Source organism: Diplocloster modestus (assembly GCF_019042245.1).
GTDB classification, from domain to species: domain Bacteria; phylum Bacillota; class Clostridia; order Lachnospirales; family Lachnospiraceae; genus Diplocloster; species Diplocloster modestus.
In genome coordinates this window covers 1-57,671 of sequence record NZ_JAHQCX010000025.1, presented here as the reverse complement: position 1 = coordinate 57,671, position 57,671 = coordinate 1, and the positions used below count along the sequence as shown (strand labels likewise).

At 44.3% G+C, this 57,671-nt stretch carries 40 protein-coding genes and 2 pseudogenes (1 of these 42 running past the window's edge); 2 read left to right on the top strand and 40 right to left on the bottom strand.

Translation table 11 applies throughout. From position 1 onward, the window contains the following. Positions 1-898, bottom strand: the 5' portion of a protein-coding gene (locus KTH90_RS23165; RefSeq protein ID WP_158350974.1) for a sugar ABC transporter ATP-binding protein. Its footprint begins 605 nt before the window's first position; the window shows 898 of its 1,503 coding nt (coding positions 1-898); its start codon is at positions 896-898; the stop codon falls past the left edge of the window. Between the two features lie 194 nt (positions 899-1,092). Here KTH90_RS23165 and KTH90_RS23160 point away from each other — a divergent pair, with 194 nt between their 5' ends. After that, complete coding sequence (locus KTH90_RS23160; RefSeq protein ID WP_158350972.1) at positions 1,093-2,295, top strand: AraC family transcriptional regulator; 1,203 nt, start codon at positions 1,093-1,095, stop codon at positions 2,293-2,295. Here KTH90_RS23160 and KTH90_RS23155 read toward each other — a convergent pair. From KTH90_RS23155 to KTH90_RS23135, 5 genes are read right to left on the bottom strand one after another with little or no spacing between them, the layout of a single operon-like run. Continuing rightward, on the bottom strand, positions 2,292-3,587 hold the full coding sequence (locus KTH90_RS23155; RefSeq protein ID WP_158350970.1) for an L-rhamnose isomerase: 1,296 nt from the start codon (positions 3,585-3,587) through the stop codon (positions 2,292-2,294). The genes KTH90_RS23160 and KTH90_RS23155 overlap by 4 nt on opposite strands. Before the next feature lie 52 nt (positions 3,588-3,639). After that, positions 3,640-6,414, bottom strand: coding sequence for a family 78 glycoside hydrolase catalytic domain (locus tag KTH90_RS23150; protein ID WP_158350968.1), 2,775 nt, complete (start codon positions 6,412-6,414; stop codon positions 3,640-3,642). Positions 6,415-6,445: 31 nt separating this feature from the next. Beyond that, positions 6,446-6,565, bottom strand: a complete 120-nt coding sequence (locus KTH90_RS25540; protein ID WP_238727531.1) for a DUF4867 family protein — start codon at positions 6,563-6,565, stop codon at positions 6,446-6,448. Beyond that, positions 6,516-7,064 carry a VOC family protein gene (locus tag KTH90_RS23140; protein WP_158350966.1) on the bottom strand — a complete coding sequence of 183 codons (549 nt, stop codon included), beginning with the start codon at positions 7,062-7,064 and terminating at the stop codon, positions 6,516-6,518. The genes KTH90_RS25540 and KTH90_RS23140 overlap by 50 nt, the downstream gene beginning before the upstream one ends. Before the next feature lie 23 nt (positions 7,065-7,087). Further along, complete coding sequence (locus KTH90_RS23135; protein ID WP_158350964.1) at positions 7,088-8,230, bottom strand: Gfo/Idh/MocA family protein; 1,143 nt, start codon at positions 8,228-8,230, stop codon at positions 7,088-7,090. 231 nt (positions 8,231-8,461) lie between these two features. On the opposite strand from KTH90_RS23135, the gene KTH90_RS23130 reads away from it, so the two are divergent. After that, positions 8,462-8,995, top strand: a complete 534-nt coding sequence (locus KTH90_RS23130) for a TetR/AcrR family transcriptional regulator (protein ID WP_158350962.1) — start codon at positions 8,462-8,464, stop codon at positions 8,993-8,995. On the opposite strand, the gene KTH90_RS23125 is transcribed toward KTH90_RS23130, so the two are convergent. The 34 genes and pseudogenes from KTH90_RS23125 to KTH90_RS22960 form a co-directional block, all read right to left on the bottom strand. After that, positions 8,996-10,384, bottom strand: a complete 1,389-nt coding sequence (locus tag KTH90_RS23125; RefSeq protein ID WP_238727530.1) for an MFS transporter — start codon at positions 10,382-10,384, stop codon at positions 8,996-8,998. A 143-nt stretch (positions 10,385-10,527) separates the two neighbouring features. After that, positions 10,528-10,764, bottom strand: coding sequence for a DeoR family transcriptional regulator (locus KTH90_RS23120; protein ID WP_158350957.1), 237 nt, complete (start codon positions 10,762-10,764; stop codon positions 10,528-10,530). Between the two features lie 19 nt (positions 10,765-10,783). Beyond that, positions 10,784-12,817, bottom strand: coding sequence for a ferrous iron transport protein B (feoB, locus tag KTH90_RS23115; RefSeq protein WP_158350955.1), 2,034 nt, complete (start codon positions 12,815-12,817; stop codon positions 10,784-10,786). After that, positions 12,814-13,044: a FeoA family protein gene (locus KTH90_RS23110; RefSeq protein ID WP_158350953.1), complete on the bottom strand. Its 231-nt coding sequence runs from the start codon at positions 13,042-13,044 to the stop codon at positions 12,814-12,816. Before KTH90_RS23110 ends, feoB begins: the two co-directional genes overlap by 4 nt. Next, the gene (locus tag KTH90_RS23105; RefSeq protein ID WP_158350951.1) at positions 13,028-13,792 is read right to left on the bottom strand and encodes a hypothetical protein; all 765 of its coding nucleotides are present in this window, start codon (positions 13,790-13,792) and stop codon (positions 13,028-13,030) included. Before KTH90_RS23105 ends, KTH90_RS23110 begins: the two co-directional genes overlap by 17 nt. Positions 13,793-13,935: 143 nt before the next feature. Continuing rightward, positions 13,936-15,666, bottom strand: a complete 1,731-nt coding sequence (locus KTH90_RS23100) for an ABC transporter ATP-binding protein (RefSeq protein WP_158350949.1) — start codon at positions 15,664-15,666, stop codon at positions 13,936-13,938. Continuing rightward, positions 15,663-17,405, bottom strand: coding sequence for an ABC transporter ATP-binding protein (locus KTH90_RS23095; protein WP_158350947.1), 1,743 nt, complete (start codon positions 17,403-17,405; stop codon positions 15,663-15,665). Before KTH90_RS23095 ends, KTH90_RS23100 begins: the two co-directional genes overlap by 4 nt. Positions 17,406-17,551: 146 nt before the next feature. Continuing rightward, on the bottom strand, positions 17,552-18,184 hold the full coding sequence (locus KTH90_RS23090; RefSeq protein WP_158350945.1) for a TetR/AcrR family transcriptional regulator: 633 nt from the start codon (positions 18,182-18,184) through the stop codon (positions 17,552-17,554). A gap of 406 nt (positions 18,185-18,590) precedes the next feature. Beyond that, on the bottom strand, positions 18,591-18,932 hold the full coding sequence (locus KTH90_RS23085; protein WP_158350943.1) for an arsenate reductase family protein: 342 nt from the start codon (positions 18,930-18,932) through the stop codon (positions 18,591-18,593). 190 nt (positions 18,933-19,122) lie between these two features. Continuing rightward, positions 19,123-19,296, bottom strand: a complete 174-nt coding sequence (locus KTH90_RS23080) for a hypothetical protein (protein WP_238727529.1) — start codon at positions 19,294-19,296, stop codon at positions 19,123-19,125. A 14-nt stretch (positions 19,297-19,310) separates the two neighbouring features. Then, positions 19,311-20,109, bottom strand: a pseudogene (locus tag KTH90_RS23075) (nucleotidyltransferase domain-containing protein). Continuing rightward, positions 20,099-21,117, bottom strand: a pseudogene (locus tag KTH90_RS23070) (nucleotidyltransferase domain-containing protein). The pseudogenes KTH90_RS23075 and KTH90_RS23070 overlap by 11 nt, the downstream one beginning before the upstream one ends. 384 nt (positions 21,118-21,501) lie before the next feature. Beyond that, positions 21,502-21,873 (bottom strand): hypothetical protein, encoded by a 372-nt coding sequence (locus KTH90_RS23065; protein WP_158350941.1) that lies wholly within the window; start codon positions 21,871-21,873, stop codon positions 21,502-21,504. Between the two features lie 93 nt (positions 21,874-21,966). Further along, positions 21,967-26,187: a hypothetical protein gene (locus KTH90_RS23060; protein WP_158350939.1), complete on the bottom strand. Its 4,221-nt coding sequence runs from the start codon at positions 26,185-26,187 to the stop codon at positions 21,967-21,969. A gap of 26 nt (positions 26,188-26,213) precedes the next feature. Further along, positions 26,214-27,083, bottom strand: a complete 870-nt coding sequence (locus KTH90_RS23055; protein WP_158350937.1) for a DUF4007 family protein — start codon at positions 27,081-27,083, stop codon at positions 26,214-26,216. Between the two features lie 3 nt (positions 27,084-27,086). After that, entirely contained in the window at positions 27,087-32,663 is a 5,577-nt protein-coding gene (locus KTH90_RS23050) for a helicase HerA domain-containing protein (protein ID WP_238727528.1), read from the bottom strand. Continuing rightward, complete coding sequence (locus KTH90_RS23045; RefSeq protein ID WP_158350933.1) at positions 32,660-34,177, bottom strand: hypothetical protein; 1,518 nt, start codon at positions 34,175-34,177, stop codon at positions 32,660-32,662. The genes KTH90_RS23050 and KTH90_RS23045 overlap by 4 nt, the downstream gene beginning before the upstream one ends. A gap of 17 nt (positions 34,178-34,194) precedes the next feature. Continuing rightward, a complete protein-coding gene (locus KTH90_RS23040; protein ID WP_158350931.1) occupies positions 34,195-35,967 on the bottom strand; it encodes a hypothetical protein in 1,773 nt (590 codons plus the stop codon). 15 nt (positions 35,968-35,982) lie between these two features. After that, positions 35,983-37,125 (bottom strand): aminotransferase class V-fold PLP-dependent enzyme, encoded by a 1,143-nt coding sequence (locus KTH90_RS23035; RefSeq protein ID WP_158350929.1) that lies wholly within the window; start codon positions 37,123-37,125, stop codon positions 35,983-35,985. A gap of 12 nt (positions 37,126-37,137) precedes the next feature. Further along, a complete protein-coding gene (locus KTH90_RS23030; protein WP_158350927.1) occupies positions 37,138-40,722 on the bottom strand; it encodes a hypothetical protein in 3,585 nt (1,194 codons plus the stop codon). A gap of 3 nt (positions 40,723-40,725) precedes the next feature. Further along, on the bottom strand, positions 40,726-41,634 hold the full coding sequence (locus tag KTH90_RS23025) for a DUF4007 family protein (protein ID WP_158350925.1): 909 nt from the start codon (positions 41,632-41,634) through the stop codon (positions 40,726-40,728). Further along, complete coding sequence (locus KTH90_RS23020; RefSeq protein ID WP_158350923.1) at positions 41,624-43,372, bottom strand: phosphoadenosine phosphosulfate reductase domain-containing protein; 1,749 nt, start codon at positions 43,370-43,372, stop codon at positions 41,624-41,626. Before KTH90_RS23020 ends, KTH90_RS23025 begins: the two co-directional genes overlap by 11 nt. 812 nt (positions 43,373-44,184) lie before the next feature. Beyond that, a complete protein-coding gene (gene lysS / locus KTH90_RS23015; protein WP_238727527.1) occupies positions 44,185-46,155 on the bottom strand; it encodes a lysine--tRNA ligase in 1,971 nt (656 codons plus the stop codon). 13 nt (positions 46,156-46,168) lie between these two features. After that, positions 46,169-46,651: a transcription elongation factor GreA gene (gene greA, locus KTH90_RS23010; protein ID WP_158350919.1), complete on the bottom strand. Its 483-nt coding sequence runs from the start codon at positions 46,649-46,651 to the stop codon at positions 46,169-46,171. A gap of 184 nt (positions 46,652-46,835) precedes the next feature. After that, entirely contained in the window at positions 46,836-47,753 is a 918-nt protein-coding gene (locus tag KTH90_RS23005) for a hypothetical protein (RefSeq protein WP_158350917.1), read from the bottom strand. A gap of 452 nt (positions 47,754-48,205) precedes the next feature. After that, entirely contained in the window at positions 48,206-49,156 is a 951-nt protein-coding gene (gene dusB, locus KTH90_RS23000) for a tRNA dihydrouridine synthase DusB (RefSeq protein WP_275061486.1), read from the bottom strand. 61 nt (positions 49,157-49,217) lie between these two features. After that, on the bottom strand, positions 49,218-49,991 hold the full coding sequence (locus KTH90_RS22995) for a type III pantothenate kinase (RefSeq protein WP_158350913.1): 774 nt from the start codon (positions 49,989-49,991) through the stop codon (positions 49,218-49,220). A 5-nt stretch (positions 49,992-49,996) separates the two neighbouring features. Next, positions 49,997-50,347 (bottom strand): DUF6145 family protein, encoded by a 351-nt coding sequence (locus tag KTH90_RS22990; protein WP_158350911.1) that lies wholly within the window; start codon positions 50,345-50,347, stop codon positions 49,997-49,999. Positions 50,348-50,453: 106 nt separating this feature from the next. Beyond that, positions 50,454-51,461, bottom strand: coding sequence for a biotin--[acetyl-CoA-carboxylase] ligase (locus KTH90_RS22985; protein WP_158350910.1), 1,008 nt, complete (start codon positions 51,459-51,461; stop codon positions 50,454-50,456). 3 nt (positions 51,462-51,464) lie between these two features. Then, the gene (gene argF / locus KTH90_RS22980) at positions 51,465-52,403 is read right to left on the bottom strand and encodes an ornithine carbamoyltransferase (protein WP_158350908.1); all 939 of its coding nucleotides are present in this window, start codon (positions 52,401-52,403) and stop codon (positions 51,465-51,467) included. 16 nt (positions 52,404-52,419) lie between these two features. Then, positions 52,420-53,595 carry a patatin-like phospholipase family protein gene (locus tag KTH90_RS22975; RefSeq protein ID WP_158350905.1) on the bottom strand — a complete coding sequence of 392 codons (1,176 nt, stop codon included), beginning with the start codon at positions 53,593-53,595 and terminating at the stop codon, positions 52,420-52,422. 108 nt (positions 53,596-53,703) lie between these two features. Beyond that, complete coding sequence (locus tag KTH90_RS22970) at positions 53,704-54,648, bottom strand: SPFH domain-containing protein (RefSeq protein ID WP_158350903.1); 945 nt, start codon at positions 54,646-54,648, stop codon at positions 53,704-53,706. Further along, on the bottom strand, positions 54,630-55,097 hold the full coding sequence (locus KTH90_RS22965; protein WP_158350901.1) for an NfeD family protein: 468 nt from the start codon (positions 55,095-55,097) through the stop codon (positions 54,630-54,632). The genes KTH90_RS22970 and KTH90_RS22965 overlap by 19 nt, the downstream gene beginning before the upstream one ends. A gap of 207 nt (positions 55,098-55,304) precedes the next feature. Further along, complete coding sequence (locus KTH90_RS22960; protein WP_158350899.1) at positions 55,305-56,558, bottom strand: cell wall hydrolase; 1,254 nt, start codon at positions 56,556-56,558, stop codon at positions 55,305-55,307. Positions 56,559-57,671: the final 1,113 nt, after the last annotated feature.

Genomic DNA, 57,671 nt, shown 5'->3' with positions numbered 1-57,671 from the left:
TATGCATTCCACAATCGGACAGGCCTCCGATACCTAAGATTTCACCCGCATGCAGTTCCAGGGACAAGTTCATGATTTCCTGCATGGTCGTTATGTTATCCGCCTTCAGCGCCACTTTCTCCTGATAGCCATCCATATCCGTCCGGTAAAAACCCTCCTCCACATCACGGCCAACCATCAGCTCTTTAATATGTCTTGGGGTGGCGTCTTCCTTTTTCAGGGTTGTGACCATCTCTCCGTCTTTCAAAACTGTAATCAGATCGCAGTATTCCATCACCTCTTCAATATCATGGGAGATAATAATGACAGCTCTCCCCTCCGCCGTCAGTCGCTTAATCAGATCAAACAGAACCTGCCGTTCCCTGTGTGATAATGCATTGGTGGTCTCGTCCACGATCAGGATATCCGGGTGATATTGATATGCTTTCACGATTTCGATCATCTTGCGCTGCTGAAGATTCAGCTGCATGATTCTCATGTTGCTGCGGATGCCTTCAATCCCTACTTCATCAATCAGCTTCTGTGCCTCAGCATTCATCTTCCGGTAATCGATCATGAAGCCTTTGCGGAATTGTCCTTCCTGGCCGAGAAAAATATTCTCCGCAACCGTCAGAGTGCCGATGGTCCCTGCCTCCTGTACAATAATACTGATTCCGCCTCTCTGTGAATCCATGACATCTCTCGGTTTCCATGGTGCCCCTTTATATTCCATGGCACCGGATGTCGCCTGATAGATACCGGAAATTACCGCAACCAGTGTGGATTTACCGCTTCCATTTTCGCCAACCAGGCCGCATACCCGGCCGGCCGGTACATTGAAGTCCACTTCTTTCAAGGCTTTGGTGATACCAAAATCCTTGGAGATTTTGTGGCACTCCAGCAATATCTTCTGTTCCACGTAATTCCTCCCTTCCTTTCCTCAGTTTATGCTTATGTTATTGACTTGCACATCCGATGATGCTAGATTACGGCATTACAGCTCATAATTATTGCATTTTTGTAATCTTTTTTTCATATTTGTATTTTTTTGGCGGATCCGATATAATCTGAATAGATCCTAATTGATTTGCAAATGGAGGTTTCCTGATTCCCATGAAAGACATAGCGAAATGCAGCAATTACCTTTATAACTTTATCAATATCCCCATCTATCAATACCGGAATCATACGCTGGTAAATTGTTTTCCCGAAGGCCTGCACATTTTCTCTCCTCCGAAAGCCTATCTTAAGGAGATCTGCAGCCGCAAAGAAGCCGTAGCCTGTGTCCGTATCCATGAGCTGATCTATTTTGGTTATCTGCGGCTTGATGAGCCCGGCAGTTTTCTTGTTCTCGGCCCTACGTGCCAGATCGCCCTTCCCCCCCACAGTATTGATGATTACTGTAAGGATTACGTGGTTCTGCCGGAACAGCGGAAGGAATTCTACGAATACTTCCACACCCTCTCCTGCATCCTGCCGCACTCCTTGTGGAATCTTCTCCTGTTTTTGGATTCCTCCCTGAATGAACATCCCTGTCAGCTGGAACCTGCTGCCGCTAAGGTCTTTTCTCATAAAAGCGTGCCAAAACCGATCATGGTAGAGAAGGCTAATTCTTTTTACGACTTGGCGGAAAATGCATTGTTTTACGATAATGTAAAGCTGGAGCAGCAGCTCACTTCCCTGATTGAAAACGGAGAAGTGGACAAGTTAAAAATCTTTGCCCGCCATGCGCATCAGGAAGCCCACTACGGAAGCGTTGCGTCAAATAACTTAAGACAGTTAAAAAACACAGCGCTTATACTGATTACCTTATCCAGCAGAGCAGCGATCCGGGGCGGATTATCCGCCTCCACCGCCTATGCGCTCGGTGATCTGTATATGCGGCAGACCGAACAATTATTGGATTCGGACAGCCTTCTCAACCTGATGCAGAACATCCAGATTGACTTTGCCAGCCACGTGGCCGCTGTCCATAACCACCAGAAAGCCGGTTTTGTACAGGATTCCGATATCTCCCGGGCGATCGAATTCATCCATAAGAATGTAAACAGGAATATCTCCGTGGAAGATGTCGCCCATGAAGTCGGGCTCTCCAGGGTTTATTTTTCAAATAAGTTCTCAAAAGAACTCGGGTTTTCCGTCGGCAGCTTCATCCGCCGCTGCAAGCTGGAAGAAGCGCGTTCCCTGCTTTTGTATACGGACAAATCGATTGCCCATATCAGTTCTTATCTGGGCTACTCCAGCCAGAGTCATTTTCAAAATCTATTCAGAGAGCAGTTTGGCATGACCCCCAAGCAGTGCAGGCAGCACCGTTAGGAATTGTTCCGTTTGAACATAACGTCTTTTTCGTACTGCTTCAGGTCGGCCAGCCATTCTGTGGCAACCGCTTTCTCTTTGCTCAGGCAGTAGTATTCCCAGACTGCATTCGCCGGCAGGGAACGGAACTCATCCATCAGCATAAGACGTTTTGTATAATCGCCGTCCTCCTCTGCCCGGTGCAGCAGACGTACCGGCTCCAGCATCGCCGTCAGAAGCGCTCTCTGCGTCGCCCTTGTGCCTATAGTCCAGGCTGCCACCCGGTTAATCGAAGCGTCAAAATAATCCGTGCCAAAGAATGCCTGATCCAATACACCGCAGCGGACGATTTCCCGCATCATATCATTTGTCTTTTCATCGTTGATCACCACATGATCGGAATCCCAGCGGAGGCCTCTGGTAATATGAGCCATAAACCTATCGGAGAACAGCATTACCGCTGAAATCTTATCCGCTGCAGATTCCTCGCAGTGGAAGTGGCCCATATCCAGGTTCAAAATGGTATTTCCGATACCTTTGGCTCTGGCGTGTCCATGATAGGACAGATAAAAATCATTGGACCCCACCGTATAGCTCTCAACGCCCACTGCAAATAATTTCGGCTCCAGAGCGTCATAGACATAGTCGGTTGAAATCTGTTTTTTACCGAAGATTTCGTCGAAGGATTGTTTCATCAGTTCCCGGTATTTCATACGATTAGCCGGCATATCTTTCATGCCGTCCTGCACCCAGGTATTAAAGACACAGACCTGTCCCAGTTCTCTGCCTATATCTTCGCTGATCTCACGGACGGACTGCATATGCCGGATCCAGAACTGACGGATGTTCTCATCCGGATTCGAGATGGTCAGCCCGGACTCGGCATATGGATGGCTGAAGGTGGTTGCATTCATATCCAGGCCGACGCCTTTTTCTTTTGCCCATGCGATCCAGTTGGAAAAATGGCGGGAAGCATATTCGTCCCGGTCTATGCCTGCCTCATAATTCTCGCCGTAGATCGAATGGAGGTTGACCTTTATCCTGCCCGGAATATAGGACATGCTTTTTTCCAAATCCATCCGGTACTCTTCCGGATTCCCCGGTCTGCCGGGGTAATTGCCGGTAACCGTTAACCCCCCGCTGGCTCCGGCTCCCTTTGGCTCAAATCCGACAATGTCATCGCCCTGCCAACAGGGAATAGAAACCGGGATCCCGTCAAATTTTTCCAGTATGGTTTCCACCTCTACACCATACCCGCCATACACTTCTTTTGCATTTTCATACGCCTGTTGAATTCTTGCTTCTCTGTTCATGTTATTCTCCGTGGGTGCGTTTCCCTCGTCCACCCTTTCCTTTCTTTTATTTTCAACCCTGCAGCTTCCAGGTAAAATGATATTTCCCCGACCCTACAGTCAATGAAACACCCTTTTTTTCCCGCTGAACGTGAATGATACCTTCTGACTGTTCCACTTGAATGCCGCCTTCCGTAACCGTTTCTGGTACGGCCTTTTCCAGAAATACATATGCACGCGCGTTTGCCGGAATCTGGATCTTCAAGTGTACCGTATGATGAGTATCTCTCTCCCAGCGGCTTCGGATTTCACCCTGTGCCGACCGGTAGACCGCCTCCGCAAAATCAAGGCGGTCCGTCAGATACGGGTGGATCACGATTTCCCGGTATCCGGGTGCTGCCGGCCTGATACCCGCCATCCCGCTTAACATCCAGTTTCCGATGGAGCAGAAGCATGGCTGTATAAAGGACACCGCATTTCTTGTACCGTCCGGCATAATCGCCTGCATGGATTCCCATACAGTGGTCGCACCCTGATTTACTTCATAGAGCCAGGAGGGGAATTCCTCCGATAAGAGGAATTGGTAAGCAATATCTTCACGGCCATATGCACACAAGGTATCAAAGAGCAGTAATGCAGAGGAGAATCCGCAATCCATACCTTTTTCCCGAATCAGTGTGAGCATGCGGTTCACCAGCTTCTGCTTATCCTTTTGTGGATAAAAGCCTGCGTGCAGAGCCAGAATCTGTGCGCCCATATAGGGGGATTCCAGAATATTCCCTTTTTTATAGATTTCGTCAACCGCCGCCCGGCAGATTCTTTTGTTTAAATCCCCGTATTCTTTTGCCTCATCCGTTTTTCCCAGAGCTTTGGCAGCCCTTGCCATAATGGAAGTGGTATAGGCAAAATAGTAACTTCCCATCATATAGGTCAGCGTCTGTGTAAAATAGGTATATTCACCTGTCTCTTTGTTATAGCAGGCGCTGGGGGTCAGCCAGTCTCCAAAATTAAATGCGCCGTTATCCAGATACTGGTAATTTTCGGCCTGCTCTTTTGTCAGTTCACCGCAGTCTCTGGGGTTCGTGCTTCCTGCACGCTTCCTCTGATAGGAGACCCATTTTTTCATCATCGGATAGGATTCTTCCAATACCCGTATATCCCCGTAACGCTCATACAGAATCCAGGGAATAATAACGACAGCGTCTTCCCAGCCGGCAGATGTCTTCATCCTCATGTTGGCATAGGTCTCCCAGTTCGGAACCACCAGGGGTACTTTACCATCCTCATCCTGTTCGAATCCTGCTTCCAGCAGCCATCGGCGCATCACCGTCTGGACATCCAGATTGGAACAGACTGCCGGCATAACCATTTCCCCGTCTCCGGTCCATCCCGCCCTTTCCCGGTCGGGGTTATCTGTCAGGATGGAGAACATATTCGAGCGCAGTGTCCACTCTATGTTCTTCTGCAGCCGGTTCACTCTTTTGTCAGAAGTCACGATCTGCGTACTCACCTCCACATCGCTGGCGATCAGACGGGCTTTCGCGTTCTCTTCCCGGACTTCCCCCCGGTCTGACGACAGCCAGATGTAGCGGTAAGCGTGATAGGTAAAGCAGGGATCGTAGATGCCTTTTCCATTTTCATCTAAAATCACCGTATCCGTCTGCTGGCTGTTGCGCCCTCCCAGCTCGAACCAGTAATTCCCCTCCTGATCCGTTTCCTCAAAATACTGTAAGGTCACAGCCGCATGGGGCTGTCCGATCAGCGCCAAACTTGCGTTTCCGGCCATCAACTGCCCAAAATCCAGAATGCGTTCCCCTTTTGGAGAGATATATGTCCTTACCAGGTTCTTTGTCTCAAGAACTTTGATATGAGGCGCGTTTTGCCCGGTCAGATTCCGATAGCCGTAGTCCCTGATCTTCACCGGCGTCCCTTCTATGTATGCGCCTGCCTCCGCCCATTTTGGAATCTCCAGGTTCATATCGTATTTTTCACCGATACATAGATCCGCATATCTTCTCGGCCCTTCAAATGAACAGAACGACTCGTCGCTTGCAATGATCTCTTCGCTTCCGTCTGTGTACCGGATCTGCAGCTGCGCGAGGAGTGCCAGTTTATCCCCGTACTGTACCGAATCCCCAAAGTTGCCGATGTGTCCTGCCCACCAGCCGTCAGCCAGTTCTATGCCTAAAGCATTCTCCCCTTTTACCATCATATCCGTCACATCATAGGTCTGAACCTGCAGATAGTCATCATAGCAGGTCGCTTCCGGGGAGAATTCATAATCGCCCGCCCGCATTCCGTTCAGCCATGCCCGGTATATCCCATGGGCGGTTACATAGAGCCTCGCCCGAAGGACCGGTTTATCAGCTAAAAACACTTTTCTTATCATGGGACATGGCCGCAATTCGTCCAGTGGGATATCCATCTGCTGGTTCGGATGGCCCTGGGTGATGGTGTTCGCCGCTTTTACCGCTGGTTTCTGTACCGGTTCAATCCATTTTGCCTTCCAGTCTGTCTCTTTTAAAAGCCCCATTTCAAAATATGCCTCTTCAGACTCCCAGGCGGTACCTCCTTTATCTGTCACCACCACTTTCCAAAGGTACCGGCATCCGCTGTTCAAGATAACTTCATCCAGCACCAAAAAATGTTCCTCGGCCTCCAGCGTACCGGAATAAAAGATCAGCATATTTACCGGGCTGTCGATGACCTCCTCGTAAACCCAGATCTGAAATGCCTTCTGTCCGTCCCCGCGTTTGTCGGTCTCCAGCTGCCAGGAAAGCCGTGGGTTTGATACTGACAAACCGATGGGATGATTCATTGCCTCACATTGTAATTTCGTTACCTTCATACGTTACTAAATCGCCTCCGTTTATTTTATATCACTCTGCCGGCCCGTCATACATCAGGTTTTCACCGGTTAATCCCACATATGCTCCCTGTTTCGAGGCTTCAGACTCCGGATGCGCCAGCAGCCATTTGTTTGTTCCCAGACCCTCCATTCATTTGCATGGAATCCTGAGTGTATTCCATCAGTTCAATTTCATTTCCATCGGGATCTTCCAGCCAGAACTGCCAGGTATTATCCGGCCCGTAATTGATTTCAGAAGTTACACGTATTCCTTTTTTGATCATTTCTTCTCTTGCCTTCTTTATATCATCCACCTCTAATGCCAAGTGAAGAAGGCCATTCTGTCTTTGGTCCGGCCTACAAAATTCCAGATCCTTACTGCCGGCAAAAAGTTCGATAAATTCATGTCCCGTAATCTCAAGATATACGATCGCTGTTTCTTGACGATGTTCTTCCATTTTCTCTAAAAGCATCCTCTCCTGCCGGGAGTTCAGATGGTTCATCCTCAGATTGATTTCCATCAATTCTTCTGCGTAAATGCGGAATATTTCTTTTAATCCCAACCCCTCCGTATAAAATTCAATGGATTGATCCATATCTGACACGCGGTAAGACGCGTGTGCCAAATGTTTGATTTCCATTTGCATCATCTCTCTTTCTGCTCATGTGCAACTTAATTCAACGCGATAGAGACCTCTTCCCGGCTGATGGAACGGATAATATTCCGGTATCCTCGTGGCAGCGGGGGCATCTGCTCAAACTTCGACTGTATTGCGCAAAACTGCTTCGACTTCCCGCTTTCCGCGATACCATGCAGGATTTCCATGGCATGATAAGCCATTTCTTTATTCGCTCGGTTCTTTCTTCCATTGCGAATGGACCACGCCATCTCGGCTGCACCGACGCCGCGGTATTCTTCGTCGAACCCATGTGCCTGCTGCATGACAAAGGGCTCTGTATTCCCTTTCAGAAGGACTTTCACCTCCCCTGCGAAATTATTGGGATCCGCCATATATAAGATCCCTTCCGTTCCATGGATCACAACCGCAGGGCGTTCCGGCAAAGTGAACAGCGAATTGGAGTCAAACAGCAGATTGCCTACCACCCCGTTTTCAAACACAAGCGTACCGGCCATGATATTTTCACACTCCATCGTATACGTTTCTCCAAGTTTATCGATGGTCTGGTATACCCCCGCAGGTTTTCTGGTATCCATTACGCCGGTTACTTCTTTGACGCATCCAAGGATGCTTATAAGGGCTGTCACATGATAAACGCCGAAGTCAAATGCGATGCCGCCTCCTTTTGCCAGCCCGTTGCCGGAAAGCCCGGTAAAAAAAGAATAATCTCTGGTCACCGACGCATAGCAGGAAGATACGCTGCCGATCATGCCGCTGTCTACCACATACCGGGCGGTCTGCACGGCTGATCCCAGAAAAGTATCCGGAGCAGCTCCCAGATACAGATGTTTGTCGTCCGCTAACACCATCAGTTCCTTTGCTTCATCCAGCTCCAGGGTCAGAATTTTCTCGCAGTATACATGTTTTCCTGCTTTCAGCAGCTGTTTATTGGTCTCATAATGGGCAGAACCAGGTGTGAGATTGACGACGAGCTCGATGCTCTCATCAGCCAGCAGCTCCTCAGGGGTCATTGCCTGAAGCCCAAACCTCTCTGCTGTCCTTATGGCCGCTTCCTCATTTGCGTCACAGCAGCCAGCCACTTCCAGAATCTTAAACTTCTGTATAAGCGTCGGCAAATAAGTGCTGCTGATCATTCCACATCCTAAAACAGCTGTTTTCATGGGTTTTCCATTCATACTAACGTCTCCCTTATTTATGACATTCATTGAAAGAGTTCTCTTTGCTGTCCCCTAGTATAGGAAAATCGAAGTTGATTTTATTGCAGATTTGTATTTTTTATAGCAGATTTGTAAGTTATTTTTCATCATGTTCTTGTGTTTTTTTATTCTTCTGCTATCCTAAGAAATGAAAAAGCCATTTTCCGGGTCAGGAAATGGCTGTTGTGGATATGCATATGGAGGTTTTCTATGAATCAAAAATACAACCGAAGGTTTCAGGACACGGAAGATCGGATTGAAAACGTATTTTTCACTCTTCTATCTCAAAAACCGTTTTCCAAAATAACGGTCCGCGAATTATGCGAAAAGTCCGGTATATCCCGGACTTCTTTTTACTCGCATTATGAGGATATCTATGAACTATTGCGTCAAGTAGAAAAAAAAGTTACTTTGCAGGCAGCTTCATTCTTCAACACCGGTGATTCCGCATGTTCCAGGAAAGACAGTTATATACAGCTCTTTTGTTTTATCAGGGAGAACAAACCTTTTTTTCAATCCTATTTCAAAAATTCGGATTTCCAGGGCAGTCTGTTCTTTCTCAACACCTCCCACAGCTTCCAGAGGGAAGGTTTCGCATCTTCCAAAAGACAGCAATACCGGAAGGCGTTTTTTACCGGAGGTTTCAACGCTCTGATCCGCGAATGGCTGGAACGCGGATGCAGCGATTCCCCGGAAGAGCTGGTGGCCGTCCTGGAGGAGGAATACGGGATAACGGAAAAGTAGTTATCTCTTTTTTCCGTCGTATTTCCCCAGATACACGGTGATGGCCACCAACACGGCAATACCGGCCAAAGAAAAATATACATACGCAGCTTTCATCCCGAAGATCTGACCAAAAGCTTGGCCGGCAAGCGTATAGACAAGCACTGCCATAGTAGACGCCAAAGAGCTGGACACCTGCCTGAGCGTATTAAAAATGGAACTGCCGTCCACCCGTAGACCGCCCTCCAGATCACTCAGTCCCATTGTCGTAATCGGTGTGTTCAAAAACCCCATTCCGACGGACAACAGGATGCTGACCATACTGATGCTGAGCAGCCCGCTGTCCGCTCCCAGCGATAATCCCAGTATACTTCCCGCCAACATCCCGGCTCCTCCTAAGATCAGAAGCAGCTTAGAGCCGATCTTGTCATAAATCTTACCTGCGCATAAAGTCGTTACCGCCATCAATACAGACCCCGGAATAGTCGCCAGGGCGTAAGCCGTTGCCGTGTAACCTCTGATCGACTGGGAAAATATTGGCAGCAGTGTACCATTTCCCATACACAGCAAGTACATCAAAATACTCAGAATAACGGAAATCCGAAATTTGGGATACCTAAATACGCGCAGATTTAAAAGCGGAGTGCTGGATTTCAGCTGCTTCCATACAAAAACTGACAACGCAATCATTCCTGTCATTATCGAGCCGCCTGTTGTAAGCCGGAAGAAAGAGCCGCGGCTCAGATTTCCAATTCCGATCAGCAATCCACAGAACCCTGCAGAGGACAATAAGACGGAAAGAGTATCCAGCCGTACCTCTGATACCATGCTAACATTTCGCATTAACACGATTCCGAATACTAAAATCAAGGCTCCAAGGATGAGAAGAAGAGTAAACACGCCTCTCCATCCTTTCCAGTCGATGATAAATCCCGCAATCGTCGGCGCGACGATCGGTGATACGGAACCGGAAACCGCGAAAGCAGCCATAACCGTGCCGTGTTTCGACTTCGGGTAAATGGCCAAAAGTATGATCTGTGAAAAGGATAGCAGCATGCCGCATCCGACTGCCTGTACCAGACGCCCTCCCAGGAGAATGTAAAAATTCGGTGCGTTCATCCCAATCCAGGAACCGGCTACAAAAATCAGCATAGCGGCAATAAAATATTTCTTGTTGGGAATACGTCTGATCAGAAACGCGGTGATCGGGATCATAACTCCTGACACCAGTGTTGCACCGCTGGTCAGCCATTGTGCCAGACTGGTCTCCACATGAAAATCGGCCATTATGGACGGCAGCATATTCACCGTTACCGTCGTCGCCATAGATGTAATGAATGAAGCAGAAAATAAAATGATAAAAATCCAGGTTTTTTGGTGTTGGTTTGATTCATCAAACTGATTTGACATAGATGTGCCTCCTTTTATCCTCTGCTAAACAGTATAAGGGAGTAAAAGGAGGCACTTCAACTGTCAATAAGATGTCATATGTTAATTTAATGAGTTCTGACCGGCTGCCTATTGTCAACAGCCAATACCAAAGAATCCGTTTGTCAATGTTCCAGGATTTCCCAGAAGGCGGGGAATCCGTCAGGATTTATTCCGGCACTGCAGTGGGAGGCGCAGCCCTGGCAGTTATGGCCGCAGCCCGTTACACGGCGGATACAACCCGTATGCTCCAGGAACTCCATCTGGCGGCGGATGTCGTCCGGTGTCGTATGGAAATGTGCCGCCAGGTCTTCTATCGACCACGCGCGCCCCTCTCTTATAAGATCCAGCAGTTCTGTCATATGCGCCAGTCCTTTCCCCTTAGAATAGCAAAACCCCTATGTGATAGACCACAAAGGCCATCAGCAGCGCCATGCCCACATAGTACAGGGCGATCCGTCCGGTCCATTTCGCGGAGTGGGTCTCCTGATAGGTGGAAGCCACTGCCACGATGCAGGGAATGTTGAAGGTCACGGCAAATATAAAGGCCAGAGCTTCGGCAGGCGCTATATTGGCAATCAGGATCTCTCCTAAGTTAGCTGCCTGTGCGGTGCTTCCTACCGTGGAGGAGAAGATGGTGCCGGTTCCGGCATACAGGGAGCTTAAGACGCCGAGGGCAGCTTCTTTACTGATGGCGGATGAGATAAAGGCCAGGAATGTCTGCCAGCCAAGTCCAAAAAAGCGGGTTACAGGCTCGATAAAGGTCCCGATCCTGTATATCACACTATTCTCTACGTTACCGTCGGAGGTGTAGGATAAAAGCCAGAATATCAGGGATATGAGCAGGATCACTTTGAGCGCCCGGATCAGTACGTCTTTGGTGCGTCCGAACACATAGCGCAGCAGGCTGCCCCATTTAGGTTTGTGATAGGGCGGAAGTTCCATGATTAGACCGGTGCGGTCTTCTTTTTTGACCAGGTGGCGGCCGAATATTTTCGAGGTGATCCACATATGCAGAACCGCTACCGCAAATATAGCTACGATTACTAACGGGGCCCAGACACCAAAGAATACGCTGGAGATCATCGGTACGATGGCCCAGGTGGCAGCGCAAGGTACAGCCCAGGCCAGAGCGATGGTCAAAATACGCTGTCCCCAGTTATCGATCACCCTGGTACCCGCCGCACCGCCGATGGTACATCCAAAGCTGACCAGGAATGGCATGATAGCCTTACCCTGCAGTCCCAGTTTCGCCATCGTGTTGTCAAATACATAGGAGATACGGGCCATATAACCGATTTCTTCGATGAACCCGAACACCAGCGTGATGCCGAATACAAAGCCTATCATGGAAATGGCGAAATAAAGGGCGTTCACCCCCACGTCGCACACCAGACCAATGATAAACTGCGGGGAACCTATGGCGGTAAGTCCCGCCGTCAGCAAAGGCGACAGGACGGAGGGCAGCAGGCTTCCGACCATCATAAAGGGAGCGGCAGGGATAAACGCCGCGATCAGGCCCAGCAGGATGATTAAAACGGCAAGGGGTTTTCCCCATCGTCTGCTGGTTGCGGCACGGTCGAATTTCCCCAGCGAAGCCGTTTGCTTCTTTCCGCGTACCGCGCCATCTAATAGGGTGTCGATCCAGGCGAATTTGCACTCACCGGTTTTCAGCGCGCCGTTCTGTATCTGTTTCAGCTGTTCCTCCAGCACATTCTTTTGCCCGGCACCCGCCAGTTCCAGGACGCTCTTCGTTACCGGGGCATCACCCTCGATCACCTTGGCTGCCAGCCAAAGGGGCGTGTAATCTCCCATCCCGCTTTCGGGCATCTCCCCGCAGATGGAAGAAAAGCCTTCCAGACCCATGTATTGCCGGCGGAGCCCTTCCGTGTTCAGCGTAGGGCGTTCCTGCAGTACTTTTTCCAGCGCCTGATAAAACCCATCGTAATGTTTGGTGTCTGTGGCAGAAAAGGGAACCACCGGAATACCCAGGGATTTCTGTAAACGCGCCACGTCCACTTCTTTTCCCTGTTCCATCGCCACATCGATCATGTTCAGTAAAAGCATGGCCGGAGTATGAATCCCGGCAAAATCCGCCAGCATGAACAGGCTGCGTTCTAGCTGAGAAGCGTCGGCCAGGATGCACACGGCGTCGGCCCTGCCTCCGGCTATGTAGTCACGGGTGATAATCTCCTCCTCGGAGTTAGCAGAGAGGCTGTATGTTCCCGGCAGGTCAGCTACAGTATATTTCATCCCGCCCCGGGAAAAATAGCCCTCTTTCTTTTCCACTGTTTTACCAGGCCAGTTGCCCACGTGCTGCTTCAGTCCCGTCAGACCGTTGAACAGCGTTGATTTTCCGGAGTTCGGCTGTCCCAGAAGTGCGATCACCGGCGTTTTATTCAGTATCGATGTCATCCTCTTTGGCCTCCAATCCTGATCTTGTCACATTCCTCCCGGTTCAGCGCCACCATGGAATCCCGGCTGTAAATCAGAATCGGGCGCTTCTTCTCATTCTGTAGCACTGTGACCGGGCACCCCAGCGTCAAACCGATGGAAGTGACACGGCTTAAAAACCGGGTATCTCCCTGGATATCGCTGATCACACCCTGTTCGCCGTTCTTTGCCTCAGATAGTTTCTTCATTCTCTTTCCCCTTTCCTTTTATTAAAAACGGTGCAGCCGATATGACATATCTCTGATGCAGATCGCGGGTAAGCAGTTCTTCCGCCCGCATCACCACAGCCCGCTGTCCCAGCGTCAGGTAAAAGGGCTGTATGGAAATATCCCGCTGCCGTCCTGCCTTCAATGTCCACAACAGCTGCAGCAGCCGGAACCGATAAACTTCTACGGACAGATCCGCGTCTCTGATATGCTCCTCCATTTCCCTGGCCAGCTGATCCCAGGACGCAGCCACATTGGCCAGGTAGCTGCCCCTGGTCCGGCTCAGACACTGCCGGACTTCCCATATATCGATTCCGCAATCCGTCCATGCGCCCGGTAGACCGTGGGATATGGTATCCAGATCAATGACGATCTCCAGACCCACATATTGTCCCGTAGGCAGCATCATTTTCCCCACAGGCGGATTGATATCCACACTGAGCAGCCCGCTGCTCACATAGACATAGCGTTCATCCGGCAGCGGTACTTCGCACCGCCCCGACAAACAGTAGTTTAACTTCAGACAGCGGTATGCCCCCATGGGCTTGATATCCAGTTCTCTCAGGTGGAAATCAATGGACCACATCTGAACTCCCGGATAAACCTCCAGAAGATACATTTCCCCAAAACCGCTCTCTGCCTGAAATATCATCCGCTTCACCAGTGAAGTTACGGCTTCTTCCTTCACGGCATACTGCATGATAAATTTGGGATTTGTACTGGCTGTCATATAATTCCTCCCCGCCCGTTTAGTTAGCTTAAGCTAACTTCGTGTTAAAGAATAGCATACCTTCGGATTTTTTTCTACTCCATCCGGCTATTTTTGCTCCATCGGTTACTCATTTTATAAGACACTCCTTCTGAATATTCCCATTACAGTTTCCAGCCGACCGCTTCCCTGCGTCCATGAACAAAATCCGAATAGATCCCCTTTCGTCCGATTAACTGTTCGTGAGTTCCGCTTTGTACTATCTGACCGTTGTCCACAACCAGTATTTGATCCGCGTTTTTCACCGTCTTTAGCCGGTGCGCAATCATAATAATCGTTTTATTTCTCGTAAGCGCTTCGATGGCTTTTTGCAGGCGGTCCTCATTCTCGGGATCCACATTCGCCGTGGCTTCATCCAGAATGACAATGGGGGCATCCTTTAACATCGCGCGTGCAATGGACAGACGCTGTTTTTCGCCTCCTGACAGGGAAGCCCCGCCCTCACCAATAACAGTATTATATCCATCCGGCAGAGCCTCAATAAAATCATTGCAGCAGGCATTCTTTGCTGCCATGACCACCTCTTCATGGGTAGCGTCCGGCCTGCCGAATTTTATATTGTTTTCAATCGTGTCGGCAAAGAGATATACATTCTGGAACACCATACTGATCTGATCCATCAGCGCTTCCAGTGTATACGCTCTTACATCATACCCGCCTATCTTCACACTGCCCCCGTTTACATCCCAAAACCGGGCGATCAGATTACAAAGTGTGGTTTTACCCGAACCGCTGGGCCCGATAACCGCCGTGGTTGTTTTATCCGGAACCGTCAGGGATACCTGGTGCAGGATCTCTTTTTTCTCATAGGAGAAGTTCACATCGGTAAAGACGATATCATGGCTGTTCGGTGTAAGTTTTTTCCCGTTCTCATCCAGCTGGGGGATCGTGTCCATCTGTTCCGCGTGCTCAATAGAGCTGCTGACGATACGCAGCAGAGATAAGCCGCTTCCGGCTGACTGGATCTGAGCAAATACCAAAAAGGACATAATCACGACCATCAACGCATTGGCGCTCGTCATAGTTCCTGCCAGGAAAAATAAAACAGCTGCCAGTACCATGCCAATGCTGAATATCTGCAAAACAATTCCCTGTGCCATGACATAAGGGGTGAAAAGCCGCTCCATATCCATATTGCTTTTACGGTTATATTCAAGTGCGTCCCGCACCCTTTTATCCCCACGGCCGGTCAGATTAAAAGATTTGATCACGCTCATGCCCTGCACATATTCCAGCACCGCGGCCACCAGCACTGCTTCTGATTTTTGGCGGTTCGGTGCGATGGCAATGGACTTTTTCTCCATACGTGAGGTAATCAGCAGATAAAGAGCCGTCCCCAGTACTACCAGGATTCCAATACGCCAATCCCACGCCAGAATCATCACTATGAATACAGCCGCATTGATCAAACCGCTTAGAATACCGACCAACACCATGGGCGCGATGTTCTCCACATTGTCCAGGACCGTGGTCGACACACCCGTAATCTCACCGAGACTGTTATCATTAAAGTATCCCATCGGGACACTTTTTAAGCGGGCAGCAATGTCGATACGCTTATTGGCCGCCATAAAATAACCGGCATGGGTCTGCTCCAGCTGGGAGAAATACTTGGTAACTGCATTTCCCAGGATACTGACAAGGATCAGTCCAAACGCCGTCCAGGCTGTTTTACCTCCGGATACCCCGGAAACCAGAGCCAGCACCACAACATAAATGGCAGCGATCTCAAACATATGGAATATGGCGTTGAGAAAACAAAAGAGTACGGATTTGTTGATATTGCTTTTTTCTCTTCCTGAGAATCTCCAGATTTTTTTCAGGGCTTCGATCATGCCGCGTCACCATCCTTTATTCCAATATGTGCCTGCCACATGGATTCATAAAGCAGGCAGGTCTTTAACAGATCTTCGTGTGTACCGGCCGCCTCTATACCGCCATCCTTAACCACAACAATCTGATTCGCTCCGGTAATTGTGGACAGCCGATGGGCGATAACGATCACCGTTTTATTCTGAACGAGATTGGCGACGGCCTTCTGGACAATCGCTTCGTTTTCAGGATCTATGTAGGCCGTGGCTTCATCCAGAATAACTACCGGCGCATCTTTTAACATCGCGCGGGCAATGGCAATCCTCTGCCGCTCTCCGCCGGAGAGATGTGCGCCGCCTCCGCCTACCCTTGTATCATAGCCCTTTTCCAGTCCCCGGATAAAACGGTCGCAGCCTGCCGCTTTCGCAGCTGCCTCCACCTCTGTATCCGAAGCGGACAGTCTGCCCATACGAATGTTTTCCAGCACTGTGTCGTCAAACAGATAGTTATCCTGGGTGACAAACGCCACCTGATCGTACAGCTGTTCCAGAGGAATCTGTTTTTCATCTACACCACCCAGGGTTATCCTGCCCCCGCTCACATCCCAGAAGCCGGCGATGAGCTTAGCGATCGTGGATTTCCCGCCGCCCGATGGTCCCACCAGCGCCGTCATAGTTCCAGCCGGAATAGCAAGGCTTATATCATGCAGGATTTCCTGATCCGCATGGTAGCCGAAGGAGACATTCTCCAGCACGATATCCGGCTTGCCCAGATGAACCGGTACCGCGCTGTGCTGCTGTTCTTCGGCGTTGAGGATCTCCTCCACAGAGCCAACGGTCGTGCCGATCTTCGCCAGATTATCTACAAAGCTCATAGCCGCGATCAGCGGACCGACGATACTGAAGGATAAAATCACACAGGTAAGGAATACTTCTATGCTTAGACTGCCTTTGCTGTACATCAGCCAGCCCACAGGCAGCACCGTAATCAGTGTAGTAGGCGCAATGGCGTAACCCAGTGACATATGGAACTGGCAGCGCATCATCCAGTTGTAGTAATACGCCGCGTTTGCCCTGACCCGGTCGGAAAACTTTACATAGGAATTCTTTCCCTGGTTAAATGCCTTGATCACCTCGATCCCGCCGATATATTCCACAATGGTCTCGTTCATAGCCTGAGTCGTCCGTACTGCGCCCTCATAGTCCTTTCCGTAGCCTTTCATAATGGCCATCATGAAAATCATGCCAACGGGGATCGACACCAGCGACAGCAGTGCCATCCTCCAGTCCAGCACAAACAGGTAGATTAGCACGCAGACCGGAGCCGCGATGTTGGAGGTCATCTCCGGAAGAAGATGAGCCAGTGTAGTCTCCATACTCTCCACCTGATCCACGATAATCTGCTTGATTTTCCCGCTGGAAGTATCCATCACCGTACCAAGCGGCAGTTTTGGAAGCTTCTTAAGCACTCTGCTGCGGATATCCTTCAAAATCGAGAAGGCCGCCTTATGGGACATGGACAGCGCCAGATTATACAGCAGAGTGCGCACGAGATAACCCGTCAGACCGATGCTGCACCACATCAGATAGTAAGACGTTTCCCGCTGTCCGTATACCAGGCCGATAATGACCTGTGCCGCGGCTATGTATGGGAAAATACCGCATAATACACCAATCAGAGCGCTGATGATGGCTCGGATCAGCCCTCTGTGTTCTGTTTCGCCCAGCTCCCAGATGCGGAGCAGGGGACTTTTTTGCTGCATATAGATTCCTCCTTATATGGTTAGTTTCAGCTAACCTATAGATTTATTTTCAGGCTGGCAGCCGAGAGGAACTCGGACAGACAGCCTTATCGTAGTAAGAATCTTTGGATGGAAATATTTCTGCATTTATCTACAATGCGGACATATCAAAGTGCATATTTTTCCGGTGAGAATATAGTATCAAATCCTACCATGTGATAGGTTTTCAGCATGTTAATATATTTTACCGCTTCTTCTTTACTCATGTTGTGACGGACCACCTCAAACACCCCCTCGAAATAAGCGGTGGAAACCATATGCAGGAAATCTTCCGTAACTGCGCCTGATTTGACGCTTTCACAGCCGATAACGTCCATATATTTATAGGTGTATTCCACCTCTATCCGAACCATCTCATCCAGGAAGTTAAAATACTTCGTCCCGGCCGGAGCCTCCAGTAGAAGCCGGAACGTATCGAAATTCCCATAGATATAATCCAGCATCATGTCCATACTGTCAGAGGAATATCGCTGCACGGTATTTTTCTGAGTTTCCTCATCCATCATATGGAACTTTTCCTGCGTTTCACAAAAAAGCTGCATTATTCCATCCACCACGGGGTCTGCGATTGCACGGAACAGCCCTTCTTTGTCCCCAAAGCGGGTGTAGATAGATCCGGTTGTTGTTTCAGCCTTTGCCGCGATGGTCCGCAGCGAGGCGTCTGTGTATCCTTTTTCCAGAAATTCCTCTTTTGCGCAGGTAAGTATTTTCTCATAGACACCCTGGATTTGTTTTGCCATGATATTGCCTCAATTCATAACGTTGTTTCGAAACACCGTTATGAATATAACATTGTTTTTGTTTGGTGTCAAGTTTTTTCTGTTTTTTACAATCTATTTATCCGTATTGTCTGCGGACTCTTTCGACCTGGGTTGTCCGTGTACTCTCAAATTGTATGCGAAATCAGTTAGAAATCAGATAATACACCATATGAAATATCTTAAGATAGGAAGAACCTGTGAACCAGCCTGTCATACCCTGCACTTACTAATACAAAAAAATCGGGCCGTCTGGTATCTTTGCAACCAGCCGGCCCGATTACTTATTTTAATAAAATATATTCCCGCGGCCTCTTATTACAGCTTCGTCCCTGCCGGAATACGCAAGATTTTCTAATGGCTTTACTGAGGCCAAAAGACTTCCTGATTAGCTCCATCCCTTCCACACTTCCGGCCGATAGCCTAGCGTAGACTGCTTTCCGTTTCTAACAACCGGTGTCCTGATCACTTGAGGATTCTCCAGAATCTTCTCCAGCTTATCCTCATCGGCAATGTACTTGATCAACGCGAGCGTATCCTGGTCCCTGCCTTCCCAGTTAATCATTTTTTCTATTCCGCCATTAGCCTGAGCAACGGAAGTAAACTCTCCTTTGCTCATGCCCTTTTCTTTCATATCGATATATTGATACTTGATGCCGCGCTCCTTGAAGAAACGCTCCGCCTTTTTTGTATCATTGCACTTCTTTGTACCGAAAATCTGTATATTCATCTACTTTTTAACCTCACCTGTGCAATTAAGAATACCGCCAATTTGCTTCTTCTTACAATATATAATCATTTAAAATCATCAAACCAAAGTTTCCTGATTAAATACGTTCGACTGCTCTATGTCGGTCACAACAAACAAAATATTTAATCGCATAAACTACATCTTCCTGCTTAGGATCAGCTTTACCGCATCAATCAGATCCCTGTTTTATTCTCTTCTCAAGCTCCCAGAAATGATCAGAGGCGTTTCCCGGAGAGCTTAGCAAATCAATATATTCCTTTGTCAGCTGCTCCATGTAATGCTCCTGCCACTGCGGAACTCTCTCCCGATACAATTTCCAGTCCTGTTTTGAGATTTCTACCATAATAAATGATCCTCTTAATCTATGTATCCATTACCTTTTACTAGTTTTCTGAATTCCATCTCCAGAGGTTCCCAGTCTGGGTTCCTGTCGTCTGCCATGGCTTCAACGAGTGCCTTATAATACGTCAGTTTTTCCTGAATGTACCGATTAATCACTTCAATCTTGGGGGCCTGGTCCGCCTCAGACATTTTAACCTTCTTAGTCAAAAGATCATCCACTGCTGCCTTCATATGATTTTCCAACACTGAATTAACTAATTCATCAAACAGTACCGGCGGAGGGCCTTTTCTCCTCTATCCACTTACAAGCCAGGAGAGGGCGCAGCAAATAAAAATATTTCTTATACTTCACCATATCATCCTTCAGATACTCATGATAATTCTTGTTGGCAGTACCGTAATAATGATACAGTGCTGACTTGCATGAGAAGTATTTCCAAGCCACATCGCTGTATATTTTCTTCCATACATCAGTGGTGTAATACACTACCGGTGAATTGCTCCACTCAAATAATGTGGCACTAGATTTATGAAAATGCTGTAATGCTTTTTTCAGATCCCATCCGTTTATATCAAGCACCTCGTTTAATTCCCAATCGATATAATCTTTAGTATTTCTTAGGGACAGATAAAAGTCCTGATCTCTCATATAAATAAATCTCACATCGTAATCGCTGTCCGGTGATGCAAAGCCCCACGCTCTACTACCAGATTCAATCACATGTAAAACAATGATATGCTCTTTTTCCTCAATCTCTCTTATCTTAAGAAGAACCAGCTCTTCCACTGATCCTTCGAAGTCCTTATATCTCATCACGAATCACTCTTTCATTTATCGTCATCACCAGTTCCTGAACCTTTGATAGATCTGGTTCCTCCGGTAAGTCTGTATTCTTTGCAGCATAATGCAATTTCTTTTCATAATCTGACAGCATCTCATAGAAACTTTCATGGAATGTTCCATCTCCCTTCTGGAATTTTCCCAAGCGAATATCCATCAGAAGGTCATGCTCTTTCTCCCGATAAGTAATGATCTCGCCCCTCTCCAAAATATCTATTGCCATTATAAATAACCTGATCAAATGCATAGCATGTTTATTCAAATGCTGATCATCCTTCTTTTTATTACGCTTTCCAATCTTCTCATAGTCCCGAACAACATTTGCCATCGTATTCCACATGCTGGAATAGTCCCGAAGAGGATAATGTGTCATATTAGCATTCACAAATATTTCCGTTTCAAGTTCCGGATTCTCGGCAGTGTCAATAAATATCTCTATACTGCCACTTTCAAAATGATTATAACGATTGTTAAATTCATGCATCGCATTCGTTACAGAATTGAAAATATGCTGTTCTTTTTCACTTTGTGGAAAAGATTCTCTGGCAAGAGCATTCTGCAGCCTTCTAAGCTGTGCATCCGCATATCCGCCAAAAGAATTGATCGCACGTCTTGAAAGAAATAGCCTTCTATTATCCAACAGCATCCGGCCTATATCGTTCAAATAAAGATAGTGCTCCGGATTTAGACCTAATATTTTTCAATGGTATTAGGGTTACAGCTTATCAGAAGTGTAACTATTTTCTGAAACGCATAAATCACCGTATCAGTACTTTCATCCACATACTGTTCGAAGTGTGAAAGCCCAATCAGATCAGCTTTCTGATTCAATGTTATTCCTCTGATATCAATATCGCTCGTTTAAATATTGGTATCATAAGAATAACTGCCTGCGAGTCCCAGGAGAATCACATGCTTGCCAAGATGCTCATTGGTCTTGATAAAGTCATATTCCAGTTTTCTGTATAATTTCCTTATAATCCAATTGTCTCACTCCTTGCAGCTGTATTGATCGTCTCTAATAAGTTTTATGATTTTTACTGAGATTGACATTTCGGAAGTTTCTTTACACAGGTATTTATAACACTCATCATAGGTCTGCTTTTTGTAGTATGCTTCCTTCCAGTGGTTGGATTATTCAACCCATTTCCAGAAACATTCCAACAGTGATTCCTTATTAACTCTAAGACTTTAAATCAGCAGGTAACATATCCGACTTCTTTTCAAACCTAATGTGATATAATTAGTATATTGCTGCAAATTCCTGGCAGTCTACTGGAATTGATAAATTGATCGTAACAAACATATTCTTAAGAGTTGCGTCATTTATCGCCCCACTTATCCTTGTGTCCCCTCATGGTACAACTAGCAAAGCCCCAAATCATTCGCATATTTTATATATATCTGTTCTGCCTCATTAATAATTTTCTGAGGATTCTCCAAATATTCCTGAACAATTTCTTTCTGAAGTTTTGTTGCCTGCATACCAGAGTACTTTATATCCGGATCCAAACTCCGGATTCTACCTGATTGCATGTGAATTCCTGCAAAATCTCTGAAAATGTCAGAAACCATTTCACCAGTGATCATTTCTTCACGTTTCCTTAAAAAATTACTAATGGTCCAGTGGGAAGCCGTAATCTCTTCTGCCGAAAGATATTTAGTGCTAAAATATCCTACTACAAGAATAATAACTTCTTCCCGCTCCCATCTTCTCTGCTGATGTGCTTCTCCCATTACAAATATCCACTCTCTTTCCGAATTCCCAATTATCACATTTTACACGGCCGTTTTCGGCAGCTGGATCGCAATCGAAGATCTGTAATCACTTTATTTATCCGCTGATATCATTTTTAAGAACTCTACTTTTTCTTCATCATTAAGCTTATGAAACAAGATAAATACCCCCTGCACACGGCTCTTGTGCAATTGAGCTTCAACTTTGAAAGATACATCATTATATCGATTCAAAGAGGAAGCATCCAAGTACACCGGTAATTCCTGCGTTCGGTCCAGCCAATTTGAACAGTCTATTGCACTCATGCTATCAATACTATTTTCTATCGGTAAAATATAGCGCGAAATCCAATCCGTCTGTTGCTTAACTAAATCGGCCAGTTTCATGTCGAGTTCTGTAGTTACTGCCAAATTGCACTTTCCTAAGTCATCTGCGTGTAACGTTTTTTGATAATTTTTCAAATCATCAATGTTCTCAGGCATTTTTTCAATTATTGATTTTGCAGCTGCAATCTGGTTTAAAGTTTCATTTACGGAAGAAACATCTTCCTCTTTAAGGCCAAGTTCTAATATTGCCGAAAGTTTATCACGATATTGAATCAGTTCTGGCAAACTCTGTATCAGAGAAACTTTATTTAGGACATCCCGGAAGCTAAACGAAATATCATCAAGACGTTTGGTCAATATAGTGATTGCATTTTTTACCTTCGCCTCGTGCTCTTTTAAAAGAGTTTCCGGCATATCTGTAATATTTAAGAAGAAACGCTCCCAGCCTTTCATTTTTTCAAGCGCTGTACTACAGGTAGAATAACCCATAGCGCTTGCGTCCGATATCATAGCAATATCTTTATATAACTCAACAAATGTGGCTTCATATTTATTCTTTGCAAGCAGTTCCTCCTCTAATTCAAGTGCACGAGATTCAATGGCACACGCATATTTTTCGTATCCCTGGTTTCGGAATTTTTGAGCTGTTCTTCTACTCCTCTCTTTAAATTGAGATAATTGCGTTATATCACAAGTTAATTTATTGATGGCTACAATCCCTTTTTTGTTCAAAAGTTCATTCGCTTCATTTTTGAGTTTCTCCATTTTTTCTTTATAATTATCGCTATATGTAAAAGGTAAAGAATTGGAAATCGGTATATTTGTATCTACATAGCATTCAAATACATTGACAAACTGATAAATCCTGAAGCTCTTTTTTACACTATCAAGGATATCCTGTCCTTTATTCAACTTGTCATAAATTTCAGCTCTTAACTTAATGCCCTCATCAAGACGTGTTGACGCAGACGCAATTATCACTTTGTCAGACTGACTATCCCCTTCTTGTGCGAGCAAATCTTCTAGTTTTTTCTTATAATTCTGACAATCCTCCACTAAAGTGCATCCCATAATCTCCTTGCACAGTTCCTGTATCGGATCAACATTTACTTGCTTATTTTTCTGAAGCCGAATCTTTAAAAATTCCTTCGGCTGCAATTTAAGGTTTTTAAATATATTGCTACTAAGATGCGCAGGCTGAAGTCTCTCACTGCCAAAGTAACATCGTATATTTTTATCCTGATAGGCAATAAAGTAAAACGTAAATAATGCAATCGCATTAACATTCATACCATAAGGCGCTTTTGTGAAGCGACCGAACAATTGTGTAACGCTAAGGGCTTCGTCATCCTTTAAGGTCTCTTCTACAAGGTTAAAAATATGCAGCATCTGTGTATTATTCGGCTTGATAAAAGTACAGGTGTTATCGAATACCTGCCACGAGGTTGTACCATTCACCGCCAAACATGCTTTAATTCGATTTTTTTCATCGGTAGATAAAGCATTATAACTCTGAATATTCATCAATGTTCTATCAAACATTTTGGTACATATATTAGCCAGATATCGACGGGCCGCAACTGGCGACTTGTTTTCGAAACCATCAAACATGAAGGCAGGCGCCTGATAATATATTTCTTCAAATTTTGATGTGCACAACGGACTCAAACGCATCTGATATTGTCTTAGGCCTTCATCCACAATAAATAATCTGTCTCGCACGAGCGATTTGAAAGTATTAACAATATCTTCATCTACAGACTTATGTTGCAAAGTAATGTGTTTTTGAAAACGTTCCGCGTCTGCTGTTGAGAAACGGTTGAGCACATTTTTTAAAGTTAGCCCCGATACTATTTTTCCAACGTGATCATCCAGGAACGTGATAAGTAACGGATAATTAGAAATACCAAGATGCTTGTGAAGTTCACTTAACCTTATGATTTCTCGATCGGAATCTTTCGAACAATAAGCAAATATGACTTCTCCTCTATAACCTTCTCCACTATAATCCATATCAAGTTCTCTTAACTCATGCATTAACAAAGTATCCGTTATATCCGCGGAATCCATCAGTTTCTTTTTAAATTTCCATTCCGTGGAGGATATATGGTGCTGTTGCGCAAAAGCCGTTTCAATATCTAAGTTTAACTCAAGTCTTTTTTTTAGAGCATCCTCACAGTCCTCAATAGAAGCGGGCTTCGCCATCATTTTATATCTGGCATATATTCTCTTAAACTCATATATACCGTTTGCCTCTGCGAGCATATCGAATTTATTTGTATTTTCATCATAGGCAATGATACCGTACATATTTTCAAGTCTTTTGAGCGCCGTTATTAATTCATTCTCTTTTAAATCTGAACAATAACGTAAGGCTAACATCACTTCATCACGGCTCAGTAAAACGAAATGTCCGATGTTAACCACAAGAATTGATTTTAATGCTTTTCGCTCATTTTCCCCAAGCTTATCTCCTACTTTTACTATAATATCTTGGTAAAGCATACAGTACTGACTCTGAACCAAACCTTTTTCTTCAGAACTCAGCATTTCCTTATAGATACCTGAATCTATAATATCTATAGGATAAATATACGGAAGCCATGTTCCTTCAATCTCCACTTGCGATATTCTTTCAACCATTTCAGCAGCAAAAGAAATTGCTGAGCGCTGCTGCATCCAGCTATGCATATCGGACAACAACCATACCGTAATTGGATGTAATGGATAGCAGCCCTGCAGAATAACGGTTTTATATAATTCTCTGTTTACCCAAACATCTCTCTTCCGCTTAGACCGATCCCAACGGATAAGTGCGCTCTCAATTTTATCATAGTAGTTCCCATATTTGTTGAGCGCATTACCTATTGCACGTGAGTAAACCACTTCGCTTGTCTTTTGAAGCAGATTGGCTAAAATGGTTTCAAAATTGGATGACAGATACAAAGCCTCACTGGCCTTATAACGTCCTACATATCGAATGACATTAGAAGTTTTTCCTACTCTGGACAAATAAGCCTCCAATTCGTTCTGTACAAAACCAGAGAAAATTATTTTACCATCTGCAGATTGAACCGCCTCGAATATCTGCTGCAAAGCTGCCTCTCCCGCTACATCAGGATTTGTAGCAGCATACTCAATAAAACGACCGAATTCATCAAACAAAATAAGAATTTTATTAAATGGCTTATTCTCTCCGCACAGTTTTGTGCATACCTCTGTCAGGATGTCTCCAGCGGACAGTCCACGATCCCACCTGATCGAATCGCCCGTTATTTCTTTATACATAGTATTTACAACCGTTATGGTTCGATTATCAGACTCTATGTTTGACATCAGATAACCCCGTAAATCATCGCCTTTAAAATTAAGACCAGACTCTGCAGCATAAGATTCAAATTGAGACTGATTCTTTGAAAATGCCTTTTCTACAAATTGCCGGGCAATATCATACGACTTGGTAAGCGACCTTAAGACTTCATCCGTCATGCCGTTTTGTGATAATGTCACTCTGACACATTTTAGTATCTCAGAATCAAGATTGAAATTATTCATACCATTGAGTACAATAACCAAATTCTTTTTTGTATTAACCTGGCAGATTTTCTCTGCAATATTTTTATCTGCTATCCTGATTTTATTAAGGACCAGATCGGACAGATCTTTGTCTCCTGAAAATAACCCTGCTAAACTAACCGCAAGATGAGATTTGCCGGCGCCGTATCCTGCTATTGTCATAATAAAATTATTATTGGGTTTTGTCTTATAGAGCTTCATTGCAAGATTTAGCGCAAAAGATGCCGTATCTACCAATTTATGACCGTTAAGATCCACGTCTACCTCAGACACGCCAAAATATTTGGGTCCATGGAAGACATAGCTCTCTGCCACGGCCTCCACTCTTTCCTGATCATAAAACCACTCCGTTTGCACAGCCCCATTAAAGCAACGTTCATTACTAAAATGTACGATATCACATACTTTCATATGCCCCTCCTCATACTACTCCAATATTACAATAGCCTGCTATACAACAGTGGCAATATCCCTGCGACTGTCGCGGAACGCATGATAGTTGCAGGAAAGAGCTGACGATTTACGGATAAAATTCCCTCATTACACAAATCCTCAAGAACTTCATGGACAGAATCATCATTCAGACCAAACACTTTTCCAAATGACAGCTCATTCATTAATTGAATCATTGTAATTTCCATACTATTCGGATAGCACAACTTCCAACTATTTAAAATTGCATATGCATACACAAACAGCAATTCCTCTTTATCCTGAATTTCATTAAATTTAAATTCGCCAGACACATCATCCACATAAAAATATTCCAGGTCAGCAAAAATACCATCTAAATAGCTTCTTTTTACTACGCCGAAAGCTTCTTCGAAGGTTATATCTACACCCCAAAATTTAACCGCCTGATTTAATAGACGCTCCTGCGAGATTCCTTGAATATAGCCAGTATGGGCCTCGTTCACAAGATAGGCCCACTGTATCGCCCCTGAAAATCTTTGTGTGATACCGTAATGACAAATCCATTTTGTGAGGTGATCTTGTAAATATCGATCTTGTTCGAATACTTCCTTCCCCATGTCCGTAAGAGATAACATATAGATTCCCTTTACAACCTCATATGTAATCAAATTCATGTAAGCTGCATATTTGATATTGGGTTCCACTTTTCCTTTTAGGTTTCCGGTAGGAATCCCGGTTATTTCACTTATCTCGAACTTGCTTCCCTGATAGCTTTTAGAAGCAAGTTCCAGAATTTTCGAAATATAACCGGTTTCAGGCTGAAATGTCTCATGAAACTTTAATTGCGAACGATTGATTACTCGTTTACTCTCCTGCTGTTGATTACTTAACATAGATTAGATCCTCTCTTTGAAACTACTCACATTGATCAAAGTTGGCCTTACTGCGCCGAACTGCCCGTTCTGCTTAATACGGTCTCCCTGCACAACACATTGACCTTTTTGGATTCCCTTTATCACATTCTGCCATTCTGCTGTTTCCGATTTATTATCTGCAATTTGATCGGCAATATAGCTCATCTCCTCACCCGTAGGTTTAAAGTAGAGTCGCTCAGCCGCCTGCTGAAGATTTGATATTTCTCCAGAATCTAATGCTCCTTTTAAGAACTGGGTAGCAAACCACGCCGACCAGCCATATTTGCGGCCTTCCCGAAGTATCTTTTCAGCGGGTGATTTTTCTTTAAAAGAAAGATTCTGAGCTTCATCGAGAACCACAACAAAAGGCAAATTTTTATTGCCGAACTTCGTAAGACTATACCAGGCATCCCACATCATAATTTCTGTGACGACCGTTTGAAGTTCTCTATCCAGCCCTGTCAACTGAATAATTGTAACTTTTCCGTCCCCCTGCGTAACATCCTTCCAATTAAATTCTCTTGCCGAATCAAATAAATCCATGTCGAAGAATTGGGCCATCTTGGAAAGAACACTCTTAGCCTGCGCAGATCCCGTTTCTTGGAGAAGATTTCTCAATTTAGCAAAGTCCATTCCAGTTCCATATTGGTCTATTCCCTGCTTACATGCGGTATAGATACTTGCCGCTTGCTGATCGCCAAAAGAATACACGTGTTTCAATATATCTGAAATACGTCCGGCCACTGTAGTTGACTTTTCTGGTACGCTTCCGAACGGCGGGATATCAATCTGCTGTAATCGAAAAGGATTAACGGGTATCCGGTTCACAATCGCCACTTCCTGCGTTATTTTCCCTTCGAGTTTCTTTTCGAATTCAGGTTCCAGTTTTCCCGGCAGAAATCCATCGGTATAATCAAATACAACACTGGATATATTCTGTTCGGCAAGTTCTAAAATCATAGCTTGGATCGCGTATGTCTTACCTTGGCCGGATGTTCCCGTAATCAAAATATGTCGATTCGCCAATTTATTATGGCCAAATTCCCAATATACCGGCATATTTCTCTTATCCTTTCCAAGTAAAACTCTAATATCTTCCAAATTATTCACTCCCGTTAAGGTGGCTTCGTCAACTTCTAAAGAAGAATCCTCACTATCTGGCGCTACAGGGTTAACATTCTCAACATTAGATTGAGAGGCCAAATCGATTATTTCAAAAAAATCAAGATTTTCGTTATCATTGTTTAGCAATTCTACAGTTTTTTTCCCGAGATCCGTAATATGAAAATTACCGACCGAACTATTTTCCAACAATTTTGCCTTTCTCAATTCAGTTATGGCAAAGTCTAACACGGTCTCCCACTTCAAATGGCCATTGCTCTCATACACAATTCTGCAATCCCTTTCTGATATATGAAAGTGATCCTTAAACCACAGAAGGCTCTCCTGTCTTGCATGCTCGTTCAAATCAGCCAAATGTATTAAAAATGGAATATACACATCCTTGGTTTTCGGAATCGTAAGCCCCTCCGCAGTGATTAATTCCATTTCTTGTTCTGTCTCTTCCTCTTCTTCATCCGTTTCTATTGTCGCAATATCATTATAGGCAAAGGCGCTCGTACGGTCTTCGGCCGGTAATAACATCTTCTGAATAAACATTTGGCCGCAGTTATGGCAAACCATACTTCCAATTAATACATTCTGTGATGCAAGCTCAGAAGGCAGTGTCGAATGTATTTCATATTCATCAGGTGTATCATTGTTGTCGTCAAGCCAAAAAGCAAAAATATCTCCTGTCCAATCTATCATATATTCACCATTTAGAATACCATATATCTTTTCGCGGACAATATTATACTCGTTATTTGCGCTACTGGTATCACTCAAATTAAGAGGTGAGAAAATTATTGCACGGTAAAGTTGGTTTAACCAATATCTGTGCATAACCCCTTCTGCGTTAGGCCGCCAATTCATGCTCATGGTCCTTAGGCCTTTTTCAAGTTGCAGCTTTGCCCTCGCAATAAGGCTTTCATTTTTATATCCCATCTTGCACTCAATAATTTTTGCCTTGATCTGTAGTTTTTCACCTACAGCAACATTATTGGGAGTGTATGGAATCTCAATCAGCATAAAGTCTGGTCTCTTATTATCATTACTCACCTCATCGTCTTCCGCAAACCAATGTTTATAAGAGTCTAAACTGATCAAAGCGCGGAGAATATAATTATTATCCTTTTTGGTAAGACCCAACATTTGCAACGTAAGAATATATGCCAGAAAACTGTGTATTTCATAATCATATGGATTGAGCGCTTTCAGTATTCTGCTTCCATCCATGTATTGAGATAACTCATCGACACAATAATTTACTGCTTTTTGAAGTCTATCCTTATCCCAATTCGAGAATTTTTCTGTGATTCTATGGCGCAGCATCTGTTTTATATCTGTCAGAATATCTTTTCTGGCCGACACGGTAACATTTAGTTCACCGTATCTTCCCTCTCCGGTAGTAAAACCAATAATCTTACTGTTCGAGTTCTCCAGTATATGCCGGTCAATTGCCTGGTCTACACACACAACCCATTTGCAGCTCCCATGTGCAACCTCAATAATTGCTTCTTGTATTTCAGTTAATTCCAACGTCCTGTATATGCGATATGTCCCATCCAGACTATGCGGATGCCCCGCAATATGACTAGCCTGCGTATGCTGTTTTGCAGCAAGAAATTGGAACTGGGAAATATTCACCCTGCGCTTTCTGCCATGTGTCGCAGGGATGGTATCCGGTGTAAACGTCATCGGGAATTTCTCATAATTAATATCGATGTCTTCATCTGTACCTAAGTCAAACTGAACTCGTGTCGATTGCAAAATGTTATAGGTAAAGCATAAATCATGGTTCTTTAGTACTTCTTTCATCCCCTCCACATCCGCCTTCGAACAAACTGTGCTATTGTACAGATACGTATTAACTTTTACGGAGCGGTCATCGCTGAAGTAACTGTCAAGCCATCTCCTCAAATAAGCCGCAGAATTCTTCTTGCTGTTCAAACAAATCAGCTTTATGTTTATAGTCGCGGGAAAATATTCATTGTCCAAAATCTTTGCAATTGAATGGACTGCCGAAACTATATGCTGCATATCCGTCGGAGCAATAAAGGCAATCTTGAGGCCATCTACCCTTGCCGGAAATGTTCGTATATAATCCAAAACATTTCTTACAATGATATTGGACTTCGGGGTACTCCGCAGCATGGCTGAAGCGTCTTCATCATCGGCAACCATTGAAGGGCCAAAAGCCGTTCCTTCCAAAATGTCGTTGCTGTTATTTATTCCGTAATATACCCCAAAATATTCCCACATATTTTGGCATACTAAGTATTCATCTGCCTTTTTTATGATCGAATCCGTTGCCTGGGTTATGGACGATAACTGAACTAAATTTGCAAATTTAGATTTTAGCACAGACTCCGAGTATTCTTCTGACATCAGATTGTCCAAAAGTTCGTTAAAGCCTCTGCGGAGAAATAATTGCTGTGCATCCATTTTCTCCAACATTACCGGATTATACGCAGGAACTATGACATCACACATATCACTGTTGCTCAAGACCGCAGTATTGGATGTAATCACAAAAATATTGATCAGCAAATTAATGTTTTCCTTCTGATCATCGGTGAAAGAAGAGTAATGATCATGAACTGATTTCATTAGATTGGTATATGACTGTACTAATGCACGCAGTTTATTTCCCGCATTATAAAACCCATGCTGCGTAAGGGTTAGTGTAAAGTCTTTGAAATCATTACATACAAGGTCAAAAAGACCTGTCAGAGAGTTTTCAAAACATTCTCTTATTTTATTTTTATGTTCGTCAAACAACTCAACTCCACGGAATTTCTGAAGATGAGCATAAAATTCATCTTCACTTTCGCAGTCCAGATATTCCTGTATATTCGAGCACGCAACCAGCGTCGGTAAAATATATGACGCCCCATCAGGATTAACAAAAATATCGGCCAAATAGCTAAACGCATTGAGCCACGGACTGTATGGGGAAAAGGCCCATCTATATTCACACTTATATAAATTTTCATCGTTTGTTGCTGTAACTATAAATTGTACTTTAGAAGGGTTGCCCCATTTGCCGGTACTTTTGATCTTATCTTTTACCTTATCATAGTTGGCAAAATCAAAAGGATCTTCGCAATTAACATCAGAATACTTAAACTCCATCAGTTGCCCATCAATATCGATAGCCAGCTCATTAAAAAAATGCAGAATCCCTCCAACAAAATTGCAAACATGCAAAAAGGAATCCTCTTTCTGATCATCCGGGCGTTCCTCTTTTTGATCATCTGGGCAATCAGACAGAGATATTTTATCCACATATATAGAAATCTGAGTTGGATAAGCGGAATTTGCGCTATAAAAACCTTTTATAACATCCAGAAATATTCTGGAATATACTTCAACCGGCGATCCTGAATAAGTCTGAATTTTTTCTTTGGGCAATTTCGGTAGAGAGGTTCCCACTATCTCGTGAATTATCGAATAATCTACTTCTAACAGTTTAGACCGATTGACATCTAAATCAATCCCCCGCATAAAATCTGTAACTGCCTTTTCAAATTCTTCATAATCCCGGAAAACTGGATTTTCTTCCGGAAATGATGCAGTTGTATCGATGTTATGCCTTTCCGCATATTTTTTAAACTTTAGCTGCAATCTTTCAAGGAATTTTTTTGAAGGAATATCATCACTTCGTTCAATAAATTTAGCGGCACTTGTAATTATCTTCGCACCATCTGATGCTCCCTTATTCAAAATACTAACTTTCGGAACAGCTTTTTTATCAACGATACTTGGAATTCCCCAGGTCACATTCAGCGTCTCACATATATGTGAAACCAATTCCTGGATGGAATCGAATGTCAATTCTTGTAATCCGTCAATAAAATCGCTTAGTTTAAAAATATCTGTGCTTATCTGAGTAAACAAAGCTTTATACAAAGCATGTATTGGCTTCTTATAATCTTCATGTATATCATTGGTCCTGATGATATCTGAAAACCATACACTGTAGTCCCTGCTTAAGGTTGCAATCATACTCTTCGGAGATATCACAAAGGATGTGTCTGCAAGCCCCCCGGTGTCCTGGGCCGCCTCCGTGCCCATTAGTAAGATCAATGATGTTCGCGAGGAAATTTGATTAGCAGACTCATTACGCCATCTGGTGATTGCGTTATTAAAATCGACAAAACTATCTTCCGCATACCCTATGGAATAACTTTCCGAGTAGGTATTATTTTTCCCCTTGTGCAAATAATTCAATGCTTGGTTCCACTCCGGGTGATTTGCCTCCTTAAATTCCTTATATTTCTCACGCGTGAGTTTCGCTATAAACTCCTCAATCCCATACTCTCTCTGGATTTTTTCACAAACACACTGATATATGATTGGATTATTAATTCCTTCAATACGAACAATATTGGATTTAAATGGTTGAATTTGATTAACAATATTCTGATACAACGCATTCACTAGTTGCTTCATCATTCGCCCTCACTTTCATACGGGTTCTCCACTATTGCTGTCGCATCAGATAAATCTCTCAGAAACCCACAATCCTTTAATTTTTGAGCAAAAGCCTTCTTATTTTCTTCAAGAAATGATACGTCTCCAAGTCTCTTTACAGATCCCTTTTCCATTTCTCTGCGGTATTGCTCCGGCGCAATTACCATTCCAAAATGTTGATATAAATGCTCAATGAAATCATCCAACGTATCCATTTTACGTGCCGGAATAATAGAAAGAACTAAAAATTTGATAACATCCTCGGATAGGGTGAAGCGCATTCCCGGCCCCGTGCTTGGAATAATGATTCCAATGGCTTTTCCTAACTTTCTAAACAATCGATACGAATCATTTGCAGCTTTATCAACGTCATCTTGGTCATCAGAAATATTTAATTCACTCCGAAGTTCATCAAGCCCTCTATAAAGATATTTACAAATTACCTCTTCATTATGATTAAAAGCAAGGATTGCCGCCTTCTTTGTCTCTAAGCTTTCGTATTCCTTACAATTCACATCAATTACCCAGCAGTTACTTTCTGTGTCAGTAGCTGCCGCAATGTACATCATTCGCAGCATTTGAAGAATTATCCCAGTTGAAAATATCTCCATCTTTTCGAAAGGATGAGATTTACTATTCAAAAATTCTTTCAATTCAGAGAGTGTATATTGGTTTCTTTTTGAAAATGATACCGGAATCGCACCAAGTCTTTTAGATAGTTCGCGTTTTTCTTTCTCTTCAAATGGAACCTGAATGTAGTTGTCCCAAGTTTCCTGTACGAAATTACACAGATAAGTAAACTGCGGAAAACTACCAACCAATTTACTAAGTCTTCTATCTATTATGGGAGCATACTCCGGATACTGATTAATTGCGCATAAAAGGTGCAGATAATAAATCTCACCGCCTCGACACATATAAGTGTATTTGTTAAATTCAAATTTGTAATCAATATCAGCATCACAAAGTTGAAAACTCAATTTACGCAAAGATTTTACCCCTAAGCTTTCAGGCAAAATCGCTTCTTGGCAAATAGGCAGCAAGCTCTGAGCAAACCAAGCTCTATTCTGGTTAACCGCATTGAAACCGGCCAGTAAATTCTGGACAATTACAATGCTGTTTTTTTTGGCGTTTAAATTTCCACCCTCTACACTCTTCTCTAACTCCCTAATACATTCATCATAAGCCGTGATATCGATTTTTGCCTTTCCATCCAATTTGCTTTTAGGCATAAAAATAAATCGTTTCAATCCCATACGATTTTGAGGATGATATACTAAAATGTCCTCATTAAATGAATCATCAACAGGGAACATACAGTCATAGGATTTCTGAGTTCTTAAGTTCTCTTTTCGTGCAAACGCTACTTGTAGAAATTCAATCATATACTCGTTCTTCGTTTGTCCTGGTTTCAATCTATGTCCAAACAAACGGTTTTGAAGCGATTTAACCATCGTTTTATCATAATTCGCAGGATACATTTCCATATTGCGCATTATTCCTCCTTGGTAAATTAAGGCATAAAACTTAATTTACTACCATTGAAAGCGTAGCATCGAATCACTTGCCCTCGTGTAGTGTTTATCAAGATCCGCAAAATACAGTCATCTTTACTTTCCGGCAAATCATCTCCAAATTTGTCCAAAAGCAAGGCATCTAATTTTGCAATACCATGTGTAAGCGCAGGATTATTTTCTGATACAATCGCACCCTGAACCATATTTTCAAAGTATGTAAGCATCGGGAGCGTAAGAACAAAATCCTCATCTTTGACATGTAAATAAAGTACTTGCTTAGTCTCAAAATCTTCAAAGCAGTTATTTACCTGCTTCTGCCGAATGTCTAGGTCCATTTTAGATACAACGCCCAATACTAACATTACATTTTGGAAAACATCATTTTCTCTTCTGAGAGTAAGCGGCAAATCATTGGTATGATTGGGTAAAAAACCGGTATTTTTTATATATAAGGCCTGAAACAGCAACGCCTGAATCTTTCTCAAAACCGACTGAGGTTGCTTTGACGAAACCAACTTTTCATATAAGGTATAGAAATGTCCAAAAATCTGATTAAAAACATCTTCTTCCTTCTGGTCAGCACTATACACCAAGTAGAAGCGTCTAATAGCCTGCCGCATTTTGGCTTCTTTACTTTGTTCGGCAACCGAGAGAGCTTGTTCTTTCTCTACCACCTGATAATGCTTTCTATGTTTTTTTCTCAATGAATCAAGTATATCTGCAATATTAGATGTGAAGAAAGAATAATCATGATTTACGAAAAGCCTGTAATCCACATCTAATGAAATTCTGTCTAATCCTAATAAATTAATTTGAGCTATACCCTTAATCTGGGGACTGTATAACGCTTCATTCAGTCCATTATATCCAAAAAACAGATTGGCAAAGTTATAGTTGAAAAAAGGTTCCTTCAAGTAGTGTGATGAAATCTGTTGGCAAGTCAGATTGCCGGTAACCGCATAAGCAATCTGACCAACCATTTGGCGTATGGTCATCCGCTTATCATTTTCATAAAGATATCGATAATAACTCTTAACAAATGAAGCTACCCGATCCAGTTGTGCTTTGACACTATCCACGTTGTTTTTTATAGGGCACCTATCTTTACATGAACAAGACTGACACTCGTTCCAGAGTTGATCCGATAGTATTTTTTGTAATAAATCTTTAGAGAAGTTAACATTGTCCACGCGCGCTATGTTCACTAAGTAGAATTCAAAACCTTCAAGATTCATCATTTCATCCGAATTGGTATCCAGTTGAATTAAAAGTTTGGACCGGACCTCCATTTTTTCTTTGTCATCAAAAGCTAACAGATTCACTCTTCGGTTATATTCCGCAAGTCTTAAAAAGGTGTTTAAAAGGGGGCCGGTATTACTGATAAGCAGACTGCTTTTACCATTCTTTGGAGCTTCAAGCGCTTGTTTCAAGACCTTTTCTTGTTCTTGCTCCGCGATTTCACTCATATCCTTAACATAGAAAAAATCATCGTATTCCTTTTTCTGGACCAGGCCTTCTCCGTCGCGAAGCAGTTTCAAATTTTTTAGCACCTGGACTAATACACTTGTTTTTCCATCGCCAGCATGTCCAGTAAGAATAAATGATTTATAATTGTTTGTCTTAATGGTATTTGCAATATTCTGTCCAAGTTTGCGATCAATCTTTACCATATCGAAATAACTGCTTTTCACCTGGGTCTCTGCAAGTGATCCAGTCGAATTACCGCCAACATTATTGGTTGAATTCAGATAATCGACAAATCCATTCATTATTGCAAAACCTCCTTATAGTTCATCCACAGCATTAAGGATCGCTGCTATATCATTCGTATTATTAAAATATCCAACACTTACCCTAACGGTTCCTCCATATTCCATCGTCCCCAAAAAGTTGTGTATGTAAGGAGCGCAATGATATCCTGTACGTACTGCTATATCAAAATCATGGTTTAAAATACTTCCCATTTCTGATGCTGTGTAACCCTCAACATTAAATGATACAACACTCGAATGTCCTACTGGTTCTTGGGGCATATACATTTTGCATCCTCGTTCAGTTAAACCTTCGACTAATATATTCACTAATTCTTTCTTTTTTTCACCTATCTTTTCCATAGTCGTCTGATTCAGCCATTTAAGCGAGCTGTTTAAACTGGCCAAGGCAATGATATTAGGACTTGCAGGTTCAAAACGAACCGGAGAAGAATTCCCCATCGTTAAATCCAATGAATCAGAACCTGTTCCGCCAGTTATAATGGAGACTAGTTTGGGATCTCGCAAGGATATAAAGCCTCCTACCCCCCATGAAGCATACATGTTCTTATGACCGGCAAAAATCAAATAATCTATACCATCCCGCAACATATTTATATCTAATAAACCTACGGATTGTGCTCCATCAACAATGACTATGGCATCGTATTTCTTTGCCATAGCAGAAATCTCCTTTATGGGGATTACCGTGCCAGTCACATTGCTGACTTGATTTAAGAACACATAATCCGGAGGATTGCTCGAAAATAATACAGATGTTTTTTCATAATCAATCTGTTGACTTTGCAAATCAAATGGCAGCATACAAATTTTAATTCCGTACTTTTTCCGTATAAACTCTAATGGCCTGGCAATCGCGTTATGTTCAAAAGGGGTTATATAAACTGTTTTAAACTCATCCCAGTTCAAACCATATATGACTTCATTTGCCGCTATCGTGGCAGATGGGGTAAATATGACATTATTTGGATGTTCGATGCCGACAAGTTTGGCCAAGAGAAAACGCGTTTCATCCACAATTTTCATCGCTTCATTTGCTACCGTATAACTACCGCGCCCTATATTAACTGCCAGGTTTCGCTGAACATAGTCCACCGTTTGGTAAACTTCTTCCGGCTTAGGAAAAGTTGTCGCCGCATTATCCAAATATATCATGTCCTGCTCTCCTCACTGGATGATTTCGCTAATAAGTTTTGCGATAATGGCTAATTGCTCATTCGGTGATATCGCGCCGTTATACTCATCAAAAACTGCCTTAAGATTATTCAGCGCAGTATTGCCTAATAATGAAATTCCCGATTCGGAAAATGTCCTTTCTACCTTCATTCCTGGAAGATAGATTGACAATATGCAATCCTCCTTATCTGTTTGAGTATCCACATAATTGTTTATGGTATCTAGCACACGTTCAATTGACACCTGGAATTGCTCTGCCAACTGATCTGTCCAGTCTTCAATAGCCAGAGATACAAGCATCATTCCCAATTCATCTAAAAGCCTTTGGTCATCATACGAAGTCCAATTTTCAGCCAAGTCCAGCAGGGCATTTGCATCTGTATCGAATATATGATGTTTCGTAGATTCCGGAAGTTTATCAATCCAAATTCTGATCGCTTTCGATAAACTACCTGTGTATCCGGGCACAAATAATGTAATAAGATAGTTGATCATACTCTTTTTAAATTCTATTAAATGGTTATCCAGCAGATCTTTTATCCTTTTAATCTCAGATGCACATTCAGGCAGACTCCCAGACGCACTTAGTTTTGTTTTCCAACTATCAAACAGGACTTCCCTACAGTTCAGTTCAAATTTTAATAAATCATTCCGTACTACTTTCGTGCTGGGGTCTACGCAGGTTGAAACACCGTTGTTGTAATAGATCGTATACTTTTTCGTATATTCCGGTAAAGAACGCATCCATGTTTGCATACTCTTTACCACGGAAAAAATACGATTCGTTCCTGTATAGGAACGGTCCTCATAAGGCGCAAAAAGTTCTTGAAGGTAATACAGGAACTCTTCACGCTCTCTTGTTCCTTGCTCAAGCAAAAGAGAATAATCAGAAGGAGCATCATTCAATGCGCTAAGAGCCGAAGCTGTAAGTTCTATTTCTTTTTCCTTAAAATATAATACCACATTATCCTTAACCTTGCGAAGTACATATACGATAAATAATGGGATTACACCTTTTCGCATTCCGTAAGGTGGTTTTCTCAGGATCTCATATAACGGTTCAAATGTGCGCGCCTCTTCCTCACAACTATTGACAAAATCTTTGATAATCTCCATAACTTCATTAATTCCGTTATCCTGAACATGCTCTGATTCCGCCAGACCCGTAAAACTATACATAGCTTTAAAAATGCTGACCTCCGACTTTCCTTCTACAATACAAGGTATCGTTGTATCCTCTGCATGTTGTAATACCCAGTCAACCGCAATATTCCGCCCTGTTATATTTTGAGAATGCAAGACGGATTTATTTACCATCTCGTTATTGATAACCGGTGTCTTCGAATAGCGGAACATGCAAATTTTTGTAATTTCCTTATTTAGATCAACTTGTCTGAAAACGTCAAGCTGACCTTGACTATTAAAATATTGACTGTATAGAGAGCTTGGAGAAAACATCATGTCAATGGCGCTATTTACTTGTTTGCAGATATCATCCTCATATATCTGTATTTCTTCAAAATTATGAGGATCATTCGCTAAATCCGTTTTTTTAAGTTGTTTTATTGCAACTATTTTTTTGAGTAGATTTTCCACATCATACTGATATTCTGTAACACAAATCACAACTTCCGGTGTTGTCGTAAAACTCGAAATATGATCCAACACAGAATCTCGTTCCTGCTCATCTACAGCCAAAATGTAAGCTACGACCCCGTCATATGGGAAATCCTTTAACAGCTGCTCACCAGTTTTATAGCTAAGCAACGTCCTGGCTTCAAGATATATTCTCTTGAAGTAGCGGATCATCCCGAATCGGTCATTATACTCTCTGGGCATTATGTAACCTAGAGAGAAATCAGACTCTAATATATCACTCTTATTAATCCTGGATACTTTTGAGTTCACAAAATTCTCAACATTTTTTTGAACATCGACGCCGTTTGCAGTTAAAAGTACATATTCCGCCGAATCCCTTTGAGACAATATATGCCTTTTAAGTAATTCATAAACAGATTCGCTGAAGTCTTCATCCTCCATCATTAATGCTACCTTTATATGCGAAGGGATAGGCTTCAGCCGTTCATCCTGGATCATAGTAATCACAGCGATTGCTTTTAAGATTTTCCTCTGATTAAGATTCGTTACTTGACGCAATGCTGAATCCGTTTTTGCCCATACACTATGTACCGCCTGATTAAAGATTTCCTTTTTAAACAGTTCTTGGAAGTAGTCATAGATAAGGTCTATCGTTACAAATTCTATTCCCGCTCTTTCTGTTACAAGGAATTTCGGTAAAGAATATTCATCATCTTTTGCTAAAAACGTAAAAAGTGTACGTTCATTTTGGCCCACAAGTCCGCTGATGTGAAACAACGAAAATGTACTCAGTGGCGCAAGTGGAAAGCATCCCTTAACAACGTTCTTTTCATAAGATTCAGTTGGAATCTCACTAAAAACATTTACAACTGCTGCCGCTTTAGCAGCTTTTATAAACTGCAATGGATAATCTTCTACCAGCTTATCAAATGCTGCTTTTTTGGGTATAGCATTCGCGATTAATTCATAACTTTGTTCTGATGAACTAACATACTGGATTTTATTGAATCTCCCTTCTACCGTTTTAAAACTATCGCTGGAAGAATAATCTAAAATATCCTTATGAGTGATACAAGTAAAGTGGATTTGGTGATGTCCGCTTCGAGTCGCTACCTCAGCCATGTCTTGAATAATTTTAAAGTTTAGCATCTTACTGGCATCAAGATTTGCTTCAAGAAATTTACTAAATTCATCAAAAATAATATTAATACCGGTATACACCGTTTGTTCACAAAGCGCTTCTACAACAGCCATATACAGCTTGACAACATCCATATTCGTAAGCGGGTTAAATGTTGTTCCAACAGCAACAGCCGGATATATTTCACAAAATTTTAAATAAGCTTTTTGATCAAATTGTTTTAAACCAATATAGAGAGACTCAAAGCTCTGTTTGTATTTCTTAAGCTCCTTCGTTAATTGACGAATAACATCTGGATATGATGTTTTCCATTTATCAAGGATTTCAACTGCGGAGTCAAAATATGTTTTCGGCAACAGATAATCTAAATCCGCTCTTTCCAACGCCTCTTTAATGGCAGCTAAAAAAGCCTGATTAATATCGGTAGAGTTGCTATTAATAATTATCGGTAAAGTTCGAACTCCGTTTTCCACTACTGCTTTAGCCAGAACCCCAACCTCAGCGTCGATACCGGCAATTTTGTCACAAAGCTCAAGCTGAACATGTTTAGCCTCTTCTTTGGTATACGTTTCAAACAGAAATAAATCCATCGACGTCAGAGCCGCCAACACCAGGAGCAAATGGGACTTCCCCCGACCATAAGGACCGATTAAAACGCTGGCGCGGTTTTGCGTCTCCTTATTAAAGTAAAAGGATCTCAAAAATGTCCCTAATATTTTCACAGATTGCTCCGTGGGAATATAACTTCTTACCTTCTCTATTTTATTGAGATCATATTCAAGATTAATCGAGGTTTGAAACTTCTCATTTATCTCTATAAAATCACTGTACTTCATATCTTACCTCATCTGGGCCTTTTTATAGTATTCAATCAGTATATCTGATGGTTTGTATTTATTATTCAGGTAGACCATATCGAGTCCTGCGGTCCTATTAATCGTCACATATCCCGCAACCCTGAGTTCATCTAAATACTCGTTAATTTTAACCCTGTTTAGATTAAATACATGTCCGATATTATTCGGTGCATTCTCCAAATCACGGATGCTAACCGAATTTCTCCCTTCTGGGATATTCATGGAAATAACATATAAAACAGCTAATTTATCAAGTAGATCTGTAACCGGAGAAGTTTTAATATATGCTTTATTATCACTGGGACTTTTGTCTATCAATCCAAGTACCGTTAACGGGCAGTGTAAGTTTTCTTCAGGGTCATCGATTTTCGTCGGCGAAAGATACATTTTTAAAATATAGTCGCAATCAGACTTCAAAGACTCTTCAGAAAATGTTGCACCTTCCTCCATTTTTTTTTGAAGTAAATTTGAACACATAGAAACTAAATCTTCTTTAGTAAAATCGATGCCCGAAAACTCATTAAAAAATATATTCCAAACAATACAAAGCGCCTGATTGGATACAATGTGGTAATGTAGAATAAATAAAGTAAAAATATCATCGAAATATGGATCATATTGAAAAACAATTTCTCCAAAATTCTCAGTTAAATAAAGTTCTCTCGCCCGACTGTTGTTTATATATTTTTCTTCACACAGCCCACAAGCTTTCAGCCAAAATCGAATAGAGGAAACCATTTTGCTGCCTACGCCTAATTGTTCCATCACGTTATCTCTGGTGAACAACATGGGATCCTGCGCAATACATCGCATTCCCTTCCGGAGCCACCCCTCGCGAAAATTAAAAGACGCATTCCCTTTCAGTGTTACCTTTTTCAATTTATCTTTCATTTTCAGAATATCCCTTTCCTCTGGGCAATAGTACCTTTCTCATATAGCAGCCGCCCGTGTAATGATTAATGCACTTAAAGCAATGAACACATTTATCCGCATCAACTTCATAGCGGTAATCCGTATCTGATTCACCACATTTGACAAGCCGAATCGCTCCATATCTGCATACATTTTCACAGGCATGACATCCGGCGCAAAGCTGAAATTTGGTAATCTGGCATTTAAATTTCAACTCAATTTCAACGGTTTTCGTCCTTGCCGCAATCGGGGTACTAAGAATAGAAATTCGCAGTTCATTCGTCCCCAGTCTGCCCTGTAGCTTCATAAGCGGCTGTTTCGTTTTTGCGTCTAATACGTACACTTCGCCTAAACGGGACTTTCCCATGTCAAAATTCAATTCCCCAAATGGTTTGAAGAATTCATACAGCTCTTTTGTAATCGGTTTATTTAAAATATAATGAAAGCTTTTCGCATCGGTGGCGCATGGTTTGAAATCTATTGCAACATTCTTACTCAATTCAATGCCCGCGCCGCCTTGCCGCGCTTTCCAGCCGCCACTATTCACATAATCTTCTGGGTCCTCTTTTCCCATTTTCGTGGCAAAGTTCAAAAGTATTTCATGGAACCGCTTAGATTGATCGGGCATATATATGCCGGCAAGGAACTGCGACCATTGACTGTTATTCGGACAACACCAGCATCCTACTCTGGTGTAGCCCAAACGGTAAGCGTCGTTAAAATCAATATTTGTCGTTACTATGTACAGCCAAATATCATAATCGAGCCAGTCAATGATTGGGGACACAACCAGCTGTTTACTGATTTTCTTGCCAACAGAGGATCTCTCATAGTTGTTTCTGCTTGACGATTCACTTCTGCGAATACCATAGAACGTTAGTATCGTATTGAGATCCCCAAACGTTTTCTTGATTTTGTCTCCAATAAAACCCGTTTTGAATATTGTGCAGCACCAGCGCAATGTACGGCTCGGCGGTCCAAATGTCTCGCATAAATGAAAAAAGTCCTGTTCTTTGTTCTCTGTGAGAAGAACTGGTGTTTTTCTATTAGCCTCCCGAAATCGCTGCAAATATTTGTATGTCTGAGGGAATTCTAGTGTCGTATTTCCAAATATATGTATGATGGACGGCGACCCTAATGCCTTTCGCACCAAGTCGCTTACCACTGTTGAATCCTTCCCCCCCGAAAAAGAAACAAAGGCTGCATTCGTATTCCCTTTAAGAAAACGCTTGGAATGCGCCTGGATAAACTGCTTTGCCTCAGACGATATAAAATTATAGTGATCTGCGTTCGCAAGAATCCAGCGTTTTATGAATATGTCAAAATATTCATAACTATTTTGATCTCTATAGTTTTCAAGCTGTTCTCTAATATCATCCGGGTTTAATTCTTTAACCTTAGAAATGGAAAATGAAAGCTTCTTCCCGTTTACGTAATATCTATTACCAACACCATTCCAGACAGAATCTTTTAAGAAAGCCAGCGGTTTATCAATTAGAATTTCTAATAATAATCTTTCTTCCGGAAAGACAGGCCTAACATCCGAAGTCAAATATTTGCCAGGCGAATGACAGATTGGACATTCTTCGTCATAGGTCGGAATTTGGCAATTTTCACACCAGTAAATCTTGCTTTTAACTTCAGTTCTTTCTCCACAGACGGGACATTCACTTTTACCGGCATCAAGGTTACACTTTTTACAGAAGTATTTAATCATTGTCCCACCTTAAATTCGTTTCAAATTTAATAATTATATACTGATCATTATACAGGATACTTTATTTTCATCCATCATATTTTATACAAACTCAGGAATATCCCCAAGCCCAAAATTAAGAATCTTACACATTCTGCGAAGCACTTCAATAGATACAACATTGACATACTACTCTATACCCCTTAATCATAAAAATAATAGGGGAAACACCGACACTACAGGATTGAAAAATATATTTAACATTATACCACGGGGATATTTAACAATCAATTCTGTTTGCAAATAGAATCACGATGGGCAGCAGATTCCTTCTGAAGCCTCCCCAGGAATCTTTCACCATATCTGTTCGCTCTATATTCAAACGTCACCATGTAGTTATCCTTCTACCGTCTACGTTCTATAAGCTTCATATCGATTCTACCAGCCAAAATCAATATTTTATCATTTTTGGCTAACAGAAAAATTTAAAAAGCGTAACATTCTATGTACACTTCAGTAGGCCCTGTGCCTTCTCCGCTTTCTTAATCTCCACATCTCCAAATACATAATTGAAACGATAAAGTCCTCCATTCGTCTGCACACACCATATCTTGAATGCTCCAGTAAAGCTTTTTACCTCCTACGGTTTGCTATTGTCAATATAACATGAACTCCCCGTAAACAGCTTGCACTACTTTATAATACAGGTAATAAATGTAATAGCTATCCTTCCTGCCATTCTCCGTTAACAAAAAAAACGAGCCACCTGGCAATTTAATCACCAACCGGCTCGTCTCCACCTATTCCTTTAAATAAACTTTCAAAACCAAACTTTAATACAACTTCGCTCCAGCCGGAATACAATCATCCACCATCAGCAGATTCAGTCCTTCATGGCCATCTTCCTCATGAACTGCGGAAATCAGCATCCCACAGGAATCAATCCCCATCATTTTTCTCGGCGGCAGATTCACGATCGCGATCGTTGTCTTACCGATCAGTTCTTCCGGCTCATAATAATCATGAATTCCGCTTAAAATCGTACGATCCGTACCGGACCCATCATCCAGCACAAACTGTAGCAGCTTCTTGCTTTTCGGAACCGCAGCGCAGTCTTTGATCTTCACCGCACGGAAATCCGACTTGCTGAAAGTCTCAAAATCCACCTGCTCTTCAAAAAGCGGTTCAATCTTAACCTTAGAAAAGTCGATCGCTCCCGGAGCTTTTTCAAATACTTCCGAAGCTTTTACAGTTGCCTCCGAAGCATATACCGCTTCTTCCGGAGCTGCCTTTTCCGCCTTCTTAGGCGCATCGGAACCGCCGATACTCTTCATCGTCGGGAACAGCAATACATCCCGGATCGCCGAAGAATCCGTCATCAGCATACACATCCGGTCAATACCATACCCAATCCCACCCGTAGGCGGCATACCGATCTCCAATGCGTTCAGGAAATCCTCATCCGTATGGTTGGCTTCTTCATCACCCTGAGCCAGTAATTCCTCCTGTGCCCGGAACCGTTCTCTCTGATCGATCGGGTCGTTTAACTCGGAATAAGCATTCGCCATCTCCCACCCGTTCATAAAGAACTCGAACCGCTCCACATAATCCGGATTCCCGGGTTTTCTCTTGGTAAGCGGTGAGATCTCCACCGGATGATCCATCACAAAGGTAGGCTGAATCAGATGCTCCTCCACATATTCCTCAAAGAACATGCTTAAGATATCGCCCTTCTTATGGCGGGCCTCGAAAGCAATCCCTCTCTCTTTCGCCAGCGCTTTCGCCTCTTCCTCGGTCTGAATCTCGTCAAAATCAATACCCGCATATTTCTTGACAGCATCGACCATGGTGATCCGTTCAAAAGGCTTACCCAGATCCATCTCGACCCCGTTATAAACGATCTTCGTGGAACCCAGCACTTCTTGGGCCACATACCGGTACAGGTTCTCAGTCAGGTCCATCATTCCATTATAATCCGTATACGCCTGATATAGCTCCATCAGGGTAAATTCCGGGTTATGCCTGGTGTCCAGTCCCTCATTTCGGAATACCCTTCCGATCTCGTAGACTCTCTCCAGTCCGCCGACAATCAACCTCTTTAGATACAGTTCCAGGGAAATCCGAAGCTTTAAGTCCTCATTCAGCGCATTAAAATGCGTTTCAAAAGGTCTGGCCGCCGCGCCGCCGGCATTGGATACCAGCATGGGTGTCTCCACTTCCATAAAGCCCTGGGCGTCCAGGAACCTGCGGATCGTACTGATGATCTTCGACCGTTTGATAAAGGTATCCTTGACCTCCTGGTTCATGATCAGATCCACATATCTTTGGCGGTAACGGATGTCCGTGTCCTTTAACCCGTGGAACTTTTCAGGCAGAATCTGCAGGCTTTTGGACAGAAGGGTCACTTGTGCCGCATGGATGGAGATCTCTCCGGTCTTAGTGGTAAAGACCTCGCCTTTAATACCCACAATATCTCCGATATCAAATTTCTTAAAATCTTTATAGGCCTCTTCCCCTATGCTGTCTCTGGCTACATAAGACTGAATATTACCCTTAAGATCCTGAATATTGCAGAAAGACGCTTTTCCCATCACACGTTTGGACATAATACGGCCCGCTACGGATACCTGCGTTCCTTCCAGCGTATCATAGTTTTCCTTCACTTCCAGGGTATGATGTGTGGCATCATATTTCATGATCTGAAATGGGTCTTTTCCGTTCGCCTGTAATTCTTCCAGCTTTTCCCGGCGGATCTTCCGCAGCTGATTGATGTCCTGTTCCTGTACATTCTTTTGTTCAGCCAAAATTTTTCACTCCTTAGTTGGATCTCTGGATTTCTAATATTTTATATTGGATACAGCCGGCCTGGGCTTCCACGGATACCGTTTCGCCAACCTTAGCGCCCAGCAGTGCTTTTCCTACCGGGGATTCATTGGAGATCTTACCCTCCAGGCTGTTGGCCTCTGTGGAACCTACGATCTTGAACTCCATCTCTTCCTCGTACTCCACATCGTAGACCTTTACCTTACATCCTACGTTGATCTTATCCAGATCCACTTCATCTTCCACGACCACTTCCGCGTTCTTGAGAATTTTCTCGATCTCTTCAATTCTGGCCTCGATATCCCTCTGTTCGTCTTTGGCTGCGTCGTATTCCGCGTTCTCAGACAAATCCCCCTGCTCTCTGGCCTCCTTGATTTTCTGTGCTACTTGTTTGCGTTTAACTACCTTCAGGTCCTGAAGCTCTTCTTCCAGGCTCTTAAGACCTGCATAAGTTAGTAGGTTCTTCTTTTCTTCCATGTAATCTACACCCTCCTGTATCTATCTAACTTGATGAATTTTATTCCCGCATCTGCTCTGTATAAGCTGGGCGGCGCCCCTTCCGAAAGAAAGGCCGGCGGTAAATAGTTACTCTGGACTTAATCCATAACTATTTTAATTTACTTTAACAATCATGATATTATAGCCTATAGACCAACCCTTGTCAAGCCAATGTTTGTACACTTAACCTTCGTATCTTCAGATGGAACTCTTCTATCTCCAGGCGCATGCTATCCAGCTCACATTTGCTGATCCAGGTGCACTCCCCGCAAAGAGCCGCCTGAAGCAGGCGGTTGTCGATGATCTTATCCCCGTCCGCTATATCAAAACGGTTATAAAAAGTGATATCCCGCCGTTTTGCCATGATATCCCGCCGCTTTTTCTCCATACCGGTCAGGTCCAGCACAACCGCGTTCTCCGGATAATACCGGTAATCCCGGTCCGCTTCCTTGTTTAAATCCAGTACCACATTTCCCTGGATCTGACCATACAGCGGTTTTGTAAGTACGCTTGCCATCAGACCGGTCTGGGCATACAGCTGCTCTACATACTCCTCAAAGAATTCGGGCCGGCTGGTTAGGACCGTCAGAAAATTCAGGTCCTGTCCAATCTGCGCCAACACGTATTCCGTATCCGAGTCACCGGAGTCCACCACGACAGGCTTGAATCCTCTCCGGTCTATATGATGCCTGTGACAGACCCAAGCTGTCCCTTCCCGGATCATGAGGTAGGGAAGCAGCCGGCCGTCGATCAGCAGCGAATCGTCCAGATAGGGTTCCAGCTTCTTTTCCACCACGATATTTTGCACGCCTTCCCGCATTATTATACGGTTTAAAATATTGGTGATATCTTCCTTTGGGAATTTTTTCAATCTCTCGTATGTATAGGGGAGCGTCAGCTTCTGCCCCTCCACTTTCAGTACTTCCATCTGTTCTTTTTGCACCGGCAGTTTTTTGTAAAAGTACTTTTCCTGAAAATATGTCCTGAGCTTTCCCGGAAGCCATTCCAGATAAGCAGGGACCGGAATTTCTTTCTTCTGCCCGGCCGGTATCAGATACGTGTAAGCATAGCCGTTCATCATTCTATCATGCCCCGGATCGTTTTATTACTGCTAGTATATTTGTCCTTTGCTGATTATATGTGCAGAACGTGCGTTTTATTATATGGGCCGGGATTGGTGCGGCGGTTGGGGCTGGTGCGGCCTGGTCTGCCGGGATGGAATTCCTGTGGTCCAAAAAGCAACCTCATGGACAGCTCCGTGAGCCTCTGAGGGCAGTGAGAATGTCGGCGTGTGAGCCTCCATTCTCACTTGAGTCTCACTCCGCTATTCGGCCATGCTTTTTGGACCACAGGAATTCCATCCCGGCAGACCAGGCCGCACCAGCCCCAACCGCCGCTTCAATCCCTGCTTTAATTATGGCTTTGTGGGATGTATAGATGCAGGGTTTATAATATTTCATATTTTATAGCAGTTTTCTAAATTAATAGAATGTTAAGGCTGGATATTTATAGCTTTATTCTTTTGATGTTTATTCATAGGTATGACAGAAGATGTTTTAGGTCGTCCAGAGTTTCCATGTCGTTGGAGCGGCGGCGCAGGTCGGCGGAGTGAGGGATTCCTGCGGTGTACCAGGCGACGTGTTTGCGCATTTCGCGGATGGCGGTGTTTTCGCCTTTGTATTGGCAGGCCAGGGTGGCGTGGCGCAGGATCATGGTTTTGATTTCTTCCTGGGTGGGTTTGGGGATGGTTTTTCCGGTATCCAGGTAGGTAAGGATCTGGCGGAAGAGCCAGGGATTGCCGCGGACTCCGCGGGCCAGCATGAGGGCGTCGCAGTTGGTTTGGGTCTGCATCTTTAGGGCGCTCTCAGGGGTGGTGATGTCGCCGTTGCCGATGACGGGGATGTTGACGGCCTCTTTGACCTGGCGGATGATGTCCCAGTCGGCTTTGCCGGAGTAGTATTGTTCCCGGGTACGGCCGTGGACGGCGATAGCGGCGACACCACAGGATTCCGCGATTTTGGCGATTTCCACAGCGTTTATGTGGGCGTCGTCGAAGCCTTTTCTTATTTTTACGGTGACCGGTTTTTGGATGGCCTTTACGGTTCGGGTCAGGATCTGCTCCACGAGAAGGGGATTTTTCATCAGGGCGGATCCTTCGCCGTTGTTGACTACTTTGGGTACCGGACAGCCCATGTTGATGTCCAGGATGGAGAAGGGCAGGGATTCGATTTTTTTGGCCATCTCGCTTAGGATGACAGGGTCGGAGCCGAAGAGCTGGAGGGATACCGGGGGCTCGTCGGGATGGATCCGGAGCAGGTTTTCTGTATTTTTATTTTTATAGAAGATGGCTTTGGCGCTGACCATTTCCATACACAGAAGGCCGGCTCCCTGTTCTTTGCAAAGCAATCGAAATGGCAGGTCTGTTACCCCTGCCATTGGCGCTAAAATCAAATTGTTCTCAAGCTCTACATTTCCGATGAGCAGTTTTTTCTTTTTGTCGACGGAATAGGGTTCTTTTTCCGTTTGGTCTGGTGTGTAGGTTTGGTTATCTGTTTTTACATTTTTCATAGATTAATCTCAATCCCTGCAGGGTCAGCATTGGTTCGTATATGTCGATGCATCCGGTGCTGTCGGCGATCAGTTTGCCCAGGCCGCCGGTGGCTACCACTTTTACATTGGTCAGGCCGGACTCATCGATCATGTGGCGGATGATGTATTCGGTCTGGCCGATGTGGCCGTATACCAGTCCGGCCTGCATACTGGAGATGGTTTCTTTGGCCAGGATGGAATCGGGTTTCTTGATCTCGATCTCCGGGAGCTTGGCCGCGTCTTCCCACAGCGCTTTTGCGGAAATACGGATTCCGGGGGCGGTGACGCCGGCGATGAAGGCTCCTTCTGCGGTGATCAAGTCGTAGGTGGTGGCTGTGCCGAAGTCCAGAACCAGAACCGGCCCGCCGTATAGTTCATAGGCGGCCACCGCATCCACGATCCGGTCAGCGCCGATTTCTTTTGGATTTTCGGTTACGATTTTGATTCCTGTTTTGATCCCGGGGCCCACTACGATCGGGGTTACTTTGAAGTATTTGATGATCGCGCTGGTCAGGGAGTACATGATATCCGGTACTACGGACGCGATAATAATATCGGTGATATCTGTTACTTTCAGGTTCCGGTGTTCCACCAGATTGCAGATAAAGATTCCGTATTCGTCGGATGTCCTGGGCAGCTTGGTCGTCATCCGGAAAGTACCGATCAGCTCATCGTCGTCGAATACACCGAGGGTGATATTTGTATTTCCCACATCGATTACTAACAGCATATATCTTACTCCTCCTCTTCGATATCGATTCCCTGTCCCAGAAAAAATACTTTGTAGAACAGTTCCAGCGATTCCAGAAGGTCCTGCCTGGTCCGCTGTATGTCTTTGATCTTAAGGGCGCTGCCGATCTCGTCGTACAGCAGATCCCCTTCATCCGCGTCCACCACAAATTCCAGGGTCCCTTCCTCCGTGAAACGCAGTGTCAGAATCCCGCCCACGTCTTCCGTAAACAGGACACACATGATTTTTAATTCGTCTTTGATGGAGTCCGGCAGCGCTTCGAATTCCTCATTGAGATAGTATTTTCTCTCGTAGGCACTTGCGCCGCACAGGACCATATTTTCCTGTTGTTCCATGAAAATTCTCCTTATATGTCCGCAGCTACCACCTTTCATCAAACGGTTACGGCGTTTTTCTCAGCTCTAATTAAGTACTCGATTTATCTATTTAAGCGTCTGGGCTTTAAATATATCCATAGATTCCACGAACAGACACCTCTCCGGCATATACCTTCTGAAGCGTCTTGTCCTCTTTTTCCACAAGAAGCTCCCCGCGCTCATCGATGCCTCTGGATATGCCGCTGTATTCTCCTTTGGGTTCCATCACACGGACCATGCCGTCTTTCCCCACCAGAAGTTCATTGTAAATGTCCTTCAGGCCGGACAGATCCAGATCCTTTTGAAAAATTTCATAATCCTTTTCAAACCAGTTCAGGACACGTTCCGCCACCGCGGCACGGGAAAATGTCCTGTCTGCCTCGATCTGCAGCGAAGTGGCCGTCTGCGCGATCTCATCCGGGAATCCGTCGATATTTACATTGATGCCGCAGCCAATCACGATATGATGAATGTAGTCCACTTCCGCGCTCATCTCTGTCAGGATGCCGCAGACTTTTTTCCGGTTCACCACCACATCGTTGGGCCACTTGATGCCCGCTTCCAGGCCGGTGGCCTCGCGGATCCCCATGGCCACGCTGTGAGCCATGACCAGCGTCAGCATGGGCGCGCATTCCGGCATGAATTCCGGTTTCAGGATCAAAGACATCCAGATCCCGCTGCCGGGAGGCGAACACCAGGTTCTGCCGCGTCTTCCCTTGCCAGCTGTCTGGATCTCGGATAATACCACCGATCCGTTCTCCGCCCCATCCATGGCCAGCTGTTTTGCCCGGTTGTTGGTAGAATCCACGGTATCATAAGCGTAAACTTTTTTGCCAAGCCAACGGGTTTTCAGGCGGCTTTCCAGTTCCTCCGCCGACAGTGTCTCCGGCAGGGACAGCAGCCGGTAGCCTTTATTCTGCACCGCCTCGATCCGGTAACCGTCTTCCGTCAGTTTCTGAACTGCTTTCCACACGGCTGTCCGTGAGATCTGCAGACGCTCACATAGCTCCTGGCCGGATAAATAGCCCTCTGTGTCCCGCAGCGCCGCCAGCACTCTGCTTCTGGTTGTACCACTTCTGGTTGAGCCGCTCATGCTTTATCTCTCTCCCAGAGTTGCCACCATGACTGCCTTTATGGTATGCATCCGGTTCTCCGCTTCATCAAATACCACAGACGCAGCTGATTCGAATACCTCTTCCGTCACTTCATTGCCTTTTACTGCCGGCAGGCAGTGCATGAAGATCGTTGTCTCTTTCCCGGTCTTTTCCATCATGGTTTTATTGATCTGATAGGGTTTCAGCAGGCCGACTCTCTCAGCCGCCTTCTCTTCTTCTCCCATGGAACACCATACGTCCGTGTACAGCACATCGGCCCCCTGTACGGCGTCCACCTGGTCGGTGACTTCCACTGTGCTTCCCGCCGCTTTGGCATAGTCCTGGCATAACTGTACCAGATCATCCGACGGCCACAGGCTCTTCGGAGCCACGATCTTACAATTGATCCCCAGTTTACCGCAGCCGATCATCAGGCTGTTGGCCATATTATTTCTCCCGTCTCCGAGATATGCGAAGTTCAAGCCCTTCAGATAGCCGAAATGCTCCTGCATGGTCAGGCAGTCGGCCAGGATCTGGGTCGGATGATAAGTGTCGGTCAGTCCGTTCCATACCGGCACGCCGCTGAACTGTGCAAGTTTCTCCACAGTTTCGTGTTTAAATCCGCGGAATTCGATACCGTCAAACATACGTCCCAGAACCCGGGCCGTATCTTCCACACTTTCCTTGTGTCCCAGCTGGATATCATCCTTTCCCAGATATTCCGGGTGGGCTCCCTCATCCACACAGGCCACCGTAAACGCGCATCTGGTTCTGGTTGACGGTTTTTCAAACAGCAGCGCTATATTTTTACCTTTCAGGCTTTCTCCTGTCTCTCCCTGTTTTTTCTTCGCTTTCAAATCAGCTGCCAGGTCGATCATATATTGTATCTCCTCCGGCGCAAAATCTTTCAGCGTTAAAAAATTTCTTCCTTTTAAATCCATGATTATGTTCTCCTTCCTATTCTTCCCCCGGTATGTTCAGTATCAGATAGACGAATACCGGAATTTCTTCTAGCGTGTCTAATTTTCCGGCTCTGCTCCGGATCAGCTCCAGGAGTTCCGTATCGGTATAAATCTTATATTTCTGAACCCGGAACAACTTGGCTGTCGCTTCCATCATCGTGAGATAAAGCTCGTCATAGGTCCAGCATTTCTCAAGCTTTAACTCCGATGCGATCACCGGCAGGATCACTTCAAACAGGTTCCTGTGAAGCAGTACCGGGTCCTTATCCAGTTTATAAGCCTCCGATACGAATCGCAGCGTCTCCGGCCTCAAATCCACCAATTGCTTTAAATAATAACACTCTTCCTGCGTTTGATCAATATAGTAAATCATTCCTTTCAGTCCATAGATCAGCCGCTTCGCGTCATAATACCCGATTTTCATATTCCGAACACTCTTGCGGTGGTCAAAATCCAGAATATTTCCCAGATGAACCCGGGGTTCGATGCTGTAGATCGTTGTATCCTCTGGGATCTTCACCTTCTTCTCCCTGCCCGGCCCGAAGATCCGGATCATGATGATATCCTTATAATCCCGGTTGATCAGTGACGGGAGCGGTACGTTGTTAAACATGCCCCCATCCATGTATACCTTTCCATGGAGCCGTTCCGTTTTGAACACCGGCAGATAAGCGCTGGCGATCAGCAGGTCGTTCAGCATCCCCTGAGGAATATCCTCGATCCCCAGATCCAGCTCCTTTAACTCGGAGATGGAAAACGTAAGCAGATAAAACGCCACAGGACTTTTCCTTATATATTCCTCATCCACATTTTCTTCGATCAGATTGCGTAGTGGCGTGATATCCGCTCCGCCGTCCTTCAGCAAACGCATCATTTCCTTCATGGCCTCTATGGGCTCTGCGGTCCCCATGAATATCTGCGACATCAGGACATCATCCACATCCATAACCTGGGAATAAGACACTTCCCTCCACAGATGCTCCGCCTTATCGATATCCCCCATACAGATCAGAGCCCCGTTTAGCGCGCCCACCGAGGTGCCCGCCACCGCGCTGAACTTCACTCCAGTCTCGGCCAAAGCCCGCCAGGCCCCTATCTGGTAGGCCCCTCTGGCGCCTCCGCCCTCCAGTACGAGCCCATACTCTTTCGTCAGATCTATCACCGGTACCATAATGCCGCCTCCTTTACGCGCAAATATACAGACTACTTCGGAATCTAAAACAGGGGCGTCCCAAAATATGCGGCTGCAAATTTCGGAACACCCCTTTAGCTCTCGTTTTTATTCCGGTATTTTGTCACCGGCAACCTCGGTAATCGATTTTACCAGCCCTGCAATTCCCTGAATCTCGGATGGAATGATAATCTTTGTAGCTTTCCCATCTGCAGCCTTGGCGAATGCTTCCAGGCTCTTGATCTGGAGAACCGCCTGGTCCGCGCCGGCATCCTTGATAAAGCGGATACCATCGGCATTGGCCTTCTGCACCTTCTCGATCGCAGTCGCCTGGCCTTCCGCTTCCCGGATGGTCGCTTCCTTCTTCGCTTCCGCACGCAGGATCGCGGACTGTTTCTCCGCCTCCGCCTGCAGAATTACAGATTCCTTCTGGCCTTCCGCCACCAGGATCGCAGACTTCTTCTCACCTTCCGCACGGAGGATAGACTCACGGCGTTCACGCTCTGCCTTCATCTGTTTCTCCATGGCATCACGGATCGCATCCGGAGGAATGATGTTCTTCAGTTCCACACGGTTTACTTTAATGCCCCACGGGTCCGTGGCCTCATCCAGAGACTGTCTCATCTTAGCGTTAATGATCTCTCTGGAAGTCAGAGTCTGATCCAGTTCCAGATCGCCAATGATATTACGGAGCGTCGTAGCGGTCAGATTCTCGATCGCCATGATCGGATTCTCCACACCATAAGCAAAAAGCTTCGGGTCCGTAATCTGGAAAAATACGACCGTATCAATTCTCATGGTAACATTATCCTTCGTGATAACCGGCTGCGGCGCAAAATCCACGACCTGTTCTTTTAAGGTCACCTTTTTGGCTATACGGTCAATAAACGGTACTTTAAAGTGAATACCGACGCCCCAGGTACCCTGATAAGCCCCCAGACGTTCCAGAACCCTGGCCTGAGCCTGCGGCACAATCTTTACACAGGATGCTAAAACAATCAGTAATATTATAACAATGGCTACAATTAAAATTCCTACTCCTGTTCCTGGCATGTTGATTCCTCCGTTTTCTTTTCTATTTTTTCTACTATGAGCTTCACTCCCTCAATAGCGTTCACCGTTACGATCTCATCTTTCTCGATCATAACCGCGTTATCCGTAGTTCTGGCCGTCCATACTTTCCCTTTCAGGGAGACAGCCCCTAATCCGTGTATATTATCGATCGTCTCCAGCACAACGCCTTTCTCGCCGATCAGACTATCCACATTCGTTTTCTCCCGATCCTTGTTAAAATACCGTACCGCGATCGGCCTTGTGACAAACAGTAAAAATAGTGATACCATAAAAAACAGGGCCAGCTGAATACCCAGATTCGCTCCCAGCGCCGCTGCGATAAAAGCTACCAGCGCACCGCCTGCAAACCATATCGTAGTAAGCCCCAGCGTAATGATCTCAATGATCAATAGTACCACAAATAAAGCCAGCCAAATAATTGCGTCCATGTCCATCGCTCCTTTCCCCTTATCTTACTATAATTTGTTTTGAATTACAATATTTTTAAATAAGACTTTCCATAAATGGGAGGCCGGAGATATCGGAGTGTTTTTTATTTCAGCAGGAGCACTTTCCACTGAAATAAAAATAACCCTATATAAACCAGTGTTGGTTTATATAGGGTTTCCAATTTTATAATTTATATTTCGAAGCGTTTACCAAAAAACATGATTTCCGATCACGGTTCCATCTGCTCCGGAACTTACGGGACGGAACTGGGTCGCTCCTCCTACGTTATCGGCTCCGCCGATGGCCGCCTGTGCTGCTTCCATACAGGAACCGCTGGGTCCGTTGGCGATGATGCTCTGCATGCGGTCGCTGTGTGCCGGAGGGAACTGTCCGCTCTGGTATACCACTCCGCTGATGGATCCCGGATATCTGCCGCTTCGTACACGGTTCATAACTACGCTGGCCACACCGAGCTTGCCTTCGTAACTTTCATTCCCCGCTTCCATTTGGATGATGGCGGCCAGTATGGTCGCTTCATCTGCGTTTGCGGATACGGCTTCTTTCTGCGTTACATCTTTACCGTTCTGTTTTGCCTTTTCTGCCTCCGCAGCCCTTTGCTCTTCTGCGATCTCTTCTACGGATTTCGCTTCACCGAGCTGTACTTCTACGGTAACATATTCTTTTGCTACATAACCGGTCTGCTCCGATCCGAATTCTACGGTTACCCACTCATCATTCTGCTCGGTAACTGTATACTGCTGTCCATTTGCCGCAAGTCCAAGTACGGATGCTTCCGTGCTGGCCTCGGAACGAACTTTCAGAGTTTCGGTATTGACCGTCGCCGTTGTAACTGCTTCTTCTTCCGCTAAGACTTTCGCCTCATCGTCAAATGCTACATAATCATTCTTTACATAGCCTTCCACCGACCCGGACGTGATCTTCGTCCATTCATCTCCCCGCTCCAGGATGTCTGCCGCTCCGCCCTTAAATAACTTTCCGACCAGCTCTGATTCTTCACTGGCCTCTGCACGGATATTCAGCGACTCGTCCACTTTCGCCATCAGGCGGGCGGACCACTCGGATGCCTCTTCTGCCTGCCCTTCGGCCGGCGCATCCACTGCTCCTGCCACGGTCCCGCCTGCCGGATCACCCGTTCCTGCCGTTGCCGGAACCTGAGCGTCCTGGGGAGCCGGTGTGCTTTGCGCTAGATCGGCGGCCACCCCTGCCTGGGCCATAACTTTATCACCGTGATCTGTCTCTGGCGATGCGGTTGGATTGATTTCTGGTGTTGCAGTCGGTAGTACCACAGTTTTCGGCGTAATATCTGATGTGCTGACCGAAACCAGATCTCTCTGGATTCCAGCCGCTCCCCCGGATGCCAGTGCTTCCATAGATGGAACCACAAAGCAGGATGTACAAACCATCACACAGGCCAGGGTTTTCGTCCATTTCGCTTTCATTGTGTCCTCCTGAACAATTGCGTTTTTATTACAATTGTTACAATTTTATTAAATTTATTACGGACTTATAATAGCAAAGTTAAATTTATTTGTCAAGGGGTGATTATCTACAAAAAATGAGCTGTAAATTTAGGAGCTGTGAAAAAGGAATTCCGGCTGAATCAGAGAACGAAGGCAGACCGGGTGGGAATAACCTGCTCTTTTCCGTGTCGGACTGGTGGTTGGGGGGGTATGTTTGAGATTGAAAAAATGGGGATAGGGAGGTGGTTTTTGGAGGGTCTTGTATAATTTGGAGTATGAGATTTTTAAGGGTTTTAGAGAAACTTTGGCGAAATGCAAGAGAATGGGCGATAATTATTTTTTATCGCAATTGTCTAAGACAGATAGTGAAAGGCCCAAAATTTGGGCCTTTGTCAACTGTTTACATAATTTGGAATTTAAAAGTAATTATCTCGCCTTATTTTTTCTTTCTTGAAAAATATATCGCTATTCCGGCACAGCCAAGTGCAACAACTATAAAGGCTATGAATGCTATTAACAAGAAACCGGTTGCCATTTTTTATCCTCCTGTATTCATTTTTTACGATAAGCCTTACCGGCTGCCGTTCAGACTCCGATCTGTATGGTGTGTAAACAGCCAGTGAAACTTTTTAATCGCTGCTATTATCTCTTAGGATTTTTTATACTATTTTTTTCTATAAAGAATTTTTGCACTATTTAGGATATAAATTACAAGTCTTATGACTGTCTGTGCGGATAGCGCAAGCCCAAGCGTCAGTTAACATAATAATGCTTTTTATTATTCTGCAGCATGACCCGATTTTTTAAATTGACTTTTTATAATAGGAAGAAACACCTGTTTATATAATACTTATATGTCATCTTTTTCAATCAATTGATTATCTCATCTAAGCTATGTTCCCCCCCTTGAGACTGTCCGAAAACCAGGGCGCAGCCCGCCAGGTGTCCGCTCTGTACGGACGTATCCTATGGGGCGCTCGCCAGGGAAAGCGGTGTCTATGGGCCTCTTCCTCATATAAGGCGCCCGTGTGAAATCTTAATGAAATCGGGCCGTCCGGTTGTGGGCGAAAGACTGCGTTCCGTGCAGTCTTT

Bases quoted from the DNA above. Each gene is read 5' to 3' on its own strand.
- KTH90_RS23160 (WP_158350972.1), top strand. From the start codon at position 1,093: ATGAAAGACATAGCGAAATGCAGCAATTACCTTTATAACTTTATCAAT.
- KTH90_RS22985 (WP_158350910.1), bottom strand. From the start codon at position 51,461: ATGAGCGGCTCAACCAGAAGTGGTACAACCAGAAGCAGAGTGCTGGCG.
- KTH90_RS23065 (WP_158350941.1), bottom strand. From the start codon at position 21,873: ATGGGAGAAGCACATCAGCAGAGAAGATGGGAGCGGGAAGAAGTTATT.
- KTH90_RS25540 (WP_238727531.1), bottom strand. From the start codon at position 6,565: ATGGAGGGTCTGGGAACAAACAAATGGCTGCTGGCGCATCCGGAGTCT.
- KTH90_RS23035 (WP_158350929.1), bottom strand. From the start codon at position 37,125: ATGATATATTTGGATAATGCGGCGACAACTTTTCCTAAGCCGGAAGAA.
- KTH90_RS23055 (WP_158350937.1), bottom strand. From the start codon at position 27,083: ATGTTAAGTAATCAACAGCAGGAGAGTAAACGAGTAATCAATCGTTCG.
- KTH90_RS23100 (WP_158350949.1), bottom strand. From the start codon at position 15,666: ATGATCGAAGCCCTGAAAAAAATCTGGAGATTCTCAGGAAGAGAAAAA.
- argF (WP_158350908.1), bottom strand. From the start codon at position 52,403: ATGGATTTAAAAGGAAGAAATTTTTTAACGCTGAAAGATTTTGCGCCG.
- feoB (WP_158350955.1), bottom strand. From the start codon at position 12,817: ATGACATCGATACTGAATAAAACGCCGGTGATCGCACTTCTGGGACAG.
- KTH90_RS23090 (WP_158350945.1), bottom strand. From the start codon at position 18,184: ATGGCAAAACAAATCCAGGGTGTCTATGAGAAAATACTTACCTGCGCA.
- KTH90_RS23130 (WP_158350962.1), top strand. From the start codon at position 8,462: ATGAATCAAAAATACAACCGAAGGTTTCAGGACACGGAAGATCGGATT.
- KTH90_RS23045 (WP_158350933.1), bottom strand. From the start codon at position 34,177: ATGCGCAATATGGAAATGTATCCTGCGAATTATGATAAAACGATGGTT.
- KTH90_RS23125 (WP_238727530.1), bottom strand. From the start codon at position 10,384: ATGTCAAATCAGTTTGATGAATCAAACCAACACCAAAAAACCTGGATT.
- KTH90_RS23085 (WP_158350943.1), bottom strand. From the start codon at position 18,932: ATGAATATACAGATTTTCGGTACAAAGAAGTGCAATGATACAAAAAAG.
- KTH90_RS23040 (WP_158350931.1), bottom strand. From the start codon at position 35,967: ATGAATGGATTTGTCGATTATCTGAATTCAACCAATAATGTTGGCGGT.
- KTH90_RS23120 (WP_158350957.1), bottom strand. From the start codon at position 10,764: ATGACAGAACTGCTGGATCTTATAAGAGAGGGGCGCGCGTGGTCGATA.
- KTH90_RS23110 (WP_158350953.1), bottom strand. From the start codon at position 13,044: ATGAAGAAACTATCTGAGGCAAAGAACGGCGAACAGGGTGTGATCAGC.
- KTH90_RS22960 (WP_158350899.1), bottom strand. From the start codon at position 56,558: ATGAAAGCGAAATGGACGAAAACCCTGGCCTGTGTGATGGTTTGTACA.
- greA (WP_158350919.1), bottom strand. From the start codon at position 46,651: ATGGAAGAAAAGAAGAACCTACTAACTTATGCAGGTCTTAAGAGCCTG.
- KTH90_RS23140 (WP_158350966.1), bottom strand. From the start codon at position 7,064: ATGATGCAAATGGAAATCAAACATTTGGCACACGCGTCTTACCGCGTG.
- KTH90_RS22990 (WP_158350911.1), bottom strand. From the start codon at position 50,347: ATGGAACAACAGGAAAATATGGTCCTGTGCGGCGCAAGTGCCTACGAG.
- KTH90_RS23020 (WP_158350923.1), bottom strand. From the start codon at position 43,372: ATGATTAAATACTTCTGTAAAAAGTGTAACCTTGATGCCGGTAAAAGT.
- KTH90_RS23150 (WP_158350968.1), bottom strand. From the start codon at position 6,414: ATGAAGGTAACGAAATTACAATGTGAGGCAATGAATCATCCCATCGGT.
- KTH90_RS23105 (WP_158350951.1), bottom strand. From the start codon at position 13,792: ATGACAGCCAGTACAAATCCCAAATTTATCATGCAGTATGCCGTGAAG.
- KTH90_RS22965 (WP_158350901.1), bottom strand. From the start codon at position 55,097: ATGGACGCAATTATTTGGCTGGCTTTATTTGTGGTACTATTGATCATT.
- KTH90_RS23025 (WP_158350925.1), bottom strand. From the start codon at position 41,634: ATGAAAGATAAATTGAAAAAGGTAACACTGAAAGGGAATGCGTCTTTT.
- KTH90_RS22995 (WP_158350913.1), bottom strand. From the start codon at position 49,991: ATGCTGTTAGTAATCGATGTGGGAAATACAAATATCACCCTCGGTGTA.
- KTH90_RS23080 (WP_238727529.1), bottom strand. From the start codon at position 19,296: ATGGTAGAAATCTCAAAACAGGACTGGAAATTGTATCGGGAGAGAGTT.
- KTH90_RS23005 (WP_158350917.1), bottom strand. From the start codon at position 47,753: ATGATGAACGGCTATGCTTACACGTATCTGATACCGGCCGGGCAGAAG.
- KTH90_RS22975 (WP_158350905.1), bottom strand. From the start codon at position 53,595: ATGGTACCGGTGATAGATCTGACGAAAGAGTATGGGCTCGTACTGGAG.
- KTH90_RS23135 (WP_158350964.1), bottom strand. From the start codon at position 8,230: ATGAATGGAAAACCCATGAAAACAGCTGTTTTAGGATGTGGAATGATC.
- KTH90_RS23030 (WP_158350927.1), bottom strand. From the start codon at position 40,722: ATGAAGTACAGTGATTTTATAGAGATAAATGAGAAGTTTCAAACCTCG.
- KTH90_RS23155 (WP_158350970.1), bottom strand. From the start codon at position 3,587: ATGAACAGAGAAGCAAGAATTCAACAGGCGTATGAAAATGCAAAAGAA.
- KTH90_RS23060 (WP_158350939.1), bottom strand. From the start codon at position 26,187: ATGAAAGTATGTGATATCGTACATTTTAGTAATGAACGTTGCTTTAAT.
- KTH90_RS23095 (WP_158350947.1), bottom strand. From the start codon at position 17,405: ATGCAGCAAAAAAGTCCCCTGCTCCGCATCTGGGAGCTGGGCGAAACA.
- KTH90_RS22970 (WP_158350903.1), bottom strand. From the start codon at position 54,648: ATGCCAGGAACAGGAGTAGGAATTTTAATTGTAGCCATTGTTATAATA.
- KTH90_RS23050 (WP_238727528.1), bottom strand. From the start codon at position 32,663: ATGATGAAGCAACTAGTGAATGCGTTGTATCAGAATATTGTTAATCAA.